The organism is Streptomyces sp. NBC_01551 (assembly GCF_026339935.1).
Taxonomy (GTDB): Bacteria; Actinomycetota; Actinomycetes; order Streptomycetales; family Streptomycetaceae; genus Streptomyces.
Window position 1 is genome coordinate 6,070,931 of record NZ_JAPEPX010000001.1, and the last position, 57,671, is coordinate 6,128,601.

The following is a 57,671-nucleotide window of genomic DNA, read 5'->3' on the forward strand; positions in this document are numbered from 1 at the left end:
TGGCCCGTGCTGCGCCTGCGCGACGGCCGCGCCGAGAAGGACGTCAACGCACCCGGCGGCGGCCAGGACGCCAACATCGGCACGATCCTGAAGCCGAAGCAGGTGACGATCGACTTCAAGGGCAGCCCGAACAGCCGGGTCACGGCCATGCCGCGGTTCCTGCGGATCATCACCGGTGACGCCAAGGCCTTCACCAACGGGCCGGGCAACGCCAACGCCTCCTGGAGCTGCACCGGATTCGAGAACCGCCAGTTGAAGGACAAGTACCCGGTGTGCCCCAAGGGCAGCGACGTGGTGCGCACCTTCAAGTTCCAGAGCTGCTGGGACGGCAAGAACGTCGACAGCGCCAACCACCGCACCCACGTGGCCTTCGCCAACGGCAACGGCAGCTGCCCGAACGGCTTCAAGGCCATCCCGCAGCTGGTGCAGCGGATCGTCTACTCGGTGCCGGCCGGCTCCAAGTTCGCCGTGGACAGCTTCCCCGAGCAGCTGCACAAGCCGGTGACCGACCACGGCGACTTCATCAACGTCATGTCGGACCGCCTGATGGCCAACGCGGTGGGCTGCATCAACGGCGGCCGCGCGTGCAGGTGACCCCCTGACGGGTCGCCCCCCGAACCTTGACGGGCCGGCCTCCTGACCGGTCGGCCCGCCCCGGAACCTCGGGCGGCGCGCCCCCTCCCACCCTCCCCAGCGTCGCACCGAGAGCGGTGCCGGCCCGAAGCCGACTTCGGGCCGGCACCGCGTACGCGTTTCCGCGCCGAAGGGGCCCGCGGGCCCTCGAACCACACGAGGAGTGTCATGTCCGGCTCTCGTCACGTCACGGCCGGTCCGTCCGACCAGTACCTCACCCGCAGACTCAGGCGGTCCTTCGCGGCCGGTGCGGTGGACCAGACCGTCTGCGACCTCCTGTACCGGCGCCACCGCGCCGCCGTCCTCGCCTGCGCGCGCGCCTGCTGCCGGGTTCCGCAGGACGCGGAGGACCTCGTCTCCGAGGCCTTCATGAGGACCTTCCAGGCCGTCCGGTCCGGCGCGGGACCCCGGGACGGCTGGCGTCCTTACCTCCTGACGGTGGTGCGCCACACGGCCGTCGAGTGGCGGGCGGGCGACGGCCGCACCGTCCTGACCCCCGACGTCGAGGCGTGGTGCCGGCCCCGTCCGGCCGGCGGCGACCCGCAGCGCGAGCTGCTGGACAGCGAGGACCGCCGGCTCGTCGCCCGCTCCTTCCACACCCTGCCGGAGCGCTGGAAGGCCGTGCTGTGGCACACGCTCGTGGAGGACGACTGCCCGCACCACGTTCCGCTGCTGCTGGGCATCACCCCGAGCGCCGTCTCCTCGCTGGCCTTCCGCGCCCGTGAGGGGCTGCGCGAGGCGTACCTGAGCGCCCATCTGGAGGCGGCGACCGATGACCGGTGCCGCCACTACAGCGGCGTGCTCGGGGCGGCCGTCCGGCGCCGCGGGGTGCCGGGGGCACGCGGCCTCGCCCGGCATCTGGCGTCCTGCGGGTCCTGCGCGCGGGCGTACGCCGAGCTGCTCGACCTCGACGCGGTCCTGCGCACGGGAGCCTGCGCGGTACTCGCGGACCGTTAGGCGCACGGGCCCGGACGCGCGCGGCCGTCCCGCTCGGAACACACACGGCGGCCCCGGTCCCTCCCGCCGTTCGACGGGGAGGGACCGGGGCCGCCGGTCGTTGTCTTTACGGGCCGTGCCGCGGGCCGTTGACCGTCACAGGCCGTTGACGCGGGCCATGCGCCCCACACCCACCTGGGGCCGGAAGTCGGCCGTCACGGCGCGCGCCCTGCGGGTCACCCGGGAGTGCTGGCGCCGTACTTGGGCGATGAGACGGCGGCTGCGCAGCGCCATCTCCAGTTCGAAGCGGGTGCGCGGGTCCCGCAGTCCGGGGCCGAAGAGCTTCTCCAGCTGGCGCATGCGGTAGCGCACGGTCTGCGGGTGCACGCTCAGCGCCTTCGCCGCCTCGGGCGCGCCACCGCCCTCCAGCCAGGCGAGGAGGGTCACTTCGAGCCGCTCGCTCTGGCGCGGCGTCAGGTCCGCCAGCGGCCGCAGCCAGCGGGCGGCGAGGGCGTGCGCCAGGGGTTCGTCCTGGAGCAGCAACAGTGTCGAGAGGTGGTCGTCCACGAAGATGGCCCGCGCCTCCATGCCGGAGCGGGCCGGGGTCAGGGAGAGCAGCCGCAGCGCCCAGCGCAGCGAGGAGGCGGTGTCCCGGAGCGGGACGGTGTGGCCGACGGCGGCGAACCGCCCGCGCAGCGCGGCCTCCAGGGCGGTACGGGCCTCCGGATCGGGGCTCGGGACGAGCAGGCAGGGCTGGGCGCCGACCATGCCGGCGAGGGCGTCGTCCAGCAGGGCCGCCAGCTGCTGGGTCTCGCCGGGGGAGGCGAGGGCGACGACCCGTACTTCGGAGGGGAGGGGCCAGCCGGCGGCCCGGGAGAGTTCGACAAGTTGAATCTCGGACATGTTCATGTCACCCGTAAGGGCGGCGAAGAGCTCACGGCGGGCGCGTTCGGGCGCCGTGCCGAGCCCCTCAGGGGGGACGACCTTCAGGGGAGCGGGGTGCGCCCGTCGGCGCGGATCGGAGTGGGAGTCTGCGTGAGGGGCGCGAGGCCGTGGGATTCCGGGGCTCGCGTCGAGCACGTCGTGCTCGGGCGGGACCGCGCCCTGCTCCGGGGCCCGCTCGTGTTCCGGGGCCCGGTCGTGCTCGGCGTGCGGGTCCTGCTGCCGCGGCGTCGCGCACTCGTTGTACCCGAGGACGGTCAGCAGGCTCGCCTCGACCTGCTCCCTGGCCACCTCGTCGTCGATGTCGTCCAGCAACTCGGAGAATCCGGGGATCCCCTCACGGAGCTCCTCCACTATCCCGGCGGCGAGCGCGGGCAGCTCCTTTCGCAGGACCCGGGTCCATTCCCCGCGGGGACGGGACCAGATGCGGTTCAGAAGTTCGCACATTGTTACCTCGTTCATGCCGGGGTTGACCTGCCCCTTGGAAGGTGACAAGCCGTTCGAGGCCGTCTCCTTGCCCGTCGGCACCTTCGCCGGCGGGGTGGTCGAGCACCTCTACTCCTTCCAGGAGCGTGTCATCCACTTGCAGTCCCGCGACTTTGCCTCGATTTTGCCGTCGGGGAGGTGTGGCGGCGGACGAGGCGTCAACCACGTCGCAACCGCACCGCTGGAACGGAATCTTCCGGGGGTGCTGGGGTTGATGATGCCGCGCGAGCCAGAAGTTGTCACGATTCGATAAATACTGTGGAGGCATTGCGAACCTCCACGATGCTTCTGCACTCCGGCCCCCCGCTCCCCGGTCGGCGAGCAGCATCTCCCGCCCGCCGCGGAGCAGTTCCGACGACTACCCCCGGGCGCCGAGCGCGAGGTGGAGTGCTCGGGCCCGGGCGTATGGGAGAACTCGATGCCCTTGCCCCTGACCCGTACGCCGCGCCCACATCGGGCCCGCCGGACGAGACGCCATGCTGGCGCGGCACCCGCCGCGGCCGCCGGACGACGGGCGCTCCGGCGGCCTCCCCTGCTGTCCCCGGGCGGTGGCCCGCGCCCCGCCGCGCTCGCCCTCGGTGCGCTCGCCGCCCTGTTGTCGCTGGCCGTGGCGGCGCGCGCGGGCGCCCTGACCCGGTTGTGGGACTTCCTCGACTACGGCGCGGGCGTGCTCTCGCTCGTCTCGCTGACCTCCGCCGTCCTGTGGGGCCTGGCGGCCACCGACCGCAAGGTGCTGACGTCGGGTCACCGGCTGGTCGCCCAGGGGGCGCACCGCGGACTCGCCGTCTCCGGACTCGGTTTCCTCGCCCTGCACATCTGGGTCAAGGTGGCCGAATCCCACACGGGGGCCGCGTCCATATTCCTGCCCCTCGCGGACCGGGACAAGCCCGTCCTCATCGGGCTCGGCACCCTCGCCGGCTACCTCTTCGTCGCGGTCGCTGTCTCCGGAGCCGTCCGCAGCGCGTTCGCGACCAAGGGCCGCTCCATGTGGTGGCGCGCCCTGCACATGGGCGCGTACCCGGCGTGGGGCGCCTCGCTCGTGCACGGGCTCAAGGCCGGCCGTGCCGCGAGCCCCTGGGTGACCGTGATGTACGGCCTGTGCCTGGCCGGCGTGGCAGCCGTCCTCGCCATCCGCCTGCGGGCCAGGCTGCGGGCCATGCCCGCCCGTCCGGGAGCCGCCCAGCAGCCGGCCGCTCCCCAGGCGCCGGGGGGCCAGGCGCCGCCCCGGACGCCGCGGCCGTTCGTACGGCAGCCGGCGGAGCAGTCCGGGGAGCGGCTGACGACCAGGCTGGCGGAGCAGCTGGAGTGGCGGCCCGCGGACGAGCCGGAGCGGCAGGACCCGCCTCCGTTCCGGCCCGCCTACGATCCCTCGTACGAGCCGGCCGTGCAGGTCCAGGCGGTGAACCAGCCGTACGAGCAGCCCTTTGAACAGCCCTTCGAGCAGACCTTCGACCAGACGGTCCCGCAGCCGGTCCTGCCCACGTTTCGGTCCGCCGAACAGCCCGCCGCCCGGGCGGCCTTCACCGCCGAGGCCGTCGGGCGCTACTCCTCCCCCGTGTTCATCCCCAGCATGCGGGGGCCCGCCCCGGACGGGCTGCCCGGTGAGCAGCTCGACGGGCTGCGGGGGCGTCAGTGACGGGCGTGACGTCGCCGGCGCTCGGCTGCGTGGGGCAGCCGAGACTGCTGGCGGGCCTCGACACCGCCTCGCGGCTCGACCGCGTGGGCCACCTGACCGTGCACGGCGCGCTGCCCCAGTACCGCTCCGAGGACCTCGTGGAGCTCGCCGAGGCCATCGACCTGAGGGGCCGCGGCGGCGCGGGCTTCCCCTTCGCCCGCAAGATGCGGGCCGTCATCCGGTCCGCGCGGGCCAAGGAGGGTCGTTCCGCCGTCGTAGTCAACGGCAGCGAGGGCGAACCGAGCTGCCTCAAGGACACCGCGCTGCTGCTGCACGTCCCGCACCTGGTGATCGACGGCGCCCTGCTGGCCGGCGCCGCGCTCGGCTCCGAGGACGTGGTCCTCGGCGTCACCCGGGACGACGTGGAGCGGTCGGTGCGCGACGCCATCGCCGAACGCGGCCCGGTCGGCACCCGGCTCCGGGTCACCCGGCTGCCCGAACGCTTCGTCACGGGCGAGGGCACCTCCATGATCAACGGGCTGGACGGCGGCCCCGCGCTGCCGAACGGCCAGAAGGTACGGACCAGCGAACGCGGACTGGGCGGACTGCCCACCCTGCTGTCCAACACCGAGACGTACGCGCAGCTCGCGGTCGCCGCACGGCTCGGCGCGGCGGGCTACAACGCGGTCGGGCTGCCGGCCGAGCCCGGCACCCTGATGCTGACGGTCGGCGGCGCCACGGCCGTCGAGATCCCGAGCGGGACCTCGCTGGAGTACGTGCTGGAGCTGTGCGGATCCGGCCCCGGCCAGGGCGTCCTGGTCGGCGGTTACCACGGCCGCTGGCTGACCCCGGTGGACGCGCGCTCGGCGCTGCTCTCCCGGCAGTCCCTCGCCGCGTACGACGCGGTCCTCGGGGCCGGCGCGGTACTGCCGCTGCCCGAGGACACCTGTCCGGCCGGCGAGGTGGCCCGGGTGACCCGGTGGATGGCGGACGAGTCCGCCGGCCAGTGCGGGCCGTGCGTCAGGGGCCTGCCCGCGCTCGCGACCGCCGTGGAGGAAGTGGTCGGCGGGGGAGGGCGGGCCGCCTTCGAGGCGGTGGAGGCCCGGATGCGCTCCGTACGGGGCCGGGGCGCGTGCAGCCACCCCGACGGCACGTCCTCCTTCGTGGCGTCCGCGTTCGCCGTCTTCCCGGACGAGCTGCGCGACCACGCGCTCGGCAGCGGCTGCGGGCGGCGCGTGCTCGGGGCCCTGCCGCTGCCCGCCGACGAGAACCCCGAACGGCTCGTCGTGGACTGGACGTTGTGCAGGGGACACGGGCTCTGCGTGGACCTGCTGCCCGACGTCGTGCGCCTGGACGCCGACGGATTCCCGGCGCAGGCGGTCATGCCGGTCCCCGGACGGCTGCGCCCGAAGGCGCTGCGCGCGGTGCGCCGCTGCCCCGCGCTCGCCCTGCGTATCCAGGAATGACCTGCCGGTGAACGGCCGCGGCCCGGCCGAGTTCATCGTTTGGCGCGATCTGACAAATTCCGCTTGATCCGAATTTTAAACGCTCCGCAGGTTCTATGAATAAGGCAGTACACGAAAGCACCGGATGGAACCCGAAGGAGTGATCGTGAAGAACAAGCGTCGTGGGATGGCAGCCGGATCCGTGGCCGCGGTAATGCTGCTGGCGGCAGGGTGCGGACTCGGTGACAGCAGTTCCGCAAAGAACGCGAATTCCGTTCTGCCGGCGAGTGACAGCAAGGCCATAGGCGCCGGCAGCGGATACGGGGCGGATTACGGATCCGGCGGCGCCGGCACGAATCCCTCGGCCGGCTCGGCCTCCGCCGTCGGGGGCAAGACCGGGCCGGCCGGACAGCTGGCGGTACGGGACATCCCGGAGGTGGGAAGCGTGGTCACCGACAACGCCGGAGCCACCCTCTACCGCTTCGACAAGGACACCAACAAGCCGCCCAAGTCCAACTGCGACGGGGACTGCGCGGCGGCCTGGCCCGCCGTTCCGGCCTCCGACGTCTCGGCCTCCGAGGGCATCGACGCCGCCCTGATCGGCGAGGTCGTCCGCACCGACGGCAGCAAGCAGCTGACGCTCGGCGGCTGGCCCGTCTACCGCTACGCCAAGGACACCCAGGCGGGTGACGCGAAGGGCGAGGGCGTCGGCGGCACCTGGCACGCGCTGGCGGCCGACGGGAAGAAGGCCATCGACCAGAAGGGCGGCGATCAGAAGGGCGGCGATCAGAAGGGCGGCGACCAGGGCGGCGAAGGCGAGTACGGGGCCGGCCAGAACGGCGCCGAGAAACCCAAGACGGACAGCCATGCCGGAATGGGGGACAAGACCGGAAAGGCGGGCGCGGAACTGTCCATGGTGGTCAATGAGAAACTCGGGAAGATTCTCGTGGACGCCAAGGGGCGCACGCTCTACCGATTCGACAAGGACAGCGCCTGGCCGATGAAGTTCGGTTGCCTGGGAGCCTGCCTGGACACCTGGAAGCCGGCCGCGCCGGTGGACAAGACGAAGGCGTCCGGAATTCCCTCCGCACTGGTCGGCTCGGTGAAGCGGCCCGACGGATCGATGCAATTGACCATCGACTGCTGGCCCGTCTACCTCTTCACCGGGGACACCGAACCCGGGCAGACGAACGGGCACAACAAGCAGGGCCTCTGGTTCGCGGTCACCGACGGCGGCAAGAAGGTCCCGGCGGGCGGGTAGTGCGAGGCCCCGGCCCGACCCGAGCCGCTCCCGAAACGGTGTGAGACCCGTGCGTCCGCCCCCGCCCCGTCCCCCCACCCGCGAACCCGTCCCGGACCCCTGTGAGGGAGAAGTGCCGATTTCACCCCGCGTCACCGCCCGCCACGTGCTGCCCTGTGTCGCCGTGATGTTCGCGTCCCTGCTGTGCGGCGGATGCGCCGGGCAGCACACCGCGGCACACCGGGCCGAGGCGGGCGCCCCCGCCCCCACCTCCACCGCCCGCCCCGCCTCGCTCCAGGACATCGCCACCGCCCTCGGCTGCACGGCCGAGATCATGGTCGACGCGGAGGAGCTGCGCGAGGGGGCGTGCGGGGCGGGGGAGGACGCGTACCGGATGCTCACCTTCGCCGCCGACCAGGGGCAGAAGGCCTGGCTGGACGAGTCCAGGAACTACGGCGGCACCTACCTCGTGGGCAACCGCTGGGTCGTGGTCGCCGCCTCGGCCGACGCCTTGGCGCCCCTGAAGGAGCGGCTCGGCGGAACCGTGGAGACCGGCACCTCCCACTCCGGCTCCTCCCACTCGGGCGCGTCCGAGGCCGGTACCCCCGAGGCCGGTACTCCGCAGGCCGGTACTCCCGAGTCGGGCAGCCCCGAGTCGGGCACGCCTGAGGCCGGCAACCCTGACGCCGGCTCCCCCCACTCCGGCTCCCCCCACGGCGGTCACGAAGCCGGCGGCGGCTCCTCGTAGCGCGCCGCCGTACGGCCCGGCGGCCGGCCCCGCGCGACCGTTGGGGTGACACCGCGCGTGCGGCCCGGCCGCCGGGCCCCGCGCGCGGCGGCCGGTGCCGTACGGTCCGGACGTGACCGACGCGACCGATGCGAACGCGACCCACGCCCAGGACCCCCTGCGCGTGCTCGTCCTGGCGGGATCCTCCCGCGAAGGCTCCGTGAACGCCCGGCTGGCCGCGCTCGTCGCGGGGCAGGTCGAGCGCTCCGGCGCCCGGGTGGACCTCGCCCGGATCCGGGACTTCGAGATGCCCGTGTACGACGGCGACACCGAGGCGGATCAGGGCCAGCCGCCGGGCGCGGGCGCCCTGCGAGACCGGCTCCTGGCGGCCCAGGCCCTGGTCATCGCCTCGCCCGAGTACAACGCCTCGCTGCCCGGCGTCCTCAAGAACGCCATCGACTGGGTCTCCCGGTTCCGGCCCCAGCCGTTCAAGGACAAGCAGACCCTCCTCGTATCGGCCTCGCCGTCGATGGTCGGCGGCAACCGGGGCCTGTGGGCGCTGCGCGTCCCCCTCGAACACCTCGGCGCACGCGTCTACCCCGACATGTTCAGCCTCGCCATGGCGCACTCCGCCTTCGGCGCCGACGGCGAACTGACGGACGAGGGCCTGCGCGAGCGGCTCGCCGCCACCGTCGACTCCTTCCTCGCCCTCGCCGAGGCCGACGTCCGCTACCTCTCCCTCCAGCGGCGCTGGTACGAGTTCCTCGGCGACGAGAGCAGCGCCGCCGTCACCCAGCGCGCAGAGGGCTGAGCCGCCGCCGTCCGGTGCGGCCGCGAGGCTGCCGGTCCAGTGGAGTCGAGGGACGATGGGAGACACCCCGGGGTGCGTGCCGATGGTCTTGAACAGAGCGGGTCGACCCACCGCTCACTGCGCCGGGGACGGGAAGGAGGGGCCGGCATGAGCGCGGCGGATGCCTTCCGGGCCCGCCCGGACGCGGGGGCCGCCGACCCGTCCGCCGGGCCGGGCCTCCTCGACGTGCTGGGCGTCGCGGCGGTGGTGCTCGACGACGAGGGGCGGATCGCGCTGTGGAGCCCCCAGGCCGAGGAACTGTTCGGCTACAGCGCCAAGGAGGTGCTCGGTCGGTTCGCGGGCCACCTGCTCGTCGACGAGCAGCACCTGGAGCTGGTCGTCACGCTCTTCGACGAGGTCATGAACGGCTCGGGCGCGTGGTCCGGGATGTTCCCCGTACGCCACAGGGACGGCAGCACCCTGTACACCGAGTTCCGCAACATGCGGCTGGAGGACCGCCAGGGCCGGCGCTACGCCCTCGGCATCGCCTCCGACCAGGCCACCCTGCGGCGCCTGGAGCGCGACCTGGCGCTGTCGATGCGGCTCGTCGCCCAGTCGCCGATCGGCCTCGCCGTCATGGACACCGACCTGCGCTACGTCCTCGTCAACCCGGCGCTCGAACGCCTCAACGGCCTGCCGGTCGCGCAGCACCTCGGCAAACGCGTCCACGAGGCCCTGCCGCAGCTGGACGCGATGCCCATCGAGTCGGCCATGCGCGAGGTCCTGAACAGCGGCACGCCGCAGCTGAACCAGTTCACCACCGGCCGCACCCCCGCCGATCCCGGGCACGACCACGCCTGGTCGGTGTCCGTCTACCGGCTCGACGACCCCGCCGGGCGGCCGATGGGAGTCGCCGCCTCCGTCGTGGACGTCACCGCGCAGCACAAGTCGGCGACCGCCGTCGCGCTGGCACGACAGCGGCTCGCCCTGATCGCCGACGCCTCCGTGCGCATCGGCACCACGCTCGACCTCGGCGTCACCGCCCGCGAACTGGGCGAGATCGCCGTCCCCGAGCTCGCCGACCTGGCGACGGTCGACATCCTGGACTCCGTCCTCGCGGCCGACCACCCGCCCGAGCTGCCGAAGGACGAGGCCGTGCAGATCCGCGCCCTCGCCATCAAGGCGGCCTACCCGACGCCCGCCACACTCGCCGCGGACCCCGTCGGCGAACTCGCCCGCTACGACGCCACCCGGCTGGTCACCCAGTGCGTGCGCACCGGCCGGATCATCCTCGTCGCGCACGTCTCGGACCAGGACCTGGGCCGCATCGCCCGGGACGCCGAGGCCGCGGCCCTCCTCGCCGAGGCCGGCATCCACTCGTACCTCGCCGTGCCGCTGATCGCCCGCGGCGAGGTCATCGGCGTCCTCGGCCTCCAACGCACCCGCAACCCCCTGCCGTTCGACCACGACGACGTCCTGCTCGCGGGGGAACTCGCCGCCCGCGCCGCCGTCTGCATCGACAACGCCCGCTGGTACCAGAAGCAGAGGCACGCCGCCCTCACCCTCCAGCGCCATCTGCTGCCCCATCAGCCGACCCCCACCCCGGGGCTGGAGATCGCCTACCGCTACCAGCCCGCCGCGGCCGTCGGCGAGGTCGGCGGCGACTGGTTCGACGTCATCCCGCTGCCCGACGACAAGACCGCCCTCGTCGTCGGAGACGTCATGGGCAGCGGCATCAACGCCGCCGCCACCATGGGCCAGCTCCGCACCGCCGCCCGCACCCTGGCCGAGCTCGACCTCGACCCGGCGATGGTCCTGACCCGCCTCGACCACACCACCACCGGGCTCGGGCACACCATGGCCACCTGCGTCATCGCCGTCTACGACCCGAACCACAACCGCTGCCGCATCGCCAGCGCCGGCCACCTGCCGCCCGTACGGACCCGGCCGGGGCGGCCGCCGGAGCTCCTCGACCTGCCGACCGGGGCGCCCCTGGGAGTCGGCGGCGTCCCCTTCGAGGCCATCACCGTCGACCTCGCCATCGGCGACGGACTGGTCCTCTACACCGACGGCCTCGTCGAAACCCGCGACCAGGACATCGACGTCCGCCTGAACACCCTGACCGGGCTGCTCAGCCGTCCCGGCCCCTCCCTCGAAGAGACCTGCGACCTGCTGCTCAGCGAGCTCCGCCGGCCGGACGACCGCGACGACGTCGCCCTGCTGATCGCGCGCACCCGGCCGCTGACGGGCGGCTGACGCCGCCGGGGTTAATTGCGGTGCCGGAACGGGAGTTGATCCCTAGACTCTTCCTCGTGCACCGCCACCAGAGCGCGGTGCGTTCATCCGTCGAGCGAGGGGAGCCGGGCCGTGTGTCACCACACCGCTGTCGACGTTCCCCGGTCGCGGTACGACGTGATCCTGGTGTCTTCCCTTTCCCGGTGACGGCCGCGCGGCCCTCACCGGACGTCCGGGACGAAGAAACGAAGCCCTTTCCCCTCGCGGCCGCCCGCGCCGCCGTGTGACGCCCGCCCGCGCGCAACGCGCCGCGCAGGACGGGACGTACGCACCGCCGCGCACCCGCCGTTTCGCCCGGAAATCGCGCTGCCCTTTTCTCGATCATCCAGAAAGGCCCTGGGCCATGCGCACCACCACCAACACCAACACGTTCCGCGCGGTCGCCGCCACCGTCCGCAACCTCGGCATCCTCGCGCACGTCGACGCCGGGAAGACGACCCTCACCGAGCGCGTCCTCTACGCCACCGGCGCCATCCACAAGCGCGGCGAGGTCCATCAGGGGACGACCGTCACCGACTGCGACACGCAGGAACGCGACCGCGGCATCACCATCTTCGCCGCGGCCGTCAGCTGCGACTGGGACGGCCACCGGATCAACCTCATCGACACCCCGGGACACGTCGACTTCTCCGACGAGGTGGAGCGGTCGCTGCGCGTCCTCGACGGCGCGGTCGCGGTCTTCGACGCCGTCGCGGGCGTCGAACCGCAGAGCGAGTCGGTGTGGCGGCAGGCGGACCGGCACGGCGTGCCGCGCATCGCGTTCGTCAACAAGATGGACCGCGTCGGCGCCGACCTCGACGAGGCCGTCGCCTCCCTGCGGGAACGGCTCCACGTCGTTCCGCTGGTGGTCCAGCTGCCCATCGGGCGGGAGGACGGCTTCGCCGGCGTCGTGGACCTGCTCCGGATGCGCTCGCTGCTCTGGGGCGCGGAGCAGGAGACGTACACCGTCGCCGAGGTGCCCGACGAGCTGCGCGAGGAGGCGCGGCGGCGGCGCCGGCTGCTCGACGAGCAGGTGGCGGAGCTCCATCCGGCCGCCCTGGAGGAGTACTGCGCCACGTCCGCGCTCTCGGAGCGGACGCTGGCCGGCGCTCTGCGCGAGCTGACCGTCGGCGGCGAGGGCGTGGTCGTGCTGTGCGGAACGGCGTACCGGAACCGGGGCGTCGAGCCGCTCCTCGACGCGATCGTGGCCTACCTCCCCTCGCCCGCCGACATGCCGCCGGTACGGGGCACCCTCGGCGCGGTCGAGCAGGAACGCGCCGCCGACCCGGCGGCGCCGTTCGCCGCGCTCGCCTTCAAGGTGAACGCGACGGCGACGGGAAGGCTGACCTGCCTTCGCGTGTACTCGGGAACGATCCGGAAGGGAGACACCGTGCTGGACGCGGCCGCGGGCAAGACCGAGCGGATCGGCCGGGTCCTACGGGTACAGGCCGACCGGCACGCCGAGGTGGAGCAGGCGGTGGCCGGGGACATCGTCGCGGTGGTCGGCCTCAAGACCACGCGCGCCGGGTCCACGCTGTGCGCACCCGACGCCCCGCTGGTCCTCGAACCGCCCACGGTGGCCACACCGGTGGTGTCCGTGGCGGTCGAGGCGCGCTCCAGCACCGACACCGGGCGGCTGTCGTCGGCGCTGGCCCGGCTGGTCGAGGAGGATCCGTCGCTGACGGTACGGACGGATCCCGAGACCGGCCAGACCGTGCTGTCGGGGATGGGCGAGCTGCACCTGGAGGTCGCGGTGGAGAAGATCCGCCGCAGCCACGGGCTCCAGGTCGATGTCGGCCGCCCGCGGGTCGCCTACCGGGAGACGGTGGCACGCGGGGTGTCGGGCCTGGTGTACCGGCACGTCAAACAGGACGGAGGCGCGGGTCAGTTCGCCCATGTGGTCATCGACGTCGAGCCCCTCGACGGTGAGGGGTTCGAGTTCCGCTCGACCGTCGTCGGCGGCCGGGTGCCGCAGGAGTTCGTCCGCGCGGTGGAGGCGGGCTGCCGGGACGCGCTCGTCGAGGGTCCCCTCGGCGGGCACCCGGTGACGGGGCTGCGGGTCACCCTGACCGACGGTGCCACGCACTCCAAGGACTCCTCGGAGATGGCGTTCCGGGCCGCGGGTCGCTTCGGGCTGCGCGAAGCCCTGCGGGCCGGGGTCATGGAGCTGCTGGAACCGGTCGTCGAGGTCGTGGTGACGGTCCCCGACGACGCCGTCGGCGGGGTCCTCGGTGACCTGGCGGCGCGCCGCGGCAGGGTCTCCGGCTCGGCCGCGCGCACCGGGACCACCGTGGTCACGGCGGCCGTGCCGCTGGCCGAGCTGTTCGGCTACGCGTCCCGGCTCCGCAGCCGCACCCAGGGCCGCGGCACCTTCACCGCCCGCCCCACGGGCTACGCCCCGGCCCCGGCCACCACCGAAACCCTGCCGGCCTAGCCCCCCACCCCCGCCCCCGCCCGCCCTCGGCGGGCGGGGGCGGGGACAGGGGGTCAGCCGGTGCGGGTGAAGGTCATGACGAAGTCGGTCATGTGGCGGACCCGGGGCGTGGTGGGGTCCGGGAGGGCCAGGAGGCGGGTGCGGGCTTCGGCGACGATCGGGAGGTCGGCGCCGGAGACCGGCCAGGCACCGGTGAAGAGGCCGCCGGAGAGGGAATCGGCCATCTGGCGGGGGGAGACCTCGAAGGTGGCCGGGCGTTCGCTCGCCGTGCCCCCGTAGACCAGGCCGTACGCATCGGCGGTCGGGGCCAGGGCCCGGGGGCCGTCCTGGCGGGTGCCGCCGGGGTCCAGGCGGTCCTCCAGGTCGTTCACGATCCGCCCGATGTCGTCCGTCGGGCGGATCCCCCGGGCCGGGATCACCAGGTAGCGGCCGCCCGGCCGCAGGACCCGGGCGACCTCCCGGAAGACGGCCGCCCGGTCCACCCCGGTGTGCAGCAGCCAGGTGGACACCGCCTGCGACACCGACGCGTCGCGCACCGGAAGCCGGCCGGCGTCGGCCACCGCCACCCGCTGCCCCAGCCGGCCCCGGGCCAGCGCGAGCATGCCGGGGGAGAGGTCGAGGCCGCACACCCGGTGGCCCCGGGCCACCAGCTCGGCGGCCACGACGCCGGTGCCGACGCCGATGTCGAGTACGGGACGCGCCGGATCCAACAGCGGCGCCAACTGGTCGGCGAACCCCGCGGCGCGGGCGGTCCCGCCGCGCGAGGCGTCGTAGACGGGGGCTATCTCGTCGAACTCCGCGGTACCGGAGGCCGATGCCATGGGGGATTCCTCTCCGTCGCGGTCTACGGCTGCGGTGTGAAGGTCACCGGCAGCGTGGCCATCCCGCGCAGGATGCCCTCGCGCCGGCTCAGGGTCTCGTCCGGAGCGGCCAGCTCCAGGTCGGGGAAGCGCCGCAGCAGGGTGCCGATCGCGACCCTGGCCTCCGCGCGGGCCAGCGGCGCGCCCAGGCAGAAGTGCACGCCGTGCCCGAACGCGAGCTGCTGCGGCACCTCGCGCCGGGCGACGTCCAGGATGTCGGGCCGGTCGTAGCGCGCCGGGTCGCGGTTGGCCGCCGCCAGCCCGATGATGATCATCTCGCCGGCCGGGATCGTGACGCCGCCGATCTCGAAGTCCTCGACGGTGAAGCGGGCGACACCCCGGCTGACCGGCCCCTCGTAGCGCAGCAGTTCCTCGATGGCGCCGGGGAGCAGCGCGGGATCGTCGCGCAGCGCTGCGAACTGCTCGGGGTGGCGCAGGAGGGCGTGGACGCCGTTGGCGATGAGACTGGCGGTCGTCTCGTGCCCGGCGAGGGTGATCAGGATCGCCATCGCCATCAGTTCGCGGTCGCTGATCCGCTCCTCGGCCTGCGCCGCGCACAGCGCGCTGAGCAGGTCATCGCGCGGCTCGGCCTTCCGCAGCGCCAGCAACGGTTCGTAGAACTCGGTGAGTTCGGCCCGTGCCCGGGCCCCCTTGGCGAGCCGCTCCGGGGTGTTGGGCGGCATGATGAGCCCGACCGCCAGTTTGGCGAAATCCGGCCGCCCCTCGGCCGGAATGCCGATGAGCTCACCGAGGACGGCCATCGGGAGCGGCAGCGCGAACTCGGAGACCAGATCGGCGGATCCCCTGTCGGCGATCGCGTCGAGGTGGGCGTCGGTGTGCTCCTGGATCCGGGGCGCCAGCTCGTCCACGCGGCGCGCGGTGAAGGCCTTGGACACGAGGTTGCGCAGGCGCGTGTGGTCCTCGCCGTTGGCCACGAGCATGCTGGCCATCAGGACGTTGGTGCGCTCCTGGTGGGCCATCTCCTGTGCCAGGCCGGTCACTCGGACGGGGCTGCTGCTGAGCCGGGGGTCGGTGAGCGCCGACACCGCCTCCTCATAGCCGGTGACCATCCAGACTTCAAGGGTGGGATTCAGCCGTGCGCGCTGAACTACCCCGTGCTCTCGTATTCGCTCGAAAAGCGGATAGGGATCGGGCTGTTGAGCAACGTTTACCGGCACATCGTGAACGATCGTCTGGCCTTGCTCGGGCATCCGTAACTCCCCGAAGTCATGGAAAAGTTCTGTGGCAGGTAGTCATACCAGCCAGCCAAGTTGCGTGGTAGCGTCACCGGCGATCAGTTCGAAGATATGCCTGCGCGGACGCGTCACCTACCGGTGATTCCGGCGTCCGGCACTGCTCTGCCGGAAGCATTTGCGGCCTCACCAGGCCAGTTGTGCGGGGGAGACGTTCTCGTGGATCAAGCTGCCGCCATAGACCCGATCTTGGATCTGGCCCGTCCGGAGCTCTTGCGGGACCCATATCCCGCATATGCCCGATTGCGTGAAAACAGTCCTGCTTTCTGGCATGAACTGCTCGGCTCCTGGGTGTTGACACGGCATTCCGATTGCCTTTCGGTCCTCACCGACAGCGCCCGGTTCGCCTCCGATTGGAGACGCGCCGGTGAGGACATCCCGGCTCCGCTTCTGAGCGTCCAGACCCTCGATCCGCCCGAGCACACCGCCATTCGCCACCTGCTCCTCGACGGCTTCCGGGCCCAGGACCGGCAGGCCCTGCACGCCGCGATGGACCGGTGGGCCGGCGAGCTGCTCGCCGAGCTGGCCGGGCGACCGTCCTTCGACTTCGTCGGGGAACTGGCCGAGCCCCTCGCGCTCCGCTTCATCACCGCCTTCCTCGGCGTGGACGCCCCGGACCCGGCCTGGTTCGTCCCGATGTCCCGTACCGTCGTCGACGGCATGGACGCCGGGCTGTGGCCCGAGAAGCACGAACCCGCCGTCGCCGCGCGGGCCCGGCTCGCCGAGTACGCGGGCGGCTGGCTCGCGGACCCGCCCAAGGACGGCCTCATCGGCTACGTGGCCGCACACGCGGAATCCGCCGGCGTGGACCGGTCGGTGCTGCGCAACAGCCTGCGCGTCGTACTCCACGCGGGCTACGAATCCGCCTCCCGGCTGCTCGGCAACGCGGCCGCGGCCCTGCTGACGTACCCCGGGGCGCTCGCGGCGTTCCGTACGGCGCCCCTGGCGGCGGCCGTCGACGAACTCATCCGCTACGACGCACCCGTCCAGGCCGACGCCCGGGTCTGCGTCACGGAGACCGAACTGGCGGGCGTCACCATCCGGGTGGGCGATCCGGTGACGCTGTTCCTCGGAGCGGCCCATCACGACCCGCTCCGCTTCGCCCACCCCACCGAGCTGCGACTCGACCGCGCCCCGAACCCGCACCTGGGGTTCGGCCGCGGGGCCCACGCCTGTCTGGGCGCGTCCCTGGCGATCCGGCTGGCCGGATCGGTCTTCACGGCCCTGGCCAGGGACTATCCCGACGCGCGGGCGGTCGCGGAACCAGCACACCGGAGCAATCTGACCCTGCGCGGTCTCGACCGCTTCGAGGTCACCTTGCGTCCTCACACGGGGGAGGAGGAACTGTCATGAAGTACTGGCACTGATCCTGAGGGAGCGCGGTGCCCGCCTCACGGGCGGGCACCGCGCTCGGCATCAGGCGTCAGGCATCGGTCATCGGCATCCGGCATCCGGCATCCGCCCGCAGGGATCAGCCGGCGGCCTGCCAGACCGTGGTGATGTTGCAGAACTCGCGGATGCCGTGCCCTGACAGCTCCCGGCCGTATCCCGAGCGCTTGACGCCTCCGAACGGCAGCGCGGGATGCGAGGCGGTCATGCCGTTGAAGAAGATCCCGCCGGCCTGGAGGTCCTGGACGAACCGCGCCACGTCCTCGTCGCTGCGCGTCCACACGTTCGAACTGAGCCCGAACGGCGTGTGGTTGGCGCGCTCCACCGCCTCGTCCAGGCTCGCCACCCGGTACAGCGTCGCCACCGGGCCGAAGGTCTCCTCCTGGTCGATGCGCATGTCCGCCGAGATGTCCGCGAGGACGGTCGGCTCGTAGAACCAGCCCCGTTCCCGCCCCGGCGGGCGCCGCCCGCCGCACAGCACGGTCGCCCCGCCGCGCACCGCGTCCTCGACCAGCTCCTCCAGATCGGCCCGGCCCTGCTCGGTGGCGAGCGGCCCGACCTCGGTGGACTCCAGCAGCGGGTCCCCGACGCTGAGCGCCGCCATGCCGGCGGCGAACCGCTCCGCGAACGCGTCGTACACGTCGGTGTGCACGATGAACCGCTTGGCGGCGATACAGGACTGCCCGTTGTTCTGGACCCGCGCGGTGATGGCCGTCTTGACGGCCTTGTCGATGTCGGCGGAGGGCATCACGACGAAGGGGTCGCTGCCGCCCAGCTCCAGCACCGTCTTCTTGACCTCGTCGCCCGCGACCGACGCCACGGCCCGCCCGGCCGGCTCGCTGCCCGTCAGCGTCGCCGCCGAGACCCGGGGATCGCGCAGCACCGCCTCCACCGCGCCCGATCCGATCAGGAGGGTCTGGAAGCAGCCGTGCGGGTAGCCCGCCCGTTCGAAGAGCTCGCCCAGGTAGACCGCCGTCTGCGGGACGTTGGAGGCGTGTTTGAGCAGGCCGACGTTGCCCGCCATCAGGGCGGGCGCGGCGAACCGCATGACCTGCCAGAGGGGGAAGTTCCACGGCATCACGGCGAGGACCACGCCGAGCGGACGGTAGACGGCCCGGACGGCGGAGGCGCCACTGTCGCTGACGTCGGCGGCGGCGGGCCGCTCGTCGGCCAGCAGGGCCTCGGCCTGATCGGCGTACCAGCGCATCGCCTTCACGCATTTGGCGGCCTCGGCCCGGGCGGCCGCCAGCGGCTTGCCCATCTCGATGGTCATCGTCCGCGCGATGTCCTCGTTGTCCGCCTCCAGGAGGTCGGCGGCCCGCTTCAGCAGCGTCATCCGCTCGGCGAAGCCCGTCGAGCGGTACGAGCCGAAGGCCCGCGCGGCGTCGGCGAGACACCGCTCGATGTCGTCGGCGCCCAGGGCGTCGAAGGTGCGTACCGTCTCACCCGTCGCGGGGTTCACCGTGGCGATGGCCATCGTCGCGTCCTCCTCTTCGTGGCTGCGCAGCCTCCTCGACCCTGCCCCCTGGGGCCGGGCCGCGCAACGCGACGGCCGCCGCCCCGCCGGCGCGGAAGCGGACGGGGGCCTGGAAGCGGGCGCGCCGGGCCGCCCGCCGGAAAGTGGTCAGGACCGCCGGGCCCGCCAGGGTGACGCAGACGAAGTTGGTGACGGCGCGCCCGGTGTCCCAGCCCAGCGAGGTGGCGAGGTCGAAGGCCAGGTACCGGTGCCACTGCTCGGTGAAGGGCAGCCCGGGCAGATAGGCGATGGAGCTGTTCGGGTCCACGGAGAACGGCCAGAAGGACAGGTTCAGCAGGAAACCGAAGAGGTAGCCGGAGAGAGACCCGTACACGGCGAGCATCAGGACCTCGCGGCGGCCGGTGGCCCTCGGCAGCAGCCCCGCGAGCATGCCGACGAAGGCGCAGCCGAACATCTGGTACGGCATCCACGGCCCGACCCCGCCCGTGATCAGGGCGGACGCGAACAGGGACGTACAGCCGAGGGTGAAGCCGAAACCGGGACCGAAGACCCGGCCCGCCAGGACCAGCACGAAGAACACCGTCTCGATCCCGGCGGTGCCCGCGCCGAGCGGCCGCAGCGCCGCGTTGACCGCCGACAGCACCCCGAGCATGGCGAGCGCCTTGGAGTTGATGCCGCCCTCGGCGATCTCGGAGATCACCACGCACAGGACGAGCGCCAGCAGGACGCCGAAGATGAGCGGCGGCGCGTAGTTCGAACCGAACTTGCCGGGGGCGACGACGAAGGGCCAGAAGAAGGCGACCAGACCGAGGAAGGCCGCCATGGCGATCACCACGGCGGCGCGCGGCCTGATCCGGATGGCCGCGGCCGCCCGGGCGGGCAGGTCGGGCAGCGAAGGCAGCGAAGGGAGCGAGGGCGGGGAGCTCACGGGGTGTCCTCCCGCTGCGGGAGGACGGCCGCCACGTGGTCCACCGTGAGGTACGGCAGCGGGGCCAGGATCTTGGCGGCCTGCGGCGCGAAGACGGGGGAGGCGACGATGACCTCGGTCGTCGGGCCGTCGGCGACGATGTCGCCCTCCGCCATGACGACGACCCGGTCCGCCGCCCGGGCCACGAACTCGACGTCGTGCGTGGAGATCACCACGGCCCGCCCCTGCGCGGCGAGATCGTCGACGATCCGGATCAGCCGGCTCTTCGCCCGGTAGTCGAGCCCGCGCGTGGGCTCGTCCAGGAGCAGGATCCCGGGCGCGGCGGACAGCTGGATGGCCAGGACCAGGGCCAGCTTCTGCCCCTCGGACAGGTCGCGCGGGTGCGTCGCGTCGTCGATGCCCGGGGTCAGCCGGTCGAGGATCTCCCGGGCGGTGGGCGCGTCCGAGCCCACCGAGGACTCCGCGTCGGCCTGGTCGAGTTCCTGCTTGACGCTCTCCAGGTAGAGCAGGTCCGTGGGTGTCTGCGGAACCAGCCCTACGAGCTGCCGCGCCTCGGCGGCCGACAGGTCCCGGGGGTCCCGCGCGGCCCGCGCCGGATCGGCGCCGCCGGGCGTCACCCGCACCGTCCCGGCCTTGCGCGGGCCGGAGCCCTGGAGCGCCCACAGCAGCGAGGACTTGCCCGAGCCGTTGCGCCCCATCAGGGCGGTGACCTCCCCGGCCCGCAGCTCCAGGTCCACCTCGCGGACGGCCGGGACGCCGTGGTAGCTCACCGTCACCCCGCGGGCGGTGAGCAGGGCCGCCCCGGCCGCCTTCGGACGGGCCCGCACCGGCGGCGGGGTGATGCCGGTGAGCCGGGTCCGCAGCGGGGCGGCCGCGCGGCGGGCGTCGCGGATGGAGAGCGGGAGCGGATCCCAGCCCGCCAGCCGGCCCAGCTCCACGACCGGCGGCGCGATGGACGAGGTACGGAAGACCTCGGCGGGCGGGCCGGAGACGACCCGGCCGTCGCCGGGCAGGTGGATGACCCGGTCGGCGTACTGGACCACCCGCTCCAGGCGGTGCTCGGCGAGCAGCACGGTGACGCCGAGGTCGTGCACGAGCCGGGTGACGGCGGCCAGCACCTCCTCCGCCGCGGTCGGGTCGAGCGCGGAGGTCGGCTCGTCCAGGACCAGCACGCGCGGGTGCGCGGTGAGGACGGAGCCGATCGCCACGCGCTGCTGCTGGCCGCCGGAGAGCTCGTGCAGGGCGCGGTGGCGCAGATCGGCCAGGCCCAGCAGGTCGAGGGTCTCCTCGACGCGCTTGCGCATCACGGCCGGGGCAACCGCCAACTGCTCCATCGCGTAGGCGAGTTCCTCCTCGACGGTGTCGGTGACGAAGCCGTCCAGCGGATCCTGGCCCACCACGCCCACGACATCGGCCAGTTCGCGGGGCGGGTGCTCGGCGGTGTCCCGGCCGTCGACGATGACGCGGCCGAACAGGGTTCCGCCGGTGAAGTGCGGCACGAGGCCGTTGACGGCGCCCAGCAGGGTGGACTTGCCGACACCGGTGTGGCCGACGACCAGGCACAACTCGCCCTCGTCCACGGTCAGGTCGACGTCTTGCAGGACCGGCTCGGCCGCGTCGTCGTACCGCACGCTGACCTGGTCGAAGGTGATCACTTGGGTTCCTCGGTGCGCTGTGCCGGGACGGCCCGGGCGGGTGGGGCCGGCGGTGGCGCCAGGAACCCGGCCGCACCGGCGAGCAGGATCGCGGCCGCCGGCACCAGCGGCAGGGCCGGCCAGCTGAGCGGATAGATGGACGGGTTCAACTCGGCCGCGTTGAAACCCACGTTGGCGAAGAGCAGCACGGCCGAGAGCACCCCGCACCCGGCGACGGCCCACTCGGCGCCCCGCCACGGATCGGGCCGGTACGTCGTCCGCGTGATCCGGCGCCCGCCGAGGCGCAGCCCGGCCACGCACAGCGCCGACCCGGCCGCCAGCGCGGGCAGCCCCAGCAGCTTCGGCGCCGTCGCGTCGAGCAGCCCGTACGCCCCGGCGCACAGCCCGCACATGCCGGACAGCATCAGCGCGCCGGTCAGCCGCCGCGAGCGGCGGGTCGCGGTCCCGGCGCGGCCGTAGCCCCGGGAGTCCATGGCGGCGGCCAGCCGCAGCGAGCGCTCCAGGGCGTCTTCCAGGACCGGGACGACGATGCCCCGCAGTGCCCGCAGCCCCTTCGTCCGCCCGGCGCGCAGCCGGCGGGCCTTCACCACGCGCTGCACGCTCTGCACCAGTTGCGGCGCGACGCTGATCGAGACCGTGACCGCGACCCCGAGCTCGTACAGCGCCCCGGGCAGCACCCGCAGCGCCCGCTTCGGGTTGGCCAGGGTGTTGGCGGCGCCGATGCAGCACAGCATGCAGGCCAGGCGCAGCCCGTCGGTGGCGGCCGACAGCAGTGCCTCCAGCGAGACCGGGCCACCGAGCTGGATGCCCGCGTACCAGTCGGGCGTCGGGATGTGCGGCAGCGAGAACAGGAAGTGGTCGCGCGGGGTGACGCCGGTGGCGAAGACGGCCCGGAAGAGCACCCGGATCGTCACCACCGTGAGCGCCAGGTAGAGGTAGTACTTGAAACCCCGGGCCCACGGGGCCTCGGTGCGCCGCACGGTGACGACGTAGCCGAGCACCGCGAGGACGAGGAAGAGCAGCAGCGGGTTGTTGGTGCGGCTGACGGCGGTGGCGAGGGCGAGCGCCCAGATCCACCACGCCACCGGGTGCAGGGTGCGGGGGAGCCGGCGGCCGCCCCCGCTTAGGGCGGCGGGCGCCGGTGGGATGGTGCGCGGCACGGCGCCTACTCCTGCGTACGCCGGCGGCGCCTGGCCGCGTACACCGCGGCGGCGCCGATCAGCAGCACCAGGGCCGCGGTGGCGACGGCGGGCAGGTACGAGCCCACGTCGTGCTCCGCGTCGGCGGCGGGGGCGGCGTCGACGACCTGCGGCGCGGAGCCGGGCGCGGCCGCGGCGGGCACGCCGGCCGAGGGCGTGGCCGACGGGGCGGGCGAGGCGCTCTCCGAGACGGACGCGGAGGGCGACGGGCTCTCCGGCGCCGACGCGGAGGCCGACGCGGATGCCGGCGGGGCCGACGTCGGACCGGCAGGCCGGGGCTTCTCCGGCGCGGGCCCGGTGTTGACGTCCGGCGGCAGGGGCGTCGCCGTGCGGGTGTCCTGGGGCTGGGGCTCGCCGGCGGGCCGGGCGTTGTGGGCGCGCAGCTGGTCCGGGGTGAGCGTCGGGCGGCCCTGGGTCCCCTCGACGTCCGTGCCGCCGAAGATCCACAGGTCGACGCTGCCGGGCTTCGGCTTGTAGAGCATCGCGCCGAGCTGGCTGTACTCCCAGGTGTTCTGGCCGGGGTTCGCGTGCCAGTACGACCAGTAGGCGGAGGCCGGCGGGGTCAGGACGCAGTCGTCCTGGTCCGGGGTCGGGTACTGCCTGCCGCCCTGGTGCCCGCTGTAGCCGATCCGGCAGATGAAGGCCGGGCCGTCGTGGCCGGTGCCGGTGGTGGCCCAGCCGCCCTGGTTGAGGAGTTCGTAGCCGGTGGTGGGCGTCGTACCGCAGGAGCGGTAGACGGGCCCGCCCCAGTGGCTGAAGTCCACGGCGAGGACGACCCCGGAGCCGGTGGTGCACTGCCCGATCGGCCGCGGCGCCGCCCCGGCGGGGCCGGTGGTCGCGAACAGCGCGGCCACCGTCAGGCCGAGGGCCGCGGCCGTACGCGCGAAGGCGCGCGGGACACGAGAGCTCATCGCCCGCCACCCGCCCGCGTACGACGTCGCGCGGCGGTGACCACGAGCCAGCCGGCCAGTACGATTCCGGCCGCGGCGCCCGCGAGCCCGGCGGCCTGCAGCCCGGTGGAGGCCAGCTTCCCGCCGGCCCCACCGTCCCCGCCGGACGCGTCGCCCGGGGTGACGATGACGGGCTTGGACGCCGAGGAGCTGGGAACCGGCTGCGGGGTGGTGCCCGTCAGGCTCCGGGTGAGGGTGCCGAAGGAGATGCCGGTGGCGCCGCCGAGGGCCTGGGTGGAGGCGCGGACGTCGGAGCCCGGCTGGCCGCCCTTGGTGACGTTGAAGCCGCCGTCGGCGTTCTGCTGACTCGCCAGGAACGTGCGGGCCTTGGCGATCTGCGCGCCGTACTTGGGGGCGTCCAGCGACAGTCCCTGGATGGCGAGGGCCGCGGAGTTGACGGAGTTGCCCGAGGCGCCCTGGAAGCCGCCGTCCTCCTTCTGCTGCGCCGCGAGCCAGACCAGGGCCTTGTCCACGGCCGCCTGCGAGTCGGCGTCGGGCAGCAGGTCCACGGTCATGGCGGCCATGGCGGTGGAGTCGACCTCGGGGTCGCTGGGCTCGCCGATCAGGCTGACCCAGCCGCCCGAGGGGGTCTGGAGGCTCTTGAGGTAGGCGACCGGCTCGGCCGCGGCGGCCGTCTCCCCCGCGCGGACCTGGGCCATGACGCCGAGCGACTGCTTGAAGACGGAGGTGGCGTAGGTGTAGTTGCCCTTGGCCGCGCACTGCTGGCGGGTCGTGGTCTTGGCGGCGCAGGTGCCCTCGGCGAGCGCGGCGATCAGGTCCCGGCCGCCGAAGTCGCGCGGGTTGCGGCCGACGGTCTCGGCGAGCACGGCCGCCTTGCCGATGGAGCCGCCGCTCGCGTACTTCGTGCCGACGAGGGTCCAGTCGTGCAGGCCGCGGTTCTTGCCGTCCTTGCCGCCCTTGTCGAGGAAGTCGACGACATTGCGCAGCGCGGCGTTGTCCGTGCCGGTGGCCGCGAGGGCGTAGGCGCCGTCGATGGTCATCCCGTAGTCGGCGAAGTCGGTGGCGCTCTCGTAGTAGCGGCCACGGATCAGCCGGCTGGGGTGCGTGAGGTAGGCCGTGGCCTTCTTGAGGTCCGGTCCCTCGCCCGGAGGAAGCGACGGGGAGGGGCCGGTGGGCTTGGGGTCCGTCGGCTTGGGGCCCGTCGGCTTGGTTTCGCTCGGCTCGGGCTTCGGCTCGGGCTTCTTGGTCAGCGTCACCAGGTCGCTCTTGGCGCCGCCGACGACGGCCGGCGTGGTGGCGAACAGCAGCGGGTCCGTGCTGCCCTCCTCGAACGGGAAGGCGCCCTCGGGAAGTTGCTGCCGGGAGAGCCAGGAGACGCCCGCGTCGGCGTGGCCCGGATCGCCGAGCGCGCGCAGGGCCTGGGCCGCCCAGCCGGTGGCGTAGGCGCTGCCGGCCGTGCTGTACGAGACGGCGGGCCAGGCGCCGGTCGGCAGCTGGGCCTTCTTCAGCGAGGTCCGGGCCGCCTGCACGACGGCGTCGTGGCCGCCGGCCCGCTTGAGGGCCAGTGCGACGAGAGCGGTGGTGCCGGCCTCGCTCTCGCAGGTCGCGCCGGGCGCGAGCAGGGAGCTGGGGAAACCGCCGTCGTCGCACTGGAGCAGCGCCAGCCGGTTCACGGCGTCGGCCGGGGGCGTCACACCGCCGTTGAGCAGGGCGATGACGGCCATGGCCTGGCCCTCGGTCTGCCCGGTGGAGCGGAAGTCGCCCTTGGCGGCGCAGCCGGGGACGGGCTCTGGGGCGTCGGCGCCACTGGGGCAGACGTACTTCACGAGGTCACGGAGCAGGTTGCGGCCGCCGAAGGCGCGCGGGTCCTTGCCGGTGGCCTCGGCGACGAGCGCGAGCCGCGCGGCGGCGGTGGCGTCCGGGGCCTGGTCCTTGCCGGCCGGGTAGGCGTACGCCTCCGTCTGCGCGGGCGTGGCGAGGAACGCCGCGGCCTTCCGGGCCACCGGGCTCTCGCGGTCGAGAGCGGCCAGCGCGTAGACGACCTCGGTGGTGAAGAGGTGGTTCGGCGTCGTCTCGCCCTCGTTGACGACGCGTTCCCCGTCGGTCAGCTTCCCCGTGAGCCAGCGGGTGGCGGCGGGGAGGTTCACCGCGCCGGGCGGGACGTCCGGCGGCTTGGGGCCACCGGGGTCCGGCGACGGGGTGCCGCCGCCGGCCCGCACCTCGTCGGGGGAGAAGGTGGGCTTGCCGGAGGTGCCGCCGATGTCCGTGCCGCCGAACACCCAGGCGTCCACGTCACCGTCCTTCGGCGTGCGGGACATCGCGCCCAGGGGGCTGTAGGTCCAGTTCTTCTGCCCTGGCGAGGCGATCCAGTACGACCAGTAGGCGGTGGCCTGCGGGGTGAGGACGCAGTCCTCCTTGTCCGGAGTCGGGTACGGCGTGCCGGAGTTGAAGGATCCGTTGCCGATCCGGCAGATGAAGGCGGGGCCGTCGTGGACGGTGCCCTCGGTGGTGAAACCGCCCGCGTGCAGCAGCTCGTACCCGGTCGTGGGAGTCGTGTCGCAGCCCCGCTCGACCTTGCCGCCGAACGGCCCGAAATCGACGGCGACGATCGCGCCGGTGGTGGCGGTGCACCCCCCGATCGGGTCGGCCGCGGCGGGTGTCGTCCCGCTCACGAAGGCGACGCTCGCGGCGAAGGTCAGCAGCGCCGCCGACACGAGGGACAGCAGCCCCTTGCTCCCGATGCGTTGCTCTGCTTGCTCTGTGGTCCCCACCACGGCCCCTCTGTTGGCCGGGGCGGACCAGTGCGTGGCAAAAGGGCTTCCGCCGGGCACCGTGGCCAGGGGGAAACCATTCGAACCACGCCGTAGTCCGCGACGGCGCTTCTCGCTGCGAAAACCTGGCTCCAGGCATTCCGGCTCGCCCGGCGGTGCCGGGCCTACGGTTGCGGGTCAGCGCCGGATTCAGACCGGCTTCCCCTGGAGCTGAGTGCTTGTCAGTCGGAGTGGAACACGCGGCCAAAGACAGCGTCAAGGTGGTCTGCGTCTCATGGAGACCGCTTCGTTCACCGGCGCCGCGGCCGTGTTCGCGGTGGCTGGCGGACCCTTGACCACTCGGGTAGCGTCCTGGGCTGCCACATGGGGGAATCCGGTGAGAAGCCGGAGCTGACGCGCAACGGTGTGGGACGGCGGGGGCCGTCTCCGAGCCCGAATGCCCAAGCGGCGATGCAGTACAGGAAGCCGTACCACGCGTTCCGGACGGCGGCCCTCCTTCGTCAGTGCCCGGTCGCGCCCACGCGCGGCGCCGGGGTGCGGGGACCGGCCGGCGTCCGCCGATTCCAGGAGCAGGACATGTCCCGTCCCCGCACTTCCCGCCGACTCGCGCTCGCGGTGCCCGCCGCGCTCGGCGCCTTCGCCCTCACCGCGCTGCCCGCCTTCGCGACCTCGACGCCGGCGCAGATCGCCACGTCCAAGACCAACGGCGTCGCCTACCTCAAGTCCCTGCAGGCCGCCGACGGTTCCTACGCCGGGGCCGGGCTGTCCAACGAGTGGGCGTTCAGCGCCTTCGCCGCGACCGGTACCGCGGTCGTCGACGTCGCCCCCGGCGGTGACACGACGAAGAACGCCCGCACCGTCTACCGCAACCTGCTCTCCACGTCGGGCTGGCCGTCCGCCTCCCCGGTCGTCACCGACTACGAGCGCGGCACGCTGAACGCCTACGCCGCCGGCATCGACCCGGCCCGCGTCTCGGCGTCCCGCAACCTCATCGCGAACGTCTACTCCTACTGGCAGACCGCCGAGGCCGGCTACTTCGGCCCGTCCGGCAACTTCAACGGCACGGTCTTCGCGGCCCTTTCGCTCGGCGGCGCCAAGACCCAGGCCGGCGGCGCGCGGGTCCCGCAGGCGCTGACGGACTCGATGGTCACCCGGATCCGCGCCAACCAGCACGTCGACGGAGGCTGGACCTTCAGCAAGGCCGAGGGCAACCCCACCGCCCTCAACTCCGCGAGCGATGTGGACATGACCGGCGCCGCGATGGCCGCGCTCTGCGTCTCCGGCGTGCCCAACACCGACACGGACGTCGTCCAGGCCAAGGCCTTCCTCAAGAGCAAGCTGGCCGGCTCCACCGGCGCCTTCAACTCGCTCTACGGCGTCAACACCAGCTCCAACGGCTGGGGCATCGCCGGCCTGAACGCCTGCGGCATCAACCCGCAGACCGGCGACTTCCTCACCCCGCTCGGAAAGACCCCGGTCGACTTCCTGATCGCCAACCAGTACAACCCGGCGGGCGGCTTCAAGTACAAGCCGGCCGACACCACGCCGACCGCCTACGCCTCCATCGACGCGCTCCGCGCGGTCGCCGGCGGCGGCTTCACCACCGCCCCGCCCGTCCCGGTGACGCCCGGAGCCCCCCAGTGGGTCGCCCAGAGCACCTTCACGGCCGGCACCGCGACCAAGCTGGCGCTGACCGTCGACGACGGCGCCGGCAACCTCAAGGTCTGCTCGGTCGCCTTCACCCCCACCGGCACGACCACCACCCTCGGTGACGTGCTGACCGCGGCCACCGGCGCGGCCACCCCGGCGGGCTGCGTCACCAGCGTGACCCCCTCATCCGGCACCGGGGCCATCACGGCCGTCAACGGCACGGCGAACAGCGGCGGTTCGACGTGGAAGGTCAGCGTCGACGGTTCCGCCTTCGCGGGCGCCGCCCGCGAGAAGGTCATCAACGTGGGCGACACCATCGCCCTGCGCTACGGCAGCTGAGCGGACACGGCCGAGGGGCTGCGAGCCTGCACCGCACGCAGCCCCTCGGGGCACGGGGATCCCGCCGAAGGGGCGAGGATCAGAACGAGGTCCAGGTGAAGGCCACCTGGTCGCCGGGGTTCAGCTTGAACTGGCAGCCGCCGACCGGGGTGGGCGTGCCGTTGACGGAGATGTTCCAGTAGGCCGCGCCGCCGCCGCTGACGTTCTTGATCGTGTCGACGGAGAAGTCGTCGAAGGACGCGTACCAGGTGCCGTCCCAGTCGAAGTAGTTGCGCCGGGCGGCGTCGTCGAGCGCGGCGGTCGGGGTGGGGACCTTGGACGCGTTCGCGCCGCCGTTGGTGCCGTCGCACTTGTGCGTGCCGCCCGTGGCGGTGGTGACGTCGTGCCCCTTGGTTCTGACCTTCCCCTCGAACAGCAGCCCGTCGGGCCCCTGGACGGTCAGCTTCACGTTGATCGGCGTGTTCGTCGCGGGCTTGGCCTGGGCGTGCGCCACCGCGGGCGCGGTGGCGAGGGCGAGGCCGAGGGCCGCGGCGGTGACGACGGCGCGGCGGGCGAGGGTCTGGCGCATGGGGTGCCTTCCTGGAGTGGACCGCACGGTCCGGAGCCCGCGGTCCCTCCGGCCCGCGCGCGGCCGTCACCGGCCCGCTTCCCGGAGGAAACGGGCAGGGTGCGTCCGGCCAGGGGGCTGGGGGCTTCGCGCTGCAGACCATGACAGTGAGAAGCAGTGCACGTTGCACCCTGGGTACTCCGACTCACGGCGCGGATCGCGCCGTTCACGGTTGCAGGTCAGCGCCGGATTCACACCGGCTTCCCCCAGCTGCGCACGCATTCGGTTGTGGGCCCCGGTCCGAGGACCGGAGTAGACGCATCGTACCCGGCAACTCGGCCTGGCGGGGAGGCCATTGGGCGAGGGGGGTGCGGGGCGGGAGGCGGGGGTGCGGGGCAGGACGGCGGGTAGGGGTGCGACGGCACCACCCGTCGCACCCCCGCCGATACGCCGCGCCGTCGGCACCCTCAGCCCCGCCGGCGGACCGGGACCCCTCAGTCCCGGTCGTACATGTGGAACCCGCGCCCCGTCTTGCGCCCGAGCAGCCCCGCCTGCACCATCCGCTGGAGCAGCGGGGGCGGCGCGTAGAGCGGCTCCTTGAACTCCTCGTACAAGGACTCCGCGATCGCGGCCACCGTGTCCAGGCCGATCAGGTCGGCGAGCCTCAGCGGCCCCATCGGATGGGCGCAGCCCAGTACCATCCCGGCGTCGATGTCGGCGGCCGTCGCGTACCCGGACTCGGCCATCCGGACCGCCGCCAGCAGGTAGGGCACCAGCAGGGCGTTGACCACGAACCCGGACCGGTCCTGGGAGCGGATCGCGGTCTTGCCGAGGGCGTCGACGACGAAGGCCTCCGCCCGCCCGGCGGTGTCCGCCGTGGTGTGCAGCGAGGAGACGATCTCCACCAGCGGCAACACCGGCACGGGGTTGAAGAAGTGCAGCCCCACGACCCGGTCGGCGCGGCGGGTGGCCATCCCCAGCCGCATGACCGGGATGGCGGAGGTGTTGCTGGCGAGGATCGCCTCCGGGTCCTCCACGATCTTGTCGAGGGCGGTGAAGATCTCGGTCTTCACGTCCGCGTTCTCGACGACGGCCTCGATGACCAGCTGCCGGTCCGCGAGATCGTCGAGGTCGCCGGTGAACAGCAGGCGGGCCAGGGCGTCCTCGGCGGAGAGCCGGTCCAGCTTTCCGCGCTGCACCGCCCGTTCCAGCGAGACCGCGACGCGCTCCCGGGCGGCGCGGGCAGCCGCGGCGCCGGTCTCGCAGACGATGGTGTCCAGGCCGGCCCGGGCGCAGACCTCGGCGATGCCGGCGCCCATCTGGCCGCCGCCCACGACCGCGACGCGGCGGACGGGAGAGCTGACGGGAGAGCTGAGCGGGCTCATGCGCGGGCCTCCGTACGGCGGACCAGGTGACGGCTGTACGCGTCGGGGGTGAAGAAGGCCGGCAGCTCGCGGGCGAGCGCGCTCTCCTCCAGTACGGCGCGGGCCTCGGCGACCAGCGCCCCGGGCTGCTCCCGGGCCAGGGCCGCGCACTCGGCGTCGAGCAGCCCGAGCACGTCCTCGCGGCTGACGGTGCGGTGCCGCAGCCACTGCCACAGCTGCACGCGGGCGATCTCGGCGGTGGCCGCGTCCTCCATCAGCCCGTACAGGGCGACGGCCCCGCTGCCGCGCAGCCAGGCGTCGAAGTAGCGCAGCGCCACGGCGACGTTGGCGCGGACCCCTTCCGGGGTGGGCGGCCCGCTGATCCGGCGTACCGACAGCAGGTCGGACGCGTGGACCTCCACGTCCTCGCGGGTGCGCTCGATCTGGTGGGGCCGCTCGCCCAGCACCCCGTCGAACACCGTGCGGCAGACGGGGACCAGCCCGGGGTGGGCGACCCAGGAGCCGTCGAAGCCGTCCTCGGCCTCGCGCTCCTTGTCGAGCCGTACCTTGGCCAGCGCGGCCTCGTTCGCCGCCGTGTCCCTGCTCGGGACGTGGGCGGCCATCCCGCCGATGGCGTGGGCGCCCCGGCGGTGGCAGGTGCGCACGAGGAGCTCGGTGTACGCCCGCATGAACGGGGCCGTCATGGTGACCCTGGCCCGGTCGGGCAGCAGGAAGTCGGTGCGGTGGGCGAAGTTCTTGATCAGGCTGAACAGGTAGTCCCAGCGGCCCGCGTTCAGCCCCGAGGAGTGCTCGCGCAGCTCGTAGAGGATCTCCTCCATCTCGAACGCGGCGGTGATCGTCTCGATCAGGACGGTGGCCCGGACCGTGCCGCGCGGGATGCCGAGGAGCTCCTGGGCGAGCAGGAACACGTCGTTCCACAGCCGGGCCTCGTACCGGTTCTCCAGCTTGGGCAGGTAGAAGTACGGGCCGTACCCGGCGTCGATCTGGCGCTGCGCGCAGTGGAAGAAGTAGAGGCCGAAGTCGACGAGGGAGGCCGGGACCGGGTCGCCGTCGATCTCCAGGTGCTCCTCGGTGAGGTGCCAGCCGCGCGGGCGGACCACGATCGTGGCGGGGGAGTCCCCGAGCCGGTACTCCTTGCCCTCGGGGGTGGTGAAGTCGATGCGCCGCTGAATCGCATCGAGCAGGTTCAGCTGGCCGTCGATGACGTTGTCCCAGGTGGGGGACGTGGCGTCCTCGAAGTCGGCCATCCAGACCCGGGCGCCGGAGTTGAGGGCGTTGACCGTCATGCGGCGCTCCGGCGGGCCGGTGATCTCGACGCGGCGGTCGCTCAGGCCGGGGGCCGGCGGGGCGACGCGCCAGTCGGGGTCGGCGCGGACGGCCGAGGTGGCGCGGGAGAAGTCCAGGGGCGTGCCGGAGGCGAGGTTGCCCGACCGGCGGCGGCGCTCCTTGAGGAGCTCCAGACGCCGGGGCGCGAAGGCCTCGTGGAGGCGGGCGATGAAGTCCAGCGCCGGGGGAGTGAGGATCTCCTCGTGGCGCTCCCCCTGCGTTCCGAGGACCTGGACGCGGTGGGCGGTTGCGTGGGCGGGCATGCGGGTCTCCTCGAGACGGGGAGGTGAGCAGGGGGAGCGGGAGGCGGGAAGGCGGGCCGGGAGGCGGGGGCCTAGTGGAACTGCTCTTCCTCGGTGGAGCCGGCGAGCGCCGTGGTCGAGGACGCGGGGTTGACGGCGGTGGAGACCAGGTCGAAGTAGCCGGTGCCGACCTCGCGCTGGTGCTTGACGGCGGTGAAGCCGTGCTCCTGCGCGGCGAACTCGCGCTCCTGGAGGTCCACGTACGCGGTCATGCCGTGCTCGGCGTAGCCGCGCGCCAGGTCGAACATGCCGTGGTTGAGGGAGTGGAACCCGGCGAGGGTGATGAACTGGAAGCGGTAGCCCATGGCGCCGAGCTCGCGCTGGAACTTGGCGATCTGGTCGTCGTCCAGGGCCGCCTTCCAGTTGAAGGACGGGGAGCAGTTGTAGGCCAGCATCTGGTCCGGGTACCGCGCGTGGATCGCCTCGGCGAACTCGCGGGCCTGGGCCAGGTCCGGGGTGCCGGTCTCCACCCAGATCAGGTCGGCGTACGGGGCGTAGGCGAGGCCGCGGGCGATGACGGGAGCCATGCCGTTCCGCACCCGGTAGAAGCCCTCGGCGGTGCGCTCGCCGGTGACGAACTCGGCGTCGCGCTCGTCCACGTCGCTGGTCAGCAGGTTCGCGGCGAGGGCGTCCGTACGGGCGATGATCACGGTCGGGGTGTCGGCGATGTCGGCCGCGAGGCGGGCCGCGTTCAGGGTGCGGATGTGCTGCGAGGTGGGCACGAGCACCTTGCCGCCGAGGTGGCCGCACTTCTTCTCGGAGGCGAGCTGGTCCTCGTAGTGGATGCCGGCCGCGCCCGCCGCGATCATGGCCTTGGTGAGCTCGAAGGCGTTGAGCGGACCGCCGAATCCGGCCTCCGCGTCGGCGACGATGGGCGCCAGCCAGTCGGTGGTGTCGGCGCCGCCCTCGGCGGTGGCGATCTGGTCGGCGCGCAGCAGCGCGTTGTTGATCCGGCGGACCACCTGGGGCACCGAGTTGACCGGGTAGAGGCTCTGGTCGGGGTAGGTGTGCCCGGCCTGGTTGGCGTCGGCGGCGACCTGCCAGCCCGAGAGGTAGATGGCCTGCAGGCCGGCCCGGACCTGCTGGACGGCCTGGCCGCCGGTCAGCGCGCCGAGCGCGTGGACGTAGTCCCGCTCGTGCAGCTGGCGCCACAGCCGCTCGGCGCCGCGCCGGGCCAGGGTGTGCTCCTCGCGGACGCTGCCGGAGAGCCGGACCACGTCCTCGGCGGTGTACGTCCGCTCGATGCCCGCCCACCGCGCGTCATCGGCCCACCGCTGCTTCAGCTGCTCGGCCGCCGCCGTCGTGTTCGTGTCTGCCATGACCGTCACCGTCTCCATGATTCGATCGAGCTGTGCCCGCACGTCAAAGATGCGAAGCATTGGCACTCTGTGCCGTCGGATGGATCGCGACCCGCCGTCCCCGTGTGTGGAGCGAGCTGAGCAATGTTGTCGAACCACCGTCCGGAACCTGCCGAGAACACCGACATCAGGGCATGAATCGCGCCCGGTGGTTCCGTCCGTGCCGCCTGGTCCGGCGGGGCCGCAGGACGACTCTCTCAATGACACCCAGTGCCATCAATCCTGGACGCGTGCTAACTTCTGCGAATCTTTCCGCGCGGAATTGCCAAGTTTGCCAAGGTCGGCCGACGCGGAAAGCGCCTAGGCTGACGCGGGACACGAGGGGGACGCGGTGAGCAAGACGTACGCGGGTGCGCGGCTGCGGCGGCTGCGCGAGGAGCGCCGGATGAGCCAGGCCGACCTGGCCCGGGTGCTGGCCATCTCGCCCTCCTACCTGAACCAGATGGAGCACGACTCCCGCCCGCTGACCGTGCCCGTCCTGCTGCGGCTGACCGAGGCGTTCGGCGTCGACCCCGGCTTCTTCTCGGAACGCGACACCAGCCGGCTGGTCGCCGACCTGCGCGAGGCGCTCGCCGGCGAGGTCGCCGAGGCCCGGGTCTCCGCTTCCGACCTCGCCGAGCTGGCCTCGCGGATGCCGGCCGTCGCCAAGGTGCTGCTGGACCTCGGCCGCCGCGGACAGCGGCTGGCCGAGGGCCTCGCCGGGGTGGCGGACGGCCGGGACGGGGACACCGGCGGGCGGCTGTCCCCGCACGAGGAGATCCGCGAGTTCTTCTACCGGCGCCAGAACTACCTCCACGACACCGACCTCGCCGCCGAGGAACTGGCCCGCACCATCGGGATCCGGCCCGGCGAGGTCGTCCGCGCCCTCTCCGCCCGACTGGCGGACCGGCACGGCGTACGGGTCGCGGGCGACTCGGCGGCCGGATCCGAGCGGCTGCACCACTACGCGGAGTCCGGGCGGGTGCTCCACCTCTCGGCCCGCCTGCGCCCCGGCCAGCAGGCGTTCCGGATGGCGACCCAACTCGCCCTGCTGGAGTACGCCGAGGAGCTGGACCGGCTCGCCTGCGAGGACTTCCCGGCCGGCTCCACCCCGCACGCCCTCGCCCGGATCGGCATCGCCAACTACTTCGCCGCCGCGCTGATCCTCCCGTACCGCGCCTTCCACACCGCCGCCGAGGAATTCCGCTACGACATCGAGCGGCTCACCGACCACTTCGGCATCGGCTACGAGACGGTCTGCCACCGCCTGAGCACTCTCCAACGCCCCAGGCTGCGCGGGGTTCCCTTCTCCTTCGTCCGCGTCGACCGCGCCGGGAACATGTCCAAGCGACAGTCCGCGACCGGGTTCCACTTCTCCCGCGCGGGCGGCACCTGCCCGCTGTGGAACGTGTACGAGGCCTTCGCCGCGCCCGGCCGGATCCATGTCCAGGTCGCCGCCATGCCGGACGGGCAGCGCTACCTGTGGACGGCCCGCGCCATCACCCGGCACCGCGGCGGCTGGGGCGAGCCCGGCAAGACCTTCGCGATCGGGCTGGGCTGCGAGATCCGGCACGCCTCGCGGCTCGTCTACTCCGACGGCCTCGACCTCGGCAACACCGCGGCGGCCACCCCCATCGGCATGGGCTGCCGCATCTGCGAACGCCTCGACTGCCCGCAGCGCGCCGTCCCGCCGCTCGGGCGGCCGCTGGCCATCGACGAGAACAGCAGCACCTTCGTCCCGTACCAGGTCGCCGACCGCGCGGAGTAGGGCCGGCTCCCCGGATCAGCCCAGCCGGAAGGCCTCCGCCGGGGTCACCGAGCTCGGCCACGATGTCCGTGGCCGCGGGGAGCAGGGAGACGATGCGCATGCTCCGAGCGCAGGGAATGTTCCGCCCGTGGTCCCGGGGGCTTTCACACGCCCGCGCCGCGGGTGGGGGTGGACTTACTAGGACGTCCAACTATATGTTCGTGACAAGCCCGCGGTGCAGGGAAGCCGGTGTGAATCCGGCGCGGTCCCGCCACTGTGACCGGGGAGTGTGCTCTTCCAGCAGTTCAGGCCACTGACGGAGTGATCCGTCGGGAAGGCCGGAGAGCGCGCGCTGATCCGGGAGTCAGGATACCGGCCGTGGGGTGTTCCGTGTTGTCCACGAGGATGGAGCAGACACGCATGGCACCGGTACGTGACCACGGCCCAGGTGATCCGGCGGAGTACCCGAAGTGCGCGGCCCTGTCCGCGCGTTCGTGACTCGACGAAGGCCCCAGCGCCTTCACTGTCCCGCGGTCTGCCCAGCGGCGCGCACCCCGATCGGTGCGCCGCCGCCGCCTGCCGCGCCTTCCTCGGATCTCACCTGACGAGAGCAGGCATCGATGGTCCGCGAGCTCACCCATTTCATCGGCGGAAAGCACACCACCGGAACGTCCGGTCTCTTCGCCGACGTGTACGACCCCAACACCGGCGCGGTACAGGCCAGGGTCCCCCTGGCCGGGCGCGCCGACACCGAGGCGGCGATCGCCAACGCCGAGGAAGCGCAGGCGGAATGGGGCCAGTGGAACCCGCAGCGCCGCGCCCGCGTCATGCTGCGCTTCCTCCAGCTCGTCGAGGGCGAACGCGACGCGCTGGCCAGGCTGTTGTCCGCCGAGCACGGCAAGACCGTCGCCGACGCGCACGGTGACCTGCAACGCGGCCTGGAGGTGGTCGAGTTCGCCGCCGGGATCCCGCACCTGCTCAAGGGGGAGTTCAGCGACAACGCCGGCACCGGCATCGACGTGCACTCGCTGCGCGGCCCGCTCGGGGTGGTCGCCGGGATCACCCCGTTCAACTTCCCCGCGATGATCCCGCTGTGGAAGGCCGCTCCCGCCCTGGCCTGCGGAAACGCCTTCATCCTCAAGCCTTCCGAGCGCGACCCCTCCGTACCGCTGCGGCTCGCCGAGCTGTTCCTGGAGGCCGGTCTGCCGCCCGGCGTGCTCAACGTTGTCAACGGCGGCAAGGAAGCCGTCGACACCCTGTTGGAGGACCCCCGCGTCCAGGCCCTCGGCTTCGTCGGCTCCACCCCGATCGCCGCGCACATCTACGCCACCGCCGCCGCGCACGGCAAGCGCGCCCAGTGCTTCGGCGGCGCCAAGAACCACATGATCGTGATGCCGGACGCCGATCTCGACCAGGCCGCCGACGCCCTGATCGGCGCCGGATACGGCTCCGCCGGCGAGCGCTGCATGGCGATCTCCGTCGCCGTCCCGGTCGGCGAGGAGACGGCCGACGCGCTGGTGGGCAAGCTCAAGGAACGCATCGCCGCCCTGCGCATCGGCACCTCCGACGACCCGGACGCCGACTTCGGGCCCCTCGTCAGCCGCGACGCCCTCGACCGGGTCAACCGCTACGTCGGCATCGGCGCCACCGAACTCGTCGTCGACGGGCGCGGATTCACCCTCCCCGGACACGAGAACGGCTACTTTGCCGGAGCCTCCCTCTTCGACCGCGTCACCCCGCAGATGCGGATCTACCGCGAGGAGATCTTCGGCCCGGTGCTGTGCGTCGTACGGGCCGCCGACTACGAGGAAGCCCTGCGGCTGCCCAGCGAGCACCCGTACGGCAACGGCGTGGCGATCTTCACCCGCGACGGCGACACCGCCCGCGACTTCACCCGCCGCGTCAACACCGGCATGGTCGGCGTCAACGTCCCCATCCCGGTCCCCGTCGCCTACCACACCTTCGGCGGCTGGAAGCGGTCCGGCTTCGGCGACCTTGGCCAGCACGGCCCCGACGCCATCCGCTTCTACACCCGCACCAAGACCGTCACCTCGCGCTGGCCCTCCGGGGTCAAGGAAGGCGCGAGCTTCACCATCCCGACGATGGGGTGACCGCCGTGACCACGACCCTGCTCACCAAGGACCAGCTCGCCCTGGCCGAGGTCACCCTCGACTTCGCCCAGGAACAGCTGGCCCCGCACGCCATCGCCTGGGACCAGGACAAACACTTCCCCGTCGAGGTGCTGCGCCGCGCCGCCGCCCTCGGGCTCGCGGGCATCTACGTACGCGAGGAATCCGGCGGCTCCGGCCTCACCCGCACCGACGGCGTCCTCGTCCTGGAGGTGCTGGCCACCGGCTGCCCCTCCATCGCCGGCTACCTCTCCATCCACAACATGGTCGCCTGGATGATCGACCGGTACGGGGACCGGGACCAGCGCGCCCGCTGGCTGCCCGGCCTCTGCTCCGCCGCCACCCTGGGCAGCTACTGCCTCACCGAGCCCGGCGCCGGCTCCGACGCGGCGGCCCTGCGCACCCGCGCCGAACGGGACGGCGACCACTACGTCCTGACCGGTGTGAAGCAGTTCATCTCCGGCGCAGGCGCCTCCGACGTGTACATCGTGATGGCCCGCACCGGCGGGGCCGGCCCGGGCGGGGTCTCCGCCTTCGTCGTCGAACGCGGCGATCCGGGACTGTCGTTCGGCCCGAACGAACGCAAGATGGGCTGGAACGCGCAGCCCACCCGCCAGGTGGTCCTCGACGGCGTCCGGATCCCCGCCGACCGGCGTCTGGGCGCCGAGGGCGAGGGCTTCCGCATCGCCATGAACGGCCTCAACGGCGGCCGCCTCGGCATCGCGGCCTGCTCCCTCGGGGGCGCCCAGAGCGCCCTTGACCGCAGCCTCGTCCACCTCACCGACCGCGAGGCCTTCGGGGCGCGGCTGATCGACGCGCAGGCGCTGCGGTTCCGGCTGGCCGACATGGCCACCGAACTCACCGCCGCCCGCGCCCTCGTCCGTACGGCCGCCGAGGCCCTGGACCGCGGTGACCCGCAGGCGGCCCAGCTGTGCGCCATGGCCAAGCGCTTCGCCACCGACACCGGCTTCAGCGTCGCCGACCGGGCGCTGCAACTCCACGGCGGATACGGCTACCTGAGCGAATACGGCATCGAGAAGATCGTCCGCGATCTGCGGGTGCACCAGATCCTGGAAGGGACCAACGAGATCATGCGCGTCATCGTCGCCCGCGGCCTGACGGAGAACCTGCGATGACCGCGGAAGAGGAGGTCCTCATCCGCACCGAGGGCCACCTGGGCGTGCTGACCCTCAACCGGCCCAAGGCCCTCAACGCGCTCAGCCACCCCATGGTGCTGCGCGTCGAGGAGGCCCTGCGGCGCTGGCGGGACGATCCGGCCGTCGCGGCGGTGGTGATCTCCGGAGCGGGCGAGCGCGGCCTGTGCGCGGGCGGCGACATCCGCGCCATCCACGCGGACGCCCGCGACGGCGGCACGGCCTCGGCGGACTTCTGGCGCGACGAGTACCGGCTGAACGCCCTCATCGCCCGCTACCCCAAGCCGTACGTCGCCCTCATGGACGGCATCGTGATGGGCGGCGGCGTCGGGATCTCGGCCCACGGCACCGTGCGGATCGTCACCGAACGCTCCCGCGTCGCCATGCCCGAGACCGGCATCGGCTTCGTCCCCGACGTCGGCGGGACCTACCTGCTCGCCTTGGCGCCCGGGGAGCTGGGCACCCACCTCGCGCTGACGGGAGCGCCCGTCGGCGCCGCCGACGCGCTGCTGTGCGGGCTCGCGGACCACTTCGTACCGGCCGAGCGGCTCGGCGCGCTCGTGGCGGAGCTGGCGCGGGTACCCGTACACGACGCGCTGTCCCCCTGCGTCGGGCAGGCGCCGCCCGGGGAGCTGGCGGCGCACCGCGAGTGGATCGACCACTGCTACGCGGCCGACACGGTCGAGGAGATCGTGGAGCGGCTGCTCGGCAGCGGTGTGTCGGCGGCCAAGGAGACCGCCGCGACGCTCGCCGCCAAGTCCCCGACAGCGCTCAAGGTCACCCTGGCCGCACTGCGCCGGGCACGCGGACTCGGGCCGCTGGAGCGGGTCCTGGAGCAGGAGTACCGCGTCTCCTGCGCGGCCCTGGGCGCGGCCGACCTCGTCGAGGGCATCCGGGCCCAGGTCATCGACAAGGACCGCGCCCCCCGCTGGTCGCCGGCCACCCTGGCCGAGGTCACCGACGCGGACGTGGCCCGCTACTTCGCCCCGCTCGGCGCCGGCCGCGAACTGCGGCTCGCCGCCGCCCCCGACTCCCTTCAGGAGGTGCCCTGGTGACCACCGTGATCGCCTTCGTCGGCCTCGGCCACATGGGCGGCCCGATGGCCGCCAACCTCGCCGCCGCCGGGTACCGGGTGCTCGGCTTCGACCTCGTCCCCGACGCGCTGGCCGCCGCCTCGGCGGCCGGCGTGGAGGTCGCGGACTGCGCACGGGCGGCCGCCGCCGAGGCGGACGTGGTGATCACCATGCTGCCGGCCGGCCGCCACGTCCTCGCCCTCTACCGGGACGAGGGGCTGCTCGCGGCCGCGAAGCCCGGCACCCTGTTCATCGACTGCTCCACCATCGACGTGGCCGACGCGCGCGCCGCCCACGAGGCGGCCCTGGCCGCCGGTCACCGGGCTCTGGACGCGCCCGTCTCGGGCGGGGTGATGGGCGCCGAGGCGGCGACCCTCACCTTCATGGCGGGCGGGGGCGCGGCCGAGTTCGCCCAGGCGGAACCACTGCTTGCCGTCATGGGCAAGAAGGCGGTGCACTGCGGAGGCGCGGGCGCCGGCCAGGCCGCGAAGATCTGCAACAACATGATCCTCGGCATCTCGATGATCGCCGTCAGCGAGGCCTTCGTGCTCGGCGAGAGCCTCGGCCTGTCCCACCAGGCGCTCTACGACGTCGCCTCCACCGCCTCCGGCCAGTGCTGGGCCCTCACCACCAACTGCCCCGTCCCCGGCCCGGTCCCGGCCAGCCCCGCGAACCGCGACTACCGGCCGGGCTTCGCGGCCCCGCTGATGGCCAAGGACCTCGGACTCGCCGCCAACGCCCTGCGCGCGGGCGGCATCGACGCCGGACTGGGGCTGCGCGCGGCGCAGATGTACGCGGCGTTCGCCGCCGGGGATGGGGCCGACCAGGACTTTTCGGCCATCGTTACCGCCCTCCGGGGCGCTGCCACAGAGGCTGCCACAGAGAACGGATCGCCCGCATGACGACCGAGACCACCACCACCGCCGCCTACGAGACGATCCTCGTCGAGCGCAAGGGCCGCACCGCCCTGCTCACCCTCAACCGGCCGAAGGCGCTCAACGCCCTCAACCTCCGGGTCATGACCGAGGTCGTCGCCGCCACCGAGGCCCTCGACCGGGACCCCGACGTGGGCTGCATCGTCCTCACCGGCTCCGCGAAGGCCTTCGCGGCGGGCGCCGACATCAAGGAGATGCGCCCGCTGAGCTACATGGACATGTACCTCAGCGACTGGTTCACCGCCTGGGACCGCCTCGGCAACCTGCGCACCCCCACCATCGCCGCCGTCTCCGGCTACGCGCTGGGCGGCGGGTGCGAGCTGGCGATGCTCTGCGACATCCTGCTCGCCTCCGACACGGCCGTTTTCGGCCAGCCGGAGATCAAGCTGGGCGTCATCCCGGGCATCGGCGGCTCCCAGCGCCTCACCCGGGCCGTCGGCAAGGCCAAGGCCATGGAGCTCTGCCTGACCGGCCGCACCATGGACGCCGCCGAGGCCGAACGCGCCGGGCTGGTCTCCCGCATCGTCCCGGCCGACGAGCTGCTCGGCGAGGCGCTGGCGGTGGCCGAGACCGTCGCCGGCATGTCCGCGCCGGTCGCGATGATGGCCAAGGAGGCCGTGAACCGGGCCTTCGAGACCACGCTCGCCGAGGGAGTGCGCTTCGAGCGCCGACTGTTCCACGCGGTGTTCGCGACCGCGGACCAGAAGGAGGGCATGGCCGCCTTCGTCGAGAAGCGGTCCCCGGAGTTCGACCACCGCTGACGATCGTCGTACCCCCGGGGCGATCGGCCGGCCCCGGGGGTGTGACACGCGCTGTGATCGGGTCCCGTGCGGGCGGGGGCGCCGGTGTGATCCTTGTGGGCGTCGTACCCGCCTTCCTCAAGGAGCGCTCCCGCCATGCCGAACAAGCCGGTACTCGAGCCCGCTGCCCAGGCCTTCGCAGACGCCACTGCGCAACCGCCGTTCCTGTACGAGCTGCCCGTCGCCGACGCTCGCAAGGCCCTGGACGACCTCCAGGGTGGTGACGGGGTCACGCTGCCCGACGTCGACGAGGAGTGGATCACCGCCGGGGGCGTCCGCACCCGGATCGTCCGGCCGCGCGGCGCCACCGGGCCCCTGCCCGTCATCGTCTACATCCACGGGGCGGGCTGGGTGTTCGGCGACGCCCACACCCACGACCGGCTGGTTCGCGAGCTCGCGGTCGGCGCGGGAGCGGCCGTGGTCTTTCCCGAGTACGACCTCTCGCCCGAGGCCCGCTACCCCGCGGCCATCGAGCAGATCTACGGCGTTGCCCAGTGGGTCGGCCGTGAGGGGAGCGGCAAGGACCTCGACGGCACCCGGATCGCCGTCGCGGGGGACTCGGTCGGCGGCAACATGAGCGCCGCCCTCACCCTCATGGCCAAGCAGCGGGGCGACGTCCGCCTCGTCCACCAGGTGCTCTTCTACCCGGTCACCGACGCCGCCTTCGACACCGAGTCGTACCGGCAGTTCGCCGAGGACCACTACCTGCGCCGTGAGGGCATGAAGTGGTTCTGGGACCAGTACACGACGGACGAGGCCGAGCGCGCCCAGATCACCGCCTCGCCACTGCGGGCTTCGCTGGACGAGCTCACCGGGCTGCCGCCCGCGCTGGTCATCACGGCCGAGGCCGACGTCCTGCGCGACGAGGGCGAGGCGTACGCGGCCAGGCTCCGCGCCGCCGGAGTGCCGGTCACCGCCCTGCGGGTACAGGGGGCCATCCACGACTTCGTGATGCTGAACGCCCTGCGCGAGACCCGGGCCGCGGAGCTCGCCATCGGCCTCGCGGCCGACACCCTGCGCGAGGCCCTCGCCTGACGAATGTTGTGTACACGCCAATCGCCGATCTCGGGGTGCCGGGGGGTGTTTGAGTCCGGGTGCCCCGTTCGGTACCGTGCGTGGGCTGTGTGTATACGGTACGTGATCATTCTTCACATGTCCGCCGCAGGACCTTCACAGGGCGCACACTTCAGGCCGTTCCGCGCCCGTGGCAACTGCCAGGGGCAGACGGCACGCTCTCGGCTTGCCTAGCCTCCCGGGCCATGCGATCACCTCTGAAGAGCCGCCTCGGCCTCGCCACCGTCCTCGCCTTCGTCCTGGCCCTCTTCGGCCTCGCCCCCGCCGCGAGCGCCGACCCCGCCCCGGCCGCCCTGACGTTCGCGACCAACAGCGCCACCACCACCCCCGGTGGCACGGTGAACCTCTCGATGACGATCACCAACAACAAGACCTACGACGTCTGGTTCGTCTACCAGACGATCTCCCCGACCTGGCTCACCACCCAGCGCCCCGACCTGAAGTACAGCTTCACCGGCTGCAGCCTCGCCACCGCCTCCGGCAGCACGCCCTGCTCCGGCACCGGCGCGGCCGACCTCGGCGGCAACTACGGCGCCACCATCCCGCCCGGCCAGAGCCGCACCGTCACCCTGACCCTCCAGGTCGCCGCCGACTCCGGCTGCAACGGCAACATCGGCTTCTACTCGTACTACTACGCCGAGTTCAGCGACAGCTCCAACACCAGCGGCGGACCGGTCTTCACCCCCGAGACGCGCGTCCTCTGCGCCTGACGCACCGCCGGGCCGGCGGACCGGGGACGGTCCGCCGGCCCGACCGAGTCAATTCGGCCTGACCGTCGCACGGTTGGTTACCTGCGTTTTTCCACGGGTTTTCGCAACACCACCACGAAAGCTACACAGAGGCATCACTATGTGACGCGACGGATGCGTCGACGACTGGTTTCTGAGGGGGACACCGGCGTCGCGCAAGGGGGAGCGTCCGCTTCGCGCTGGCCGCGCTCACCCCTGCCCGGGAGGGGACTGCACCGCATGAAGCGAAGCCTTCGCACCACCGCGTTAACGGTGGGCGCGCTCATCGCCGCCCTCGGCCTGCCGACCGCCACGGCGCACGCCGACACCACCACGCCCCGCGTCGATCTGCGGGTGCTGGTCGTGACCGACGGCGGTCCGGCCGTCCAGGCCATCACGGCGGAGCTGGAGTCGACGGGAACGCCGTACACACAGGTGGACCTGACACGGTCCGACCGTCCCACGATCAACCCGGCGTTCCTCGCCGACACCGTGGACGGCCGGCCGCGCGCGAAGTACCAGGCCGTCGTCCTGCCCAACGACAACCCGTTCGCGGCGGGCTCCGCCGAGATGTCGGCCCTGGCCGCCTACGAGCAGACCTACGCGATCCCGCAGGTCGACGCCTACACCTGGGCGCGCCCCGCGGTCGGCCTCCAGTACTTCGCCTCCGGCGGCTACGCGGGCAGCGTCGACGGCGCGCAGGCCACGGCCACCGCCGCGGGCCGCTCCGGGGCGTTCGGCTACCTCGAAGGAGCGGTGCCCTTCGAGGACAACTCGCCGACCGTGGGAGAGAGCTACGCCTACCTCGCGCAGCCCGCGCCCGGCGCGGACTTCACCCCGTACGTCGACGCCCCCATACCGGGCACCACGCGGCGCGGGTCGCTGGTCGGCGAGTACCGGCACGACGGCCGGCGCGAACTCGTCGTGACCTTCGTCTACAACCGCTACCAGCAGCAGTTCCGGCTGCTGGCCCGCGGCATCGTGGAGTGGATGACCGGCGGCGTGCACCTGGGCGCCTCCCGCAACTACTTCTCCGTCCACGTCGACGACGTCTTCGCCGCCGACGACCGCTGGGACACCCAGCTCAACTGCACCCCCGGCGACGTCGACTGCGCGGCCGGCGCGGGCACGCCCAACCCGATCCGCATGACGGCGGCGGACGCCGAATACGCCAAGAACTGGCAGAGCGGCAAGGGCTTCACCCTCGACATGGTCTACAACGGCGCCGGCAGCCTGGACCAGCGCGAGGACCACGACGGCGTCGACGAACTGGCCGACAAGCTCCAGGCCGACCGCAACCAGTTCCGCTGGGTCAACCACACCTACACGCACGCCTTCCTCGGCTGCGAGCAGGACACCAGCGTGGTGCCCTGGCGGTGCGCCACCAACCCGGGCGGCGGCACCAAGTGGGTCAGCCGCACCGCCATCGACGACGAGATCGTCCTCAACCGCGTCTGGGGCCAGAGCTTCGGCCTGCCCCTGGAGACCGACGAACTGGTCACCGGTGAGCACTCGGGCATGGCGGTCCTGCCGCAGCAGACCCAGGACAACCCCAACCTCGCCCTCTCCGTGACCGGCAACGGCGTCAAGTGGCTCGCCTCCGACAACTCCCGGGACCCCGAGCAGCGCCGGATCGGCTCGGCCTCCACCGTCGCCCGCTACCCGATGAACGTCTACTACAACGTCGGGAAGGCCGCCGAGGCGGTCGACGAGTACAACTGGATCTACAGCTCCCGGGCCCAGGGCGGCAGCGGCATCTGCGAGGACCACGCCGACACCACCACCTGTCTGTCCGCGCCGCTCGACACGGCCACCGGATACGCCGGCCACATCGTGCCGCTGGAGACCCGCACCGCCCTCGGGCACGTGCTCGCCAACGACCCGAAGCCGCACTTCATCCACCAGTCCAACCTGGCCGAGGAACGCCTCGCGTACCCGGTGCTGAACGGCGTCATCGACGGCTACGACGCCCTGTTCGCCGCCAACACGCCCCTGGTGAACCAGCGGATGAAGGACATCGGCGCCGAGCTGGGGCGCCGCGCGGCCTGGAAGACCGCCCTCCAGGCCGGTCAGGTCACCGCGTACCGCATCGGCGACACCGTCACCGTCACGGCGCCGAACGGCGTCGAGGTCACCGCGAGCCTGCCCGCCGGCACCCGGCTGGGCGGTGCGGGCGGCGCCGCCTTCGGCAGCCCGTACGCGGGCCAAGCCTCCGGCTGGACCACCTCGGCCGGCACGCCGCTGACCCTCGCCCTGCCGTCGACGGCGCCCGCGGCCCCGTCCGCGGCGACCGCCCCCGCCCGCCCGGCTCCGGCCTCCGCGCCCGCCCCGGCCGCCCACGTCCCGGCGGCCGTGCGCGAGGGCGGCGCCGACGACGCCCGGGGCTGAACGGCGTACCCCGCGGTCCCGGCCACTCCGCCCCAGGCCGGGACCGCACCGACCACCCCACACACCGGCCGTGGAGCACACCCATGCACGTTCACCGCGGCGCGCGGCGCCCCGGCGCGACGCACGTCACCCTGCTCACCGAAGGCACCTATCCCCACAGTCACGGCGGTGTCAGCGTCTGGTGCGACCAACTCGTCCAGGGCATGCCCGACCTCGACTTCGACGTCATAGCCGTCACCGGCACCGGCCGCGAACCCGTGGTCTGGGAGCTGCCCGGCCACGTCGTGGGCGTCACACCCGTTCCGATGTGGGGCGCCCCGCCGGAGGGCCGCGCCCCCCGGGGACGCGCCCACCGCCGGCTGTCCGCCGCCTACGAGCAGTTCCTGACGGCGCTCCTCGACCCCTGCGCCGAGGACGGGTTCGCCCCCGCGCTGTACACGATGGCCCGAGCCGCCGCCGACGGCACCCTCAGTCCGTTCCTCCGCGGTGACCACGCGATATCCGTCCTCGCGGCCGTCTGGAACCGGCCCGGGCTCGCCGTGCGCGAGGCCCGGCCGACCCTGCACGACGCGCTCACCGCGACCTCCCTGCTGGAACACGCGCTGCGCCCGCTGGCCGCGCCGCCGCCGGAACACGGGGTGGCCCACGCGGTCAGCGGCGGCGTCGCCGTGCTGCCCGGGCTGGCCGCGCTGGAACGGCACGGCGTCCCGCTGCTGCTGACCGAGCACGGCGTCTACCTGCGGGAGCGCTACCTCGGCTACCGAACCGCCCCGTACCGCTGGCCGGTGAAGGCCGTCGTCCTCGGCTTCTTCCGGCTGCTGGCCGAGGAGAGCTACCGGCGGGCCGCCCTGGTCACCCCGGGCAACCGCTACAACCGGCTGTGGGAGGAGCAGGGCGGCGCCGACCCGCAGGCCATCCGTACCGTCTACAACGGGGTCGACCCCGCCGCCTTCCCGCCGGCCGGGCCGGAGCCGGACGCGCCGACCCTCAGCTGGGCCGGCCGGGTCGACCCGATCAAGGACCTGGAGACCCTGATCCGCGCCTTCGCCCTCGTCAGGGAGCGGGTGCCCGAGGCCAGGCTGCGCCTGTTCGGCGGGACGCCGCGCGGCGGCGAGGCGTACCGCGAGCGCTGCGAGGCACTGGCCCGCGACCTCGGGCACGCGGACGCGGTCACCTTCGAAGGCCGGGTCGACGACATCAAGGACGCCTACGCGGCGGGCAACGTCGTGATGCTCTCCAGCATCAGCGAAGGCTTCCCCTTCACCCTCATCGAGGCCATGTCCTGCGGGCGGGCGACCGTCTCCACCGACGTGGGCGGGGTGCGGGAGGCCGTCGGCGAGACGGGCCTGGTGGTCCCGCCGCGCGACCCGGCCGCCATGGCGGAGGCCGCCCTGGAACTGCTGGGCGACGCCCCGAGGCGCGCGGCGATGGGGGAGGGGGCGCGGCTGCGGGTCATCGAGCAGTTCACCCTGCGCCAGACCATCGACACCTTCCGCTCCATCTACCTGGAACTGCCGGAACTCGAACGGATCTCGCAGCTGTCCCGGAACGCGCGGACGGCCAGGACCGCGCACACCTCGCGGACCGCGCAGACCTCCGGCGTCCGTACGCCGGCGCCCACGCCGATCGAGACGGCGCCCTCGTCGGCGCCCGTCGCGGGGAGCATGGCCGGATGAGCGGGCCGATGGCACTCGAACCCGGCGGAACCGAACAGGACACGCTGGCGCTCCGGCTGGCCGACACCAGCCGGCGCCCGGCGCGCCGCCTGCGGCCCGACACCACGCTCACCCTGCGGCTGCCCGGGTTCGGGCCCAACGAGGAGGAGGTCAGCCGGCTCGCCGCCGAACTGGCCGACCGCGTCGGCCCCGCCGTCCACCCGTACGAGGTGGCCGCCCTGCTGGAGGCCGAGGGCCTGTCCGCCGACATGATCCGGGAGCGGTACGGGCACCCGAACATCTTCTCCCTCGCGGCCGCGCTGTACGAGCGGGTGCCCCGGGTCTTCCCGGAACCCGCCACGACGCCGGACCCGTGGCGGCCGGACACCGTGCGCTGCCTGCTGCGCGGCGTGCTCTTCGCCCTCCCCGGGCTGGCGTACCTGCTCACCGCGCCGCTGTGGCACCCGAGCCGGGACGCCGCCGCGCTGATCCTCGCCGGGATCGTCTCCTGGGCGTGGGGCCAGGCCCTCGGGCACCGGGCCTATCTGCGGATGGTGGCCGGGCAGCGCGAGGCCGGCCGGACGCTGCTGGTGGGAGCCCCGGTCGGCGCCGTCGTCGCCACGGCGGCCGCCGCGGTGCCGGCGGGCGGCGGGCCGGCGATCTGGGCGGCGGCCCTCCAGTCGCTCTACCTGGCGGCCGCCGGAATCCTGCTCGTGCTGGGCCGGGAGCGCTTGCTGCTGGCCGCGCTCACCCCGCTGATCGTGGGGGGCGCCGCGCTGCCGTGGTGGGAACCGGGACGCCCGCTGCGCGTCGGCCTGCCGGCGCTCGCACTCGCCGGGACGCTCGCCGCGGCCGGCCGGGCGCTGCGCGCCGCGTACGCCGCCCCGGCGGCGGTCGGGGACGCCGGCGCCCGGCCCCGGCTGCTGCGGTCCCTCCCGTACGGGCTGTTCGGGCTGGCCGCGGCGGTGCTGGTGCTGCTGGAGGGGCGTCAGGAGCCGTACGCGGTGATCGCGCTGACCGTGAGCATGGGGCCGGCCGAATGGCTGCTCTACCGCTTCCGCGGCATGTCGGTCAGCGCGCTCGGCGCGGCCGCGACACCCGCCGGCTTCCTGCTGCGGTCGGCCGGCGTACTCGGCCTCTGCCTGGGCGCCTACGTACTGCTCCTGCTCCCCGTGGCACTGCTCACCGGAGCCGGCCCGGCCGCGCTGATGCTGCTCGCGGCCACCCTGTGGACCGCGTTGCTGCTCCAGGCCTTCGGGGTGGCCTGGCCGCCCGCCGTCATCTGCCTGACGGCCGCCGGCGCCGCGGGCGCGGTCACGCTCCTCGGCCCCCCGGGCCCGCTGATCCTGCCGCTGAGCTGCGGCGCCGCCGCGCTGAGCCTGGCCGGCTGCGCGCTGTGGATCCTCGGCCGCCCGGCCCGGCACGCCTGACCACCCCTGCCACACCGCGCACCCGGCACGACGCGCGCCTGCCACAAGGCGCACCCGCCTGACCACGCACCTGCCTGACCACGCACTCGCCTGACCACGTACCTGCCTGACCATGCAACCCACAAGAAGGGCACGTCAGTTGACCTCCGCACCGCTCGCCGCCGTCACCGGAGCCGAAGGCTTCATCGGCTCCCACCTCACCGAGGCCCTGGTCGCCCGCGGATACCGGGTCCGGGCCATGGCCCAGTACAACTCCTTCTCCTCGTACGGATGGCTGGAGACGCTGGCCCCGGACGTCCTCGACCAGGTCGAGATCGTCCTCGGTGACGTCCGGGACCCCGGCTCCGTCCGCGGACTGCTCGAAGGCGCCGAATCCGCCTACCACCTCGCCGCGCTGATCGCCATCCCGTACTCCTACCGGGCGCCGCACAGCTACGTCGACACCAACGTCACCGGCACCCTCAACGTGCTGGAGGCCGTCCGCGCGCTCGGCACGCCCCGCCTCGTGCACACCTCCACCAGCGAGACGTACGGCACCGCGCAGACCGTGCCGATCACCGAGGACCACCCCATCAACACACAGTCCCCGTACGCCGCTTCGAAGGCGGGCGGGGACCGGCTGGCCGACAGCTACCACGCGAGCTTCGGCACCCCGGTGGTCACGCTCCGCCCGTTCAACACCTACGGGCCCCGGCAGTCGATGCGCGCGGTGATCCCCACCGTCATCGGCCAGGTGGCCGCCGGGGAACGCGCCATCACCCTCGGCGACCTGCGGCCCACCCGCGACTTCAGCTACGTCCGCGACACCGCGCAGGCCTTCCTCGCGGCGGGCACCGCGCCCGCCGAGCAGGTCGTGGGCCGCACCTTCAACTCCGGTACCGGCGGGGAGATCTCGGTCGGCGACCTGGTCGCGCTGATCGGCAAGGTGATGGACGTACCGATCGACGTGCGCGAGGACAGCGAGCGGCTGCGGCCCGCCAACTCCGAGGTGATGCGGCTGGTCGCCGACGCGAGCCGGCTCACCGCCGCCACCGGCTGGAAGCCGGCGCACACCCTGGAGCAAGGCCTCGCGCACACGGTCGAGTTCTTCCGCGACCCGGCCAACCTGGCCCGCTACAAAACGGGCATCTACAACATCTGACGCGCGTACCGCCGACGTTCACCGACATCCCCACGTCACTCACTCACCGTCCCCCCACGCGACCAAGGAGGAGACCCCATGTACGCAGTGATCCTGGCGGGCGGCAAGGGCGTTCGGCTACGGCCCTACACCACCGCCCTGCCCAAGCCGCTCGTCCCCATCGGCGACCAGCACGCCATCCTGGAGATCGTGCTGCGCCAGCTCTCGCGGGCCGGCTTCACCCGCTGCACCATCGCCATCGGTCACCTGGGCGAGATCATCCGCGCCTACGTCGGCAACGGCTCGCAGTGGGGCATGAGCATCGACTACGCGACGGAGGAGAGCCCGCTGGGCACCATGGGCCCGCTGCTGAACCTGCGCGACAGACTGCCCGAGACCTTCCTCGTCATGAACGGCGACGTCCTCACCGACCTCGACTACGCCGACGTGCTGCGCAGCCACGAGGAATCGGGCGCGCCCCTGACCATCGCCACCTACCCCCGCAAGGTGCACATCGACTTCGGGGTCCTGACCACCGACGCCAGCCGCGTGGTCGGCTTCACCGAGAAGCCGAGCATGGACTACCACGTCTCCATGGGGGTGTACGGCCTGAGCCGGGCCACCCTCGACCACTACACGCCCGGCCTGCCGCTCGGCTTCGACGAGCTCGTCCTCGACCTGCTGGGCAGCGGGAACCTCCCGCACTCCTACGCGTTCGACGGCTACTGGCTCGACATAGGCCGCCCCGACGACTACGACCGGGCCAACGCCGAGTTCACCAGCCGCAAGTCCCTGCTGCTCAAGGGAGCCTGAGCACGTCATGCGCATTCTCGTCCTGGGCCGAACCGGCTACCTGGGCGCCCACGTCGTCGACCGCCTGCGCGCCCTCCCGGGCGCGCGGGTGTTCGACGGCGGTCGCTCGCCCGACGCCGACTTCGGCGTCGACCTCGCCGCCGACCGGCCCGAACGGCTGGCGGCCACCCTGGCCGCCGCGGCACCCGACGTGGTGGTCAACTGCGCCGGCGCCACCGGCGGGGACGCCGTGACGCTCGCCGAGGTCAACGCCCGCGGCCCCGCCGCCCTGTGCGCCGCGCTGCGCGAGGCGGCGCCCGCGGCGCGCCTGGTCCACCTGGGCTCGGCCGCCGAGTACGGCCCCGGCGAACCGGACACCCGGGTGACGGAGTGGGCCGCAACCCGCCCGGTCGGCCCGTACGGCGCGACGAAGCTGGCCGGCACGGTCGCGGTGACCTCCTCCGGCCTGGACGCGGTGGTCCTGCGGGTGGGCAACCCCGTGGGACCCGGAGCCCCGCTCACCGGACTGCCGGGCCGCATCGCCGCGCTGCTGCGCGAGGCGGGCCCGGATCCCGAAGCGGTGCTGCGGCTGGGCGACCTGTCCGCCCACCGGGACTTCGTGGACGTACGCGACGTCGCGCAGGCGGTGGCGCTCGCGGTCACCGCGCCCGGCCCGCTGCCGCCCGTACTGAACATCGGCTCCGGGCGCGCCGTCCCGGTCCGCGCACTGGTGCGCGTCCTCGCCGCCAGGGCCGGTTTCCGGGGGCGGATCGAGGAGGCGGAGGCGGGCGGATCGGCCCGCTCGGCCCAGGTGTCGTGGCAGTGCTCCGACATCACCGCGGCAGCCGAGGCCCTCGGCTGGCGCCCGGCCCACGGGCTCGGCGACACGCTCGCCGCGCTGTGGGCGGCGACGGCCGCGGAAAGCATCGGCACACCGTGAGCCTGCTCGTTCCGCTGTACGTCCACCCCGCCGAGGAGCCCGGTGCCTGGCACCGCCTGATCACGGGCGCCGCCGACACGTACGGGGTGGTGATCAACCCCGCCGACGGGCCGGGCACCCGCCCCGACCCGGCCTTCACCGCCGCGGCCGCCGCGCTCCGGGCGGCCGGGGCCCGGCTGCTCGGGTACGTGGACACCGCCTACGGGGCCCGCAGCCAGGCCGAGGTCATGCACGAGATGCTCCGGCACCAGGAGTGGTACGCGGCCGACGGCTGCTTCCTCGACCGGGTGACGGCGACCCCGCAGGGGCTGCCCGCCTGCCGCCGGCTGGTCCGGTCGCTGCGCCGGGCCGGGGTGACGACCGTGGTGCTCAACCCGGGCGTCCACCCCACGGCCGGGTATGTGCGCCTCGCCGATCTGACCGTCACCTTCGAAGGGCACTGGTCGACGTACGTCTCGGCCTTCGCCCGGCCGGCCTGGACGGCGCGGCACCAGCCCGAGCGGTTCTGCCACCTCGTCTACGGGGTGCCCGAGGCCCTGATCCCGCTCGCGGTGCGCACCGCGAACGAGCGGGGCGCGGCGGTGTCGGGCCCGGTGACGGGCGAACCACCCAACCCCTGGAACCAGTTGACCCCCGCACTCACCGGGATGGAGCGATGAACCGTACGTTACCGGCTCGGGCCGGCCTGCTGGCCGCCCTGACGGCCCTGGTCCTGACGGGCTGTTCCGCCTCGGAGGGCGACGACGACACACCGGCCCCGTCCGGGAGACCGACGTCGTCCCCGTCCACGCCCACGACCGCGCCCCCGTCCTCCCCTTCCTCTTCCCCGTCCCCATCCACCGCGCCGTCGGGCTCCCCCTCGCCGCCGGCGTCCCCGTCCGGCGGGGCCTCGCCCGCACCGGGCGACCAGGCCAGGGCACGGTGGCGGCCGAAGCCCGGCCTCGCCTGGCAGTGGCAGCTGAACGGACGCTCCGACCCCACGGTCGACGTGCCCGTCTACGACATCGACGGCTTCGAGAACTCGGCGGCGGACGTGGCCCGGCTGCACCGGGACGGCCGGAAGGTGATCTGCTACGTCAACGTCGGGGCCTGGGAGGACTTCCGGCCCGACCGGGACGCGTTCCCGGGCGCGCTCCTCGGCGAACCCAACGGCTGGCGCGGCGAGCGCTGGCTGGACATCCGCCGGCTCGACCTGCTGCGCCCGATCATGGAGCGGCGCTTCGACATGTGCCGCGAGAAGGGCTTCGACGCAGTGGAGCCCGACCTGATGGAGGGCTACGGCAACCACACCGGCTTCCCGCTGACGGCCGCGCACCAGCTCGCGTACAACCGCATGATCGCCGAGATCGCCCATGCCCGCGGACTGTCGGTCGGCCTCAAGAACGACCTGCCACAGATCCCCCAGCTCGTCGGCGACTTCGACTTCGCCGTCAACGAGGAGTGCGCCCAGTTCGGCGAGTGCGACGCGCTGACCCCCTTCGTCAAGGCGGGCAAGGCCGTCTTCCACGTCGAGTACGAGGGCACGCCCGCGGCCTTCTGCCCCGAGTCCCGCGAGCTCAACCTGTCCTCGATGCTGAAGAAGCCCGAACTCGACACCTGGCGCAAGGCCTGCCCCTGAAGACGGCTCCGCACAGCGGCCGAGGCCGTCACCTCACCTGATCTGACGGCGGACCAGCTCGTGGAAGGGGCCGTCCGTGTCGGCGAGCAGTTCCGCGGGCGGTCCCTGCTGGGTGACCCGCCCCTGCGACATGACGATCACCCGGTCGGCGTCCATGATCGTGGAGAGCCGGTGGGCGATCACGACGCGGGTGGCGCGCAGGGCCCGGGTGGACTCGATGACCACGCGCTGGGCCTCGTTGTCCAGCGCGCTGGTGGCCTCGTCCAGGAAGAGGACGCGCGGCTTGCGGATGAGGGCCTGGGCGATCATCAGCCGCTGGCGCTGGCCGCCCGAGACGGTTCCCCCGCCGTCGGACAGCATCGTGTGCATGCCCATGGGCATGGCCTTGATGTCCTCGGCCAGGCCCGCCATGGCCGCCGCCTCCCAGGCCTCGTCGAGCGCATACGTCTCGGCGCCGCAGACGCAGTCGAGGATCGAGCCGGAGAAGGGCTGGGCGTTCTGCAGGACGACGCCGCACTGGCGGCGCACGGCCGCCTGGTCGAGCGCCGCCAGATCCTGGCCGTCGTACAGCACATGGCCGGAAGCGGGCTCGTCGAAGCCGATGAGCAGGCGCAGCAGTGTCGACTTGCCGCAGCCGCTGGCCCCGACGATCGCGACGAACTCACCCGGCCGCACCTGGAACGACACGTCGTCGAGTACGAGCGGGCCGCCGTCCGCGTACCGGTAGGACAGGTTCTTCGCCTCGATCGCGCCACTGAGCACGCCCGGCCGGGTGCTGGAGCCGCGGACTTCCGGGGCCGCCTGGAAGAGCGGTTTCACCTCCTCGAACATGGGCCGCACGGCGGCGGCCGAGACGAGTGCGCCGGTCAGCTGGGTGACGGAGGACAGCATCATCGTCACGGCCGTGCTGAAGGTGAGGAACTCGCTCGCCGACATGGCGCCCCGGAACGGCCCGGCCAGCAGCATGAACATCAGCAGCGTGCACAGGGCGGGATAGACCGCGTTGAGCACGGTGATGACGTTCTTGATCCGGCCGATGCGCTGCTGCAACTCGCGCGTGCGGGCGAACTCCCGTGCCCAGGCCGCGTAGGCGAAGCTCTCGGCCGCGGCGACGCGCAGCTTGGGCAGTCCCCGCAAGGTCTGGAACGCCTGGTTGTTGAGCTTGTTGCCGAGCTTGATCAAGCGCCGCTGGTAGCGCAGCTGCCACAGCCCCAGGCTCAGGAAGACCGCGCAGACGACCAGCAGGAGGGCGACCGCCACCATCGCCAGCGGCACGCTGTAGACGAGCAGCAGCACCAGGTTCATGGTGGCGACCGTGCTCGCTTGTACGGTCACCGACCCGATGCCGGACAGCACGCGGCGGATGGAACTGATGCCCATCGCCGCGCTCGCCAGCTCGCCGGTGGAGCGGCCGGCGAAGAACGTCACCGGCAGCCGCAACAGCCGGTCCCACACGGCCGGCTGCAACGTGGCCTCGATGCGGCCCTCCATGCGCAGGATGGAGACGTTCTGCAGCAGCATGAAGGCGGCCGAGACGACGCTGGTCGCGATGAGCGCCAGGGCGCTCTGCACGATGAGGCTGTTCTCGGCGCGGGGCACGTACTCGCCGAGCACCTTGCCGGTGGCGATCGGTACGAGCGCGCCCAGGCCGACCGCGACCAGCCCGCCCAGGACGAGGCTGCGCAGGTCCTCGCCGGTGCCGCGCAGACTGAAGCGCAGCAGCGGCAGCAGGCCCGCCTTCCCGTCGGGCAGCGGGCGGTAGAGCATGACGGCGGACGGTTCGAAGGCGTCCGCGCGGTCCCCGTCCACGCGCTCGCGCGCGCCGGTCGCGGGGTCCACGGCCTCGTACCGGCCGCGCCGCCACAGCAGCGCGACCGGCGTCCCGTCCTCCTCGCGCCGGCCCACCAGGGGCCCGCTGTTCTCCCGCCACCACCGGCCGCCGAGCTTGACGACACGGGTCCGGACGCGTGAGGCGAGCGCGATGTGCTCGACGGGATCGATCCGCCCGGACGCGGCCGTCACCGGCCCCGGATCGGACAGGGCGATGCCGGCCTCGCCGGCGACCAGGCGGCACACCGCGAACGTCGCGTCGTCCCGATCGCCGCGGCGCGAACGCCTGCCCGAGCGGTCGATGGAAGCCAGCAGGGTCCGGTCGGCCTGGGTGCGGGCGCTCTCGCCGGCCTCGATGCCGGCCGCCGTGCGGTGCTCGTGGGCGCGCTCGCGCTGCTCGATCCAATGGTCCAAGGCGTACAGCAGCCGGTACTGCTGGTCGACCACGCCCTGCCACATCGCCGCGTCCACGAGGAGCGCGGCGGACGTGCCGACGGCGTCGTGTCCCTCGTACGGCTCGTACACGGCGCCGTACCGGACGCTGCCCGCGGTGATCTGGATCCAGAGGACGTCCTCGTCCCCGCCGCCCCGGCCGATGGCACCGCGGTTCTCCAGGGGTGCCTGGTTGAGCACCCGCAGGCCGCGGCCGACGCCGAGCGCGAAGGCGTACTCCAGGGGGCTCAGCGGCGCCTCGGCGCCCGCGTGCTGCCCCTGGTCCCACCAGTCGCCGTACTCGGGGCCGCGATGCAGCTCGTGCAGCTCGATGCGGCGCAGCCGGCAGCCCCGCAGCGGCCGGGCGGTCAGGGTGTGCTCGGGTCCCTCGGCCGGGCCCAGCAGCAGCGTGCCCGCCTCCAGCCGGCCGAGGAAATGCCAGTGCCCCGCCTGGGCGGCGTCCACGGCGAACAGGTCCAGCTCGCCGTCCACGACGAGCCACAGCACGAGCGGGCCCTCCAGGTACACACTGCGCAGGCCGTCACAGTCCACCTCCGAGCCCAGCCCGCCCAGGGCCGCGACGACCGGATCCGGTGCGACGTGCGTCTGATGAAGGGACGTCACCTCAGTCACCTCAGTGCTCCTTGACCAGTTCGGCGTACGCGCCCCGCGCGGCGATCAGGTCCTCGTGCCGGCCGCGTTCGACGACGGTGCCGCGGTCGAGGACGACGATCTCGTCGCTGTCGCGCACCGTGCTCAGCCGGTGGGCGATGACGACGCAGGCGCATCCGCGCCGGCGCAGATTGTCGATGACGATCCGCTCGGTCGCCGCGTCCAGGGCGCTGGTCACCTCGTCCAGGACCATGACGCTCGGGCGGCGCACCAGCGCCCGGGCGATCTCCAGGCGCTGGCGCTGGCCGCCGGAGAAGTTGCGGCCGTCCTGCTCGACACGGCCGTGGATGCCGCCGGCCCTGCGCGCGACCACGTCGTACACGGCGGCGTCCTCCAGGGCGGCGATGACGGCCTCGTCCGGGATGGAGGGGTCCCACAGCGCGACGTTGTCGCGGACGGTGCCCTCGAAGAGGAACACGTCCTGGTCGACGAAGGAGACGGAGGCGGCCAGCGCGCCGCGCGGGATGTCCTCCAGCCTCATCCCGTCGATGCGGATGGCGCCCTTCCAGGGGGTGTAGAGGCCGGACAGCAGCCGGGAGACGGTGGACTTGCCGCTGCCGGAGCCGCCGACGAGCGCGACCTGCCGGCCGGGACCGACCGAGAGCGAGAAGTCCTCCAGCAGCGGGGCGTCCAGCGGGTTGTAGCCGAAGGTGACGCCGTCCAGCTCCACATGGCCCTTCAGGCGCCGGGTGCCGGCGGGGGGATCGCGCCGTGCGCAGCGCGGGTCGACGGGGAAGTTCTCGACGTCCTTGAGTCGGACGACGTCGGCCGCGAAGTCCTGGATCCGTCCGGCGACGCCGCCCAGACGGGAGATCGGGGCGGTGAAGCTGGTCACCAGGGCCTGGAAGGCGACGAGCAGACCGACCGACAGGTGCCCCTCAGCCGCCCGCAGACCGCCGATCATCAGGATCAGCGCGCTGTTGAGCGCGGCCAGCGTGGGCGCGACGATCGCGAGCCACGCACTGGGCACACCGAGCCGCTGCTGCACGTCGAGCGTGACCGCGTGCTGGCCCGCCCAGCGGCGGAAGAAGCCGTTCTCGCCGCCGGTCGCCTTCATCGTCTCGATGAGCTGGAGACCGCTGTACGAGGTGTTGGTGAGCCGGGCGCTCTCGGCGCGCAGCTTCTGGGTGCCGGTGGCCCGCACCCGGATCACGATGCGCAGGGCCACGACGTTGAGCAGCGCGATCAGCACGCCGACGAGGGTGAGTTGCGGGTCGTAGGTCCACAGCAGCACGGCGTACAGGACGACCACCACGGCGTCCACGCCGGCGGCGGCCAGGTCCCGGGCGAGGGTCTCGGCGACGGTGTCGTTGGACTGCAGGCGCTGGACCAGGTCGGCCGGGTTGCGCTGGGAGAAGAAGGCGACCGGAAGCCTGAGCAGGTGCCGCACGAAGCGGGCGCTGCCCAGGGTCGAGGAGATGATGCGCCCGCGCAGCAGGTTGGTCTGCTGCAACGCGGTGAGCACCGCCGTGAGCACCAGGGCCGCCGCCATCGACGCGAAGAGCACACCCAGCACGGACGTCTGCTCGCCGATCAGGAACATGTCGATGTACGTCCGGCTCAGCGCGGGTACCGTCGCCCCGACGGCCACCAGGAGGAGGCTGGAGACCACGGCTGCGAGCATGGTCCCGGACGTGCCGCGCAGGCGGGCCGGCAGGGCGCCCATGACACCGGGCTTGCGGCCGGTGCGGCGGAAGCCGTCGCCGGGCTCGAAGGTGAGCACGACGCCTGTGAAGCTGGTGTCGAACTCGTCCATCGGGACGAACCGACGGCCCTTGCCCGGATCGTTGACGTACACGCCCCGGCGGCCGAAGCGGCGGCCCGTGCCGTCGTAGACGACGTAGTGGTTGAACTCCCAGAAGAGGATGGCCGGCGGGCTCACTCCGGCGAGCGCGGCCAGGTCCATCTGCATGCCCTTGGCCTTCAGCCCGTAACTGCGGGCGGCCTTGAGGAGGTTGCTGGCGCGGGACCCGTCACGGGAGACCCCGCAGGCGATGCGGAGCTCTTCCAGGGGGACGAAACGACCGAAGTGGCCGAGCACCATGGCCAGCGCGGCCGCGCCGCACTCCACCGCCTCCATCTGGAGCACGGTGGGGGTGCGCACGCTCCGGGGCGTGCGGCCCCGGGGGGCGGGAGCGGGTCTGCCGTGCGAGGAGCGGCGTCCGGCGTTCTTGTCGGCCGGGTGCGGGCGGCGGCGGCGCGTGCCGCCCCGGGGCGCGGTCACGGCAGCAGCCAGTCGACGGGCCGCTGGGCGGCGAGGTGGACGGCCGCGGTGACCGGTGTCATGGAGTCGACGGCGTACG

General features: G+C 73.1%; 44 protein-coding genes and 4 riboswitches (2 of these 48 running past the window's edge). Of the genes, 28 read left to right on the forward strand and 16 right to left on the reverse strand.

Going from position 1 to position 57,671, the window contains the following annotated elements; genetic code table 11:
• Positions 1-594: the end of a DUF1996 domain-containing protein gene (locus OG982_RS27390; protein ID WP_266949551.1), read on the forward strand. 798 nt of this gene lie to the left of the window's left edge; 594 of the gene's 1,392 nt are visible here — the last part of the coding sequence; its start codon lies beyond the left edge, outside the window; its stop codon occupies positions 592-594.
• Between the two features lie 207 nt (positions 595-801).
• Positions 802-1,590 carry an RNA polymerase sigma factor gene (locus OG982_RS27395; protein ID WP_266782379.1) on the forward strand — a complete coding sequence of 263 codons (789 nt, stop codon included), beginning with the start codon at positions 802-804 and terminating at the stop codon, positions 1,588-1,590.
• 135 nt (positions 1,591-1,725) lie between these two features.
• On the opposite strand, the gene OG982_RS27400 is transcribed toward OG982_RS27395, so the two are convergent.
• Positions 1,726-2,958 (reverse strand): CdaR family transcriptional regulator, encoded by a 1,233-nt coding sequence (locus OG982_RS27400; protein ID WP_266791682.1) that lies wholly within the window; start codon positions 2,956-2,958, stop codon positions 1,726-1,728.
• A gap of 34 nt (positions 2,959-2,992) precedes the next feature.
• Between OG982_RS27400 and OG982_RS27405 the strand changes: the two genes are divergently transcribed.
• The 8 genes from OG982_RS27405 (at position 2,993) to fusA (ending at position 13,522) form a co-directional block, all read left to right on the forward strand.
• Entirely contained in the window at positions 2,993-3,250 is a 258-nt protein-coding gene (locus tag OG982_RS27405) for a hypothetical protein (protein ID WP_266782377.1), read from the forward strand.
• A 165-nt stretch (positions 3,251-3,415) separates the two neighbouring features.
• Positions 3,416-4,633, forward strand: coding sequence for a hypothetical protein (locus OG982_RS27410; RefSeq protein ID WP_266782375.1), 1,218 nt, complete (start codon positions 3,416-3,418; stop codon positions 4,631-4,633).
• A complete protein-coding gene (locus OG982_RS27415; protein WP_266782373.1) occupies positions 4,630-6,078 on the forward strand; it encodes an NADH-quinone oxidoreductase subunit NuoF family protein in 1,449 nt (482 codons plus the stop codon). The genes OG982_RS27410 and OG982_RS27415 overlap by 4 nt, the downstream gene beginning before the upstream one ends.
• A 145-nt stretch (positions 6,079-6,223) precedes the next feature.
• Positions 6,224-7,318 carry an SCO0930 family lipoprotein gene (locus tag OG982_RS27420; protein ID WP_266949552.1) on the forward strand — a complete coding sequence of 365 codons (1,095 nt, stop codon included), beginning with the start codon at positions 6,224-6,226 and terminating at the stop codon, positions 7,316-7,318.
• Between the two features lie 112 nt (positions 7,319-7,430).
• Positions 7,431-8,045 (forward strand): hypothetical protein, encoded by a 615-nt coding sequence (locus OG982_RS27425; protein WP_266782369.1) that lies wholly within the window; start codon positions 7,431-7,433, stop codon positions 8,043-8,045.
• Between the two features lie 112 nt (positions 8,046-8,157).
• The gene (locus tag OG982_RS27430) at positions 8,158-8,835 is read left to right on the forward strand and encodes an NADPH-dependent FMN reductase (RefSeq protein ID WP_266782367.1); all 678 of its coding nucleotides are present in this window, start codon (positions 8,158-8,160) and stop codon (positions 8,833-8,835) included.
• Between the two features lie 147 nt (positions 8,836-8,982).
• A complete protein-coding gene (locus tag OG982_RS27435) occupies positions 8,983-11,070 on the forward strand; it encodes a SpoIIE family protein phosphatase (protein WP_266949553.1) in 2,088 nt (695 codons plus the stop codon).
• 382 nt (positions 11,071-11,452) lie between these two features.
• Positions 11,453-13,522 (forward strand): elongation factor G, encoded by a 2,070-nt coding sequence (gene fusA, locus OG982_RS27440; RefSeq protein WP_266949554.1) that lies wholly within the window; start codon positions 11,453-11,455, stop codon positions 13,520-13,522.
• Positions 13,523-13,575: 53 nt separating this feature from the next.
• Here the strand turns inward: fusA and OG982_RS27445 are convergent, their stop codons facing one another.
• Together OG982_RS27445 and OG982_RS27450 are read right to left on the reverse strand one after the other, a co-directional pair.
• Positions 13,576-14,343: a class I SAM-dependent methyltransferase gene (locus tag OG982_RS27445; protein WP_266949555.1), complete on the reverse strand. Its 768-nt coding sequence runs from the start codon at positions 14,341-14,343 to the stop codon at positions 13,576-13,578.
• A 23-nt stretch (positions 14,344-14,366) separates the two neighbouring features.
• Positions 14,367-15,452 carry a cytochrome P450 gene (locus tag OG982_RS27450; RefSeq protein ID WP_266782360.1) on the reverse strand — a complete coding sequence of 362 codons (1,086 nt, stop codon included), beginning with the start codon at positions 15,450-15,452 and terminating at the stop codon, positions 14,367-14,369.
• Between the two features lie 477 nt (positions 15,453-15,929).
• Between OG982_RS27450 and OG982_RS27455 the strand changes: the two genes are divergently transcribed.
• Entirely contained in the window at positions 15,930-16,988 is a 1,059-nt protein-coding gene (locus OG982_RS27455) for a cytochrome P450 (protein WP_266782358.1), read from the forward strand.
• A 118-nt stretch (positions 16,989-17,106) separates the two neighbouring features.
• Here the strand turns inward: OG982_RS27455 and OG982_RS27460 are convergent, their stop codons facing one another.
• The 6 genes from OG982_RS27460 to OG982_RS27485 all read right to left on the reverse strand — a co-directional run bounded on the left by OG982_RS27460 (position 17,107) and on the right by OG982_RS27485 (position 25,965).
• On the reverse strand, positions 17,107-18,501 hold the full coding sequence (locus OG982_RS27460; protein WP_266782356.1) for an NADP-dependent succinic semialdehyde dehydrogenase: 1,395 nt from the start codon (positions 18,499-18,501) through the stop codon (positions 17,107-17,109).
• Complete coding sequence (locus tag OG982_RS27465) at positions 18,467-19,324, reverse strand: ECF transporter S component (RefSeq protein WP_266791680.1); 858 nt, start codon at positions 19,322-19,324, stop codon at positions 18,467-18,469. Before OG982_RS27465 ends, OG982_RS27460 begins: the two co-directional genes overlap by 35 nt.
• Before the next feature lie 101 nt (positions 19,325-19,425).
• The gene (locus OG982_RS27470; RefSeq protein ID WP_266782354.1) at positions 19,426-21,084 is read right to left on the reverse strand and encodes an ABC transporter ATP-binding protein; all 1,659 of its coding nucleotides are present in this window, start codon (positions 21,082-21,084) and stop codon (positions 19,426-19,428) included.
• Positions 21,081-22,244, reverse strand: coding sequence for an energy-coupling factor transporter transmembrane component T (locus tag OG982_RS27475; RefSeq protein WP_266782352.1), 1,164 nt, complete (start codon positions 22,242-22,244; stop codon positions 21,081-21,083). Before OG982_RS27475 ends, OG982_RS27470 begins: the two co-directional genes overlap by 4 nt.
• A gap of 5 nt (positions 22,245-22,249) precedes the next feature.
• The gene (locus OG982_RS27480) at positions 22,250-23,194 is read right to left on the reverse strand and encodes a hypothetical protein (RefSeq protein ID WP_266782350.1); all 945 of its coding nucleotides are present in this window, start codon (positions 23,192-23,194) and stop codon (positions 22,250-22,252) included.
• Positions 23,191-25,965: a prenyltransferase/squalene oxidase repeat-containing protein gene (locus tag OG982_RS27485; RefSeq protein WP_266782348.1), complete on the reverse strand. Its 2,775-nt coding sequence runs from the start codon at positions 25,963-25,965 to the stop codon at positions 23,191-23,193. The genes OG982_RS27480 and OG982_RS27485 overlap by 4 nt, the downstream gene beginning before the upstream one ends.
• 134 nt (positions 25,966-26,099) lie before the next feature.
• Positions 26,100-26,169: riboswitch (cobalamin riboswitch) on the reverse strand.
• 162 nt (positions 26,170-26,331) lie between these two features.
• Positions 26,332-26,407, forward strand: a riboswitch (cobalamin riboswitch).
• Positions 26,408-26,541: 134 nt separating this feature from the next.
• On the opposite strand from OG982_RS27485, the gene OG982_RS27490 reads away from it, so the two are divergent.
• Positions 26,542-27,954 carry a hypothetical protein gene (locus tag OG982_RS27490; protein ID WP_266782346.1) on the forward strand — a complete coding sequence of 471 codons (1,413 nt, stop codon included), beginning with the start codon at positions 26,542-26,544 and terminating at the stop codon, positions 27,952-27,954.
• A gap of 79 nt (positions 27,955-28,033) precedes the next feature.
• Here OG982_RS27490 and OG982_RS27495 read toward each other — a convergent pair whose 3' ends face one another.
• The 4 genes from OG982_RS27495 to aceA all read right to left on the reverse strand — a co-directional run bounded on the left by OG982_RS27495 (position 28,034) and on the right by aceA (position 32,833).
• Complete coding sequence (locus OG982_RS27495; protein ID WP_266782344.1) at positions 28,034-28,522, reverse strand: DUF4430 domain-containing protein; 489 nt, start codon at positions 28,520-28,522, stop codon at positions 28,034-28,036.
• Between the two features lie 172 nt (positions 28,523-28,694).
• Positions 28,695-28,768: riboswitch (cobalamin riboswitch) on the reverse strand.
• 227 nt (positions 28,769-28,995) lie between these two features.
• A complete protein-coding gene (locus OG982_RS27500; protein WP_266782342.1) occupies positions 28,996-29,886 on the reverse strand; it encodes a 3-hydroxybutyryl-CoA dehydrogenase in 891 nt (296 codons plus the stop codon).
• Entirely contained in the window at positions 29,883-31,475 is a 1,593-nt protein-coding gene (gene aceB, locus OG982_RS27505) for a malate synthase A (protein WP_266782340.1), read from the reverse strand. Before aceB ends, OG982_RS27500 begins: the two co-directional genes overlap by 4 nt.
• A 71-nt stretch (positions 31,476-31,546) precedes the next feature.
• Positions 31,547-32,833: an isocitrate lyase gene (aceA, locus tag OG982_RS27510; protein WP_266782338.1), complete on the reverse strand. Its 1,287-nt coding sequence runs from the start codon at positions 32,831-32,833 to the stop codon at positions 31,547-31,549.
• A 370-nt stretch (positions 32,834-33,203) separates the two neighbouring features.
• Between aceA and OG982_RS27515 the strand changes: the two genes are divergently transcribed.
• From OG982_RS27515 to OG982_RS27590, 16 genes are all read left to right on the forward strand, one after another.
• On the forward strand, positions 33,204-34,619 hold the full coding sequence (locus tag OG982_RS27515; RefSeq protein WP_266782336.1) for a short-chain fatty acyl-CoA regulator family protein: 1,416 nt from the start codon (positions 33,204-33,206) through the stop codon (positions 34,617-34,619).
• Between the two features lie 195 nt (positions 34,620-34,814).
• A riboswitch (cobalamin riboswitch) is annotated at positions 34,815-34,994 on the forward strand.
• Between the two features lie 224 nt (positions 34,995-35,218).
• The gene (locus tag OG982_RS27520) at positions 35,219-36,709 is read left to right on the forward strand and encodes a CoA-acylating methylmalonate-semialdehyde dehydrogenase (RefSeq protein WP_266949556.1); all 1,491 of its coding nucleotides are present in this window, start codon (positions 35,219-35,221) and stop codon (positions 36,707-36,709) included.
• Positions 36,706-37,863, forward strand: coding sequence for an acyl-CoA dehydrogenase family protein (locus OG982_RS27525; RefSeq protein ID WP_266782332.1), 1,158 nt, complete (start codon positions 36,706-36,708; stop codon positions 37,861-37,863). The genes OG982_RS27520 and OG982_RS27525 overlap by 4 nt, the downstream gene beginning before the upstream one ends.
• The gene (locus OG982_RS27530) at positions 37,860-38,936 is read left to right on the forward strand and encodes an enoyl-CoA hydratase/isomerase family protein (RefSeq protein WP_266782330.1); all 1,077 of its coding nucleotides are present in this window, start codon (positions 37,860-37,862) and stop codon (positions 38,934-38,936) included. Before OG982_RS27525 ends, OG982_RS27530 begins: the two co-directional genes overlap by 4 nt.
• Entirely contained in the window at positions 38,933-39,856 is a 924-nt protein-coding gene (gene mmsB / locus OG982_RS27535) for a 3-hydroxyisobutyrate dehydrogenase (protein ID WP_266782328.1), read from the forward strand. Before OG982_RS27530 ends, mmsB begins: the two co-directional genes overlap by 4 nt.
• On the forward strand, positions 39,853-40,650 hold the full coding sequence (locus tag OG982_RS27540) for an enoyl-CoA hydratase (RefSeq protein WP_266782326.1): 798 nt from the start codon (positions 39,853-39,855) through the stop codon (positions 40,648-40,650). Before mmsB ends, OG982_RS27540 begins: the two co-directional genes overlap by 4 nt.
• A gap of 135 nt (positions 40,651-40,785) precedes the next feature.
• Positions 40,786-41,724: an alpha/beta hydrolase gene (locus tag OG982_RS27545; protein ID WP_266782324.1), complete on the forward strand. Its 939-nt coding sequence runs from the start codon at positions 40,786-40,788 to the stop codon at positions 41,722-41,724.
• A gap of 224 nt (positions 41,725-41,948) precedes the next feature.
• Positions 41,949-42,473 (forward strand): hypothetical protein, encoded by a 525-nt coding sequence (locus OG982_RS27550; RefSeq protein ID WP_266782322.1) that lies wholly within the window; start codon positions 41,949-41,951, stop codon positions 42,471-42,473.
• A gap of 258 nt (positions 42,474-42,731) precedes the next feature.
• Positions 42,732-44,879, forward strand: coding sequence for a hypothetical protein (locus OG982_RS27555; protein ID WP_266782320.1), 2,148 nt, complete (start codon positions 42,732-42,734; stop codon positions 44,877-44,879).
• 83 nt (positions 44,880-44,962) lie between these two features.
• Positions 44,963-46,555 carry a GT4 family glycosyltransferase PelF gene (pelF, locus tag OG982_RS27560; RefSeq protein WP_266782318.1) on the forward strand — a complete coding sequence of 531 codons (1,593 nt, stop codon included), beginning with the start codon at positions 44,963-44,965 and terminating at the stop codon, positions 46,553-46,555.
• On the forward strand, positions 46,552-47,964 hold the full coding sequence (locus OG982_RS27565) for a hypothetical protein (RefSeq protein WP_266782316.1): 1,413 nt from the start codon (positions 46,552-46,554) through the stop codon (positions 47,962-47,964). The genes pelF and OG982_RS27565 overlap by 4 nt, the downstream gene beginning before the upstream one ends.
• Positions 47,965-48,103: 139 nt before the next feature.
• Entirely contained in the window at positions 48,104-49,105 is a 1,002-nt protein-coding gene (locus OG982_RS27570) for a GDP-mannose 4,6-dehydratase (RefSeq protein ID WP_266782314.1), read from the forward strand.
• A 78-nt stretch (positions 49,106-49,183) separates the two neighbouring features.
• A complete protein-coding gene (locus tag OG982_RS27575; protein ID WP_266782312.1) occupies positions 49,184-49,897 on the forward strand; it encodes a sugar phosphate nucleotidyltransferase in 714 nt (237 codons plus the stop codon).
• A 7-nt stretch (positions 49,898-49,904) separates the two neighbouring features.
• On the forward strand, positions 49,905-50,816 hold the full coding sequence (locus OG982_RS27580) for an NAD(P)-dependent oxidoreductase (protein ID WP_266782310.1): 912 nt from the start codon (positions 49,905-49,907) through the stop codon (positions 50,814-50,816).
• On the forward strand, positions 50,813-51,475 hold the full coding sequence (locus OG982_RS27585) for a spherulation-specific family 4 protein (protein WP_266782308.1): 663 nt from the start codon (positions 50,813-50,815) through the stop codon (positions 51,473-51,475). The genes OG982_RS27580 and OG982_RS27585 overlap by 4 nt, the downstream gene beginning before the upstream one ends.
• Positions 51,472-52,434, forward strand: coding sequence for an endo alpha-1,4 polygalactosaminidase (locus OG982_RS27590; protein ID WP_266782306.1), 963 nt, complete (start codon positions 51,472-51,474; stop codon positions 52,432-52,434). The genes OG982_RS27585 and OG982_RS27590 overlap by 4 nt, the downstream gene beginning before the upstream one ends.
• A gap of 33 nt (positions 52,435-52,467) precedes the next feature.
• Here the strand turns inward: OG982_RS27590 and OG982_RS27595 are convergent, their stop codons facing one another.
• From OG982_RS27595 to OG982_RS27605, 3 genes are all read right to left on the reverse strand, one after another.
• Positions 52,468-55,320: an NHLP bacteriocin export ABC transporter permease/ATPase subunit gene (locus OG982_RS27595; protein WP_266791678.1), complete on the reverse strand. Its 2,853-nt coding sequence runs from the start codon at positions 55,318-55,320 to the stop codon at positions 52,468-52,470.
• Between the two features lie 10 nt (positions 55,321-55,330).
• The gene (locus tag OG982_RS27600) at positions 55,331-57,448 is read right to left on the reverse strand and encodes an NHLP family bacteriocin export ABC transporter peptidase/permease/ATPase subunit (RefSeq protein ID WP_266949988.1); all 2,118 of its coding nucleotides are present in this window, start codon (positions 57,446-57,448) and stop codon (positions 55,331-55,333) included.
• 140 nt (positions 57,449-57,588) lie between these two features.
• On the reverse strand, positions 57,589-57,671 hold the 3' end of the coding sequence (locus OG982_RS27605; RefSeq protein WP_266782304.1) for an HlyD family efflux transporter periplasmic adaptor subunit. 724 nt of this gene lie beyond the right edge of the window; 83 of the gene's 807 nt are visible here — the last part of the coding sequence; its start codon lies beyond the right edge, outside the window; the stop codon is at positions 57,589-57,591.

Bases quoted from the DNA above. Each gene is read 5' to 3' on its own strand.
- OG982_RS27395 (WP_266782379.1), top strand. From the start codon at position 802: ATGTCCGGCTCTCGTCACGTCACGGCCGGTCCGTCCGACCAGTACCTC.
- OG982_RS27400 (WP_266791682.1), bottom strand. From the start codon at position 2,958: ATGTGCGAACTTCTGAACCGCATCTGGTCCCGTCCCCGCGGGGAATGG.
- OG982_RS27410 (WP_266782375.1), top strand. From the start codon at position 3,416: ATGCCCTTGCCCCTGACCCGTACGCCGCGCCCACATCGGGCCCGCCGG.
- OG982_RS27435 (WP_266949553.1), top strand. From the start codon at position 8,983: ATGAGCGCGGCGGATGCCTTCCGGGCCCGCCCGGACGCGGGGGCCGCC.
- fusA (WP_266949554.1), top strand. From the start codon at position 11,453: ATGCGCACCACCACCAACACCAACACGTTCCGCGCGGTCGCCGCCACC.
- OG982_RS27445 (WP_266949555.1), bottom strand. From the start codon at position 14,343: ATGGCATCGGCCTCCGGTACCGCGGAGTTCGACGAGATAGCCCCCGTC.
- OG982_RS27450 (WP_266782360.1), bottom strand. From the start codon at position 15,452: ATGGTCACCGGCTATGAGGAGGCGGTGTCGGCGCTCACCGACCCCCGG.
- OG982_RS27460 (WP_266782356.1), bottom strand. From the start codon at position 18,501: ATGGCCATCGCCACGGTGAACCCCGCGACGGGTGAGACGGTACGCACC.
- OG982_RS27465 (WP_266791680.1), bottom strand. From the start codon at position 19,324: ATGGCGGCCTTCCTCGGTCTGGTCGCCTTCTTCTGGCCCTTCGTCGTC.
- OG982_RS27480 (WP_266782350.1), bottom strand. From the start codon at position 23,194: ATGAGCTCTCGTGTCCCGCGCGCCTTCGCGCGTACGGCCGCGGCCCTC.
- OG982_RS27490 (WP_266782346.1), top strand. From the start codon at position 26,542: ATGTCCCGTCCCCGCACTTCCCGCCGACTCGCGCTCGCGGTGCCCGCC.
- OG982_RS27495 (WP_266782344.1), bottom strand. From the start codon at position 28,522: ATGCGCCAGACCCTCGCCCGCCGCGCCGTCGTCACCGCCGCGGCCCTC.
- OG982_RS27500 (WP_266782342.1), bottom strand. From the start codon at position 29,886: ATGAGCCCGCTCAGCTCTCCCGTCAGCTCTCCCGTCCGCCGCGTCGCG.
- aceB (WP_266782340.1), bottom strand. From the start codon at position 31,475: ATGCCCGCCCACGCAACCGCCCACCGCGTCCAGGTCCTCGGAACGCAG.
- aceA (WP_266782338.1), bottom strand. From the start codon at position 32,833: ATGGCAGACACGAACACGACGGCGGCGGCCGAGCAGCTGAAGCAGCGG.
- OG982_RS27520 (WP_266949556.1), top strand. From the start codon at position 35,219: ATGGTCCGCGAGCTCACCCATTTCATCGGCGGAAAGCACACCACCGGA.
- OG982_RS27530 (WP_266782330.1), top strand. From the start codon at position 37,860: ATGACCGCGGAAGAGGAGGTCCTCATCCGCACCGAGGGCCACCTGGGC.
- OG982_RS27540 (WP_266782326.1), top strand. From the start codon at position 39,853: ATGACGACCGAGACCACCACCACCGCCGCCTACGAGACGATCCTCGTC.
- OG982_RS27545 (WP_266782324.1), top strand. From the start codon at position 40,786: ATGCCGAACAAGCCGGTACTCGAGCCCGCTGCCCAGGCCTTCGCAGAC.
- OG982_RS27550 (WP_266782322.1), top strand. From the start codon at position 41,949: ATGCGATCACCTCTGAAGAGCCGCCTCGGCCTCGCCACCGTCCTCGCC.
- OG982_RS27555 (WP_266782320.1), top strand. From the start codon at position 42,732: ATGAAGCGAAGCCTTCGCACCACCGCGTTAACGGTGGGCGCGCTCATC.
- pelF (WP_266782318.1), top strand. From the start codon at position 44,963: ATGCACGTTCACCGCGGCGCGCGGCGCCCCGGCGCGACGCACGTCACC.
- OG982_RS27565 (WP_266782316.1), top strand. From the start codon at position 46,552: ATGAGCGGGCCGATGGCACTCGAACCCGGCGGAACCGAACAGGACACG.
- OG982_RS27575 (WP_266782312.1), top strand. From the start codon at position 49,184: ATGTACGCAGTGATCCTGGCGGGCGGCAAGGGCGTTCGGCTACGGCCC.
- OG982_RS27580 (WP_266782310.1), top strand. From the start codon at position 49,905: ATGCGCATTCTCGTCCTGGGCCGAACCGGCTACCTGGGCGCCCACGTC.
- OG982_RS27590 (WP_266782306.1), top strand. From the start codon at position 51,472: ATGAACCGTACGTTACCGGCTCGGGCCGGCCTGCTGGCCGCCCTGACG.
- OG982_RS27600 (WP_266949988.1), bottom strand. From the start codon at position 57,448: ATGGAGGCGGTGGAGTGCGGCGCGGCCGCGCTGGCCATGGTGCTCGGC.